This window comes from Sphingomonas sp. (assembly GCF_041661885.1).
In the GTDB taxonomy this organism is placed as follows: Bacteria; Pseudomonadota; Alphaproteobacteria; order Sphingomonadales; family Sphingomonadaceae; genus Sphingomonas.
Genome location: NZ_JBAZTL010000007.1, coordinates 224,004 through 268,486, shown reverse-complemented (window position 1 = coordinate 268,486; position 44,483 = coordinate 224,004). Strand labels below are relative to the sequence as shown.

The 44,483-nt window shown below is 60.7% G+C and carries 48 protein-coding genes and 2 tRNA genes (1 of these 50 only partly in view); 22 read left to right on the top strand and 28 right to left on the bottom strand.

Annotated features, from left to right (window positions below; genetic code table 11):
• Nucleotides 1-341 precede the first annotated feature (341 nt).
• The 21 genes from WC704_RS15015 to WC704_RS14915 form a co-directional block, all read right to left on the bottom strand.
• Nucleotides 342-1,475, bottom strand: a complete 1,134-nt coding sequence (locus WC704_RS15015) for a polysaccharide biosynthesis/export family protein (protein ID WP_372891268.1) — start codon at nucleotides 1,473-1,475, stop codon at nucleotides 342-344.
• A gap of 28 nt (nucleotides 1,476-1,503) precedes the next feature.
• Complete coding sequence (locus WC704_RS15010; protein ID WP_372891266.1) at nucleotides 1,504-2,571, bottom strand: hypothetical protein; 1,068 nt, start codon at nucleotides 2,569-2,571, stop codon at nucleotides 1,504-1,506.
• Complete coding sequence (locus tag WC704_RS15005; RefSeq protein ID WP_372891264.1) at nucleotides 2,558-3,280, bottom strand: ABC transporter ATP-binding protein; 723 nt, start codon at nucleotides 3,278-3,280, stop codon at nucleotides 2,558-2,560. The genes WC704_RS15010 and WC704_RS15005 overlap by 14 nt, the downstream gene beginning before the upstream one ends.
• Nucleotide 3,281: 1 nt before the next feature.
• On the bottom strand, nucleotides 3,282-4,460 hold the full coding sequence (locus WC704_RS15000) for a hypothetical protein (RefSeq protein ID WP_372891262.1): 1,179 nt from the start codon (nucleotides 4,458-4,460) through the stop codon (nucleotides 3,282-3,284).
• A 4-nt stretch (nucleotides 4,461-4,464) separates the two neighbouring features.
• Complete coding sequence (locus WC704_RS14995; RefSeq protein WP_372891259.1) at nucleotides 4,465-5,247, bottom strand: ABC transporter permease; 783 nt, start codon at nucleotides 5,245-5,247, stop codon at nucleotides 4,465-4,467.
• Nucleotides 5,248-5,255: 8 nt separating this feature from the next.
• On the bottom strand, nucleotides 5,256-6,389 hold the full coding sequence (locus tag WC704_RS14990; RefSeq protein ID WP_372891257.1) for a hypothetical protein: 1,134 nt from the start codon (nucleotides 6,387-6,389) through the stop codon (nucleotides 5,256-5,258).
• Between the two features lie 2 nt (nucleotides 6,390-6,391).
• Nucleotides 6,392-7,891 carry a D-glycero-beta-D-manno-heptose-7-phosphate kinase gene (rfaE1, locus tag WC704_RS14985; RefSeq protein WP_372891255.1) on the bottom strand — a complete coding sequence of 500 codons (1,500 nt, stop codon included), beginning with the start codon at nucleotides 7,889-7,891 and terminating at the stop codon, nucleotides 6,392-6,394.
• An 11-nt stretch (nucleotides 7,892-7,902) separates the two neighbouring features.
• Nucleotides 7,903-9,123, bottom strand: a complete 1,221-nt coding sequence (locus WC704_RS14980) for an AGE family epimerase/isomerase (protein WP_372891253.1) — start codon at nucleotides 9,121-9,123, stop codon at nucleotides 7,903-7,905.
• 14 nt (nucleotides 9,124-9,137) lie between these two features.
• On the bottom strand, nucleotides 9,138-10,340 hold the full coding sequence (locus WC704_RS14975; RefSeq protein WP_372891251.1) for an FkbM family methyltransferase: 1,203 nt from the start codon (nucleotides 10,338-10,340) through the stop codon (nucleotides 9,138-9,140).
• Between the two features lie 126 nt (nucleotides 10,341-10,466).
• The gene (locus WC704_RS14970) at nucleotides 10,467-11,081 is read right to left on the bottom strand and encodes a D-glycero-alpha-D-manno-heptose-1,7-bisphosphate 7-phosphatase (protein WP_372891249.1); all 615 of its coding nucleotides are present in this window, start codon (nucleotides 11,079-11,081) and stop codon (nucleotides 10,467-10,469) included.
• On the bottom strand, nucleotides 11,078-12,820 hold the full coding sequence (locus tag WC704_RS14965) for a glycosyltransferase family 9 protein (protein WP_372891247.1): 1,743 nt from the start codon (nucleotides 12,818-12,820) through the stop codon (nucleotides 11,078-11,080). The genes WC704_RS14970 and WC704_RS14965 overlap by 4 nt, the downstream gene beginning before the upstream one ends.
• Nucleotides 12,821-13,125: 305 nt before the next feature.
• Nucleotides 13,126-13,878 (bottom strand): nucleoside triphosphate pyrophosphohydrolase, encoded by a 753-nt coding sequence (mazG, locus tag WC704_RS14960; protein ID WP_372891245.1) that lies wholly within the window; start codon nucleotides 13,876-13,878, stop codon nucleotides 13,126-13,128.
• Nucleotides 13,879-13,954: 76 nt separating this feature from the next.
• Nucleotides 13,955-14,161 (bottom strand): hypothetical protein, encoded by a 207-nt coding sequence (locus WC704_RS14955; RefSeq protein ID WP_372891243.1) that lies wholly within the window; start codon nucleotides 14,159-14,161, stop codon nucleotides 13,955-13,957.
• The gene (locus tag WC704_RS14950; RefSeq protein ID WP_372891241.1) at nucleotides 14,158-14,922 is read right to left on the bottom strand and encodes an MBL fold metallo-hydrolase; all 765 of its coding nucleotides are present in this window, start codon (nucleotides 14,920-14,922) and stop codon (nucleotides 14,158-14,160) included. The genes WC704_RS14955 and WC704_RS14950 overlap by 4 nt, the downstream gene beginning before the upstream one ends.
• The gene (locus WC704_RS14945) at nucleotides 14,919-15,695 is read right to left on the bottom strand and encodes a TatD family hydrolase (protein ID WP_372891239.1); all 777 of its coding nucleotides are present in this window, start codon (nucleotides 15,693-15,695) and stop codon (nucleotides 14,919-14,921) included. The genes WC704_RS14950 and WC704_RS14945 overlap by 4 nt, the downstream gene beginning before the upstream one ends.
• On the bottom strand, nucleotides 15,695-17,233 hold the full coding sequence (gene metG / locus WC704_RS14940) for a methionine--tRNA ligase (protein ID WP_372891237.1): 1,539 nt from the start codon (nucleotides 17,231-17,233) through the stop codon (nucleotides 15,695-15,697). The genes WC704_RS14945 and metG overlap by 1 nt, the downstream gene beginning before the upstream one ends.
• A gap of 51 nt (nucleotides 17,234-17,284) precedes the next feature.
• Complete coding sequence (locus tag WC704_RS14935; protein WP_372891235.1) at nucleotides 17,285-18,262, bottom strand: AAA family ATPase; 978 nt, start codon at nucleotides 18,260-18,262, stop codon at nucleotides 17,285-17,287.
• On the bottom strand, nucleotides 18,259-18,891 hold the full coding sequence (tmk, locus tag WC704_RS14930; RefSeq protein WP_372891233.1) for a dTMP kinase: 633 nt from the start codon (nucleotides 18,889-18,891) through the stop codon (nucleotides 18,259-18,261). Before tmk ends, WC704_RS14935 begins: the two co-directional genes overlap by 4 nt.
• A gap of 4 nt (nucleotides 18,892-18,895) precedes the next feature.
• On the bottom strand, nucleotides 18,896-20,068 hold the full coding sequence (locus tag WC704_RS14925) for a D-alanyl-D-alanine carboxypeptidase family protein (RefSeq protein WP_372891231.1): 1,173 nt from the start codon (nucleotides 20,066-20,068) through the stop codon (nucleotides 18,896-18,898).
• 35 nt (nucleotides 20,069-20,103) lie between these two features.
• A complete protein-coding gene (locus tag WC704_RS14920; protein WP_372891229.1) occupies nucleotides 20,104-20,952 on the bottom strand; it encodes an SPOR domain-containing protein in 849 nt (282 codons plus the stop codon).
• Nucleotides 20,936-21,982: a lytic transglycosylase domain-containing protein gene (locus tag WC704_RS14915; protein ID WP_372891226.1), complete on the bottom strand. Its 1,047-nt coding sequence runs from the start codon at nucleotides 21,980-21,982 to the stop codon at nucleotides 20,936-20,938. The genes WC704_RS14920 and WC704_RS14915 overlap by 17 nt, the downstream gene beginning before the upstream one ends.
• 153 nt (nucleotides 21,983-22,135) lie before the next feature.
• Between WC704_RS14915 and WC704_RS14910 the strand changes: the two genes are divergently transcribed.
• The 3 genes from WC704_RS14910 (at nucleotide 22,136) to WC704_RS14900 (ending at nucleotide 23,793) form a co-directional block, all read left to right on the top strand.
• Nucleotides 22,136-22,225 (top strand) — tRNA-Ser (locus WC704_RS14910).
• A 147-nt stretch (nucleotides 22,226-22,372) separates the two neighbouring features.
• Nucleotides 22,373-23,347, top strand: a complete 975-nt coding sequence (locus WC704_RS14905) for an SPFH domain-containing protein (protein ID WP_372891224.1) — start codon at nucleotides 22,373-22,375, stop codon at nucleotides 23,345-23,347.
• Nucleotides 23,344-23,793: an NfeD family protein gene (locus tag WC704_RS14900; RefSeq protein ID WP_372891222.1), complete on the top strand. Its 450-nt coding sequence runs from the start codon at nucleotides 23,344-23,346 to the stop codon at nucleotides 23,791-23,793. The genes WC704_RS14905 and WC704_RS14900 overlap by 4 nt, the downstream gene beginning before the upstream one ends.
• A 14-nt stretch (nucleotides 23,794-23,807) precedes the next feature.
• Here WC704_RS14900 and WC704_RS14895 read toward each other — a convergent pair whose 3' ends face one another.
• The 3 genes from WC704_RS14895 to WC704_RS14885 are packed head-to-tail and all read right to left on the bottom strand — an operon-like array spanning nucleotide 23,808 to nucleotide 26,287.
• On the bottom strand, nucleotides 23,808-24,137 hold the full coding sequence (locus tag WC704_RS14895) for a hypothetical protein (RefSeq protein ID WP_372891220.1): 330 nt from the start codon (nucleotides 24,135-24,137) through the stop codon (nucleotides 23,808-23,810).
• Nucleotides 24,138-24,175: 38 nt separating this feature from the next.
• Nucleotides 24,176-24,631 carry a hypothetical protein gene (locus WC704_RS14890; RefSeq protein ID WP_372891218.1) on the bottom strand — a complete coding sequence of 152 codons (456 nt, stop codon included), beginning with the start codon at nucleotides 24,629-24,631 and terminating at the stop codon, nucleotides 24,176-24,178.
• 48 nt (nucleotides 24,632-24,679) lie between these two features.
• Nucleotides 24,680-26,287 carry a phosphoenolpyruvate carboxykinase gene (locus WC704_RS14885; RefSeq protein ID WP_372891216.1) on the bottom strand — a complete coding sequence of 536 codons (1,608 nt, stop codon included), beginning with the start codon at nucleotides 26,285-26,287 and terminating at the stop codon, nucleotides 24,680-24,682.
• Between the two features lie 180 nt (nucleotides 26,288-26,467).
• Here WC704_RS14885 and WC704_RS14880 point away from each other — a divergent pair, with 180 nt between their 5' ends.
• From WC704_RS14880 to WC704_RS14850, 7 genes are all read left to right on the top strand, one after another.
• Nucleotides 26,468-27,175, top strand: a complete 708-nt coding sequence (locus WC704_RS14880; protein ID WP_372891214.1) for a response regulator — start codon at nucleotides 26,468-26,470, stop codon at nucleotides 27,173-27,175.
• The gene (locus tag WC704_RS14875; protein ID WP_372891212.1) at nucleotides 27,144-28,748 is read left to right on the top strand and encodes a stimulus-sensing domain-containing protein; all 1,605 of its coding nucleotides are present in this window, start codon (nucleotides 27,144-27,146) and stop codon (nucleotides 28,746-28,748) included. The genes WC704_RS14880 and WC704_RS14875 overlap by 32 nt, the downstream gene beginning before the upstream one ends.
• Complete coding sequence (locus WC704_RS14870) at nucleotides 28,745-29,170, top strand: HPr kinase/phosphorylase (RefSeq protein ID WP_372891210.1); 426 nt, start codon at nucleotides 28,745-28,747, stop codon at nucleotides 29,168-29,170. The genes WC704_RS14875 and WC704_RS14870 overlap by 4 nt, the downstream gene beginning before the upstream one ends.
• On the top strand, nucleotides 29,170-30,108 hold the full coding sequence (rapZ, locus tag WC704_RS14865; RefSeq protein ID WP_372891208.1) for an RNase adapter RapZ: 939 nt from the start codon (nucleotides 29,170-29,172) through the stop codon (nucleotides 30,106-30,108). The genes WC704_RS14870 and rapZ overlap by 1 nt, the downstream gene beginning before the upstream one ends.
• A gap of 13 nt (nucleotides 30,109-30,121) precedes the next feature.
• Complete coding sequence (locus tag WC704_RS14860) at nucleotides 30,122-30,529, top strand: PTS sugar transporter subunit IIA (RefSeq protein ID WP_372891300.1); 408 nt, start codon at nucleotides 30,122-30,124, stop codon at nucleotides 30,527-30,529.
• Nucleotides 30,529-30,801: an HPr family phosphocarrier protein gene (locus WC704_RS14855; protein ID WP_372891206.1), complete on the top strand. Its 273-nt coding sequence runs from the start codon at nucleotides 30,529-30,531 to the stop codon at nucleotides 30,799-30,801. The genes WC704_RS14860 and WC704_RS14855 overlap by 1 nt, the downstream gene beginning before the upstream one ends.
• A gap of 110 nt (nucleotides 30,802-30,911) precedes the next feature.
• Complete coding sequence (locus tag WC704_RS14850; protein ID WP_372891204.1) at nucleotides 30,912-31,715, top strand: TrmH family RNA methyltransferase; 804 nt, start codon at nucleotides 30,912-30,914, stop codon at nucleotides 31,713-31,715.
• An 11-nt stretch (nucleotides 31,716-31,726) separates the two neighbouring features.
• Here the strand turns inward: WC704_RS14850 and WC704_RS14845 are convergent.
• Nucleotides 31,727-31,803 (bottom strand) — tRNA-Arg (locus WC704_RS14845).
• 374 nt (nucleotides 31,804-32,177) lie between these two features.
• On the opposite strand from WC704_RS14845, the gene WC704_RS14840 reads away from it, so the two are divergent.
• The 3 genes from WC704_RS14840 to WC704_RS14830 all read left to right on the top strand — a co-directional run bounded on the left by WC704_RS14840 (nucleotide 32,178) and on the right by WC704_RS14830 (nucleotide 35,636).
• Nucleotides 32,178-33,542: an AAA family ATPase gene (locus WC704_RS14840; protein ID WP_372891202.1), complete on the top strand. Its 1,365-nt coding sequence runs from the start codon at nucleotides 32,178-32,180 to the stop codon at nucleotides 33,540-33,542.
• A 1,702-nt stretch (nucleotides 33,543-35,244) separates the two neighbouring features.
• On the top strand, nucleotides 35,245-35,499 hold the full coding sequence (locus WC704_RS14835; protein ID WP_372891200.1) for a hypothetical protein: 255 nt from the start codon (nucleotides 35,245-35,247) through the stop codon (nucleotides 35,497-35,499).
• A 2-nt stretch (nucleotides 35,500-35,501) separates the two neighbouring features.
• Complete coding sequence (locus WC704_RS14830) at nucleotides 35,502-35,636, top strand: hypothetical protein (RefSeq protein ID WP_372891198.1); 135 nt, start codon at nucleotides 35,502-35,504, stop codon at nucleotides 35,634-35,636.
• On the opposite strand, the gene WC704_RS14825 is transcribed toward WC704_RS14830, so the two are convergent.
• From WC704_RS14825 to WC704_RS14815, 3 genes are all read right to left on the bottom strand, one after another.
• Nucleotides 35,633-36,439: a DNA adenine methylase gene (locus WC704_RS14825; RefSeq protein ID WP_372891196.1), complete on the bottom strand. Its 807-nt coding sequence runs from the start codon at nucleotides 36,437-36,439 to the stop codon at nucleotides 35,633-35,635. The genes WC704_RS14830 and WC704_RS14825 overlap by 4 nt on opposite strands.
• Before the next feature lie 148 nt (nucleotides 36,440-36,587).
• Entirely contained in the window at nucleotides 36,588-37,613 is a 1,026-nt protein-coding gene (locus WC704_RS14820) for a phage portal protein (RefSeq protein WP_372891194.1), read from the bottom strand.
• Nucleotides 37,610-39,397 (bottom strand): terminase large subunit domain-containing protein, encoded by a 1,788-nt coding sequence (locus tag WC704_RS14815; RefSeq protein WP_372891298.1) that lies wholly within the window; start codon nucleotides 39,395-39,397, stop codon nucleotides 37,610-37,612. Before WC704_RS14815 ends, WC704_RS14820 begins: the two co-directional genes overlap by 4 nt.
• A gap of 209 nt (nucleotides 39,398-39,606) precedes the next feature.
• Between WC704_RS14815 and WC704_RS14810 the strand changes: the two genes are divergently transcribed.
• The 9 genes from WC704_RS14810 to WC704_RS14770 all read left to right on the top strand — a co-directional run.
• Nucleotides 39,607-40,434: a GPO family capsid scaffolding protein gene (locus WC704_RS14810; RefSeq protein WP_372891192.1), complete on the top strand. Its 828-nt coding sequence runs from the start codon at nucleotides 39,607-39,609 to the stop codon at nucleotides 40,432-40,434.
• 46 nt (nucleotides 40,435-40,480) lie between these two features.
• Entirely contained in the window at nucleotides 40,481-41,533 is a 1,053-nt protein-coding gene (locus WC704_RS14805; protein WP_372891190.1) for a phage major capsid protein, P2 family, read from the top strand.
• A 55-nt stretch (nucleotides 41,534-41,588) separates the two neighbouring features.
• Nucleotides 41,589-42,356 (top strand): phage terminase small subunit, encoded by a 768-nt coding sequence (gpM, locus tag WC704_RS14800; RefSeq protein ID WP_372891188.1) that lies wholly within the window; start codon nucleotides 41,589-41,591, stop codon nucleotides 42,354-42,356.
• 111 nt (nucleotides 42,357-42,467) lie between these two features.
• Nucleotides 42,468-42,692 (top strand): hypothetical protein, encoded by a 225-nt coding sequence (locus WC704_RS14795; RefSeq protein ID WP_372891186.1) that lies wholly within the window; start codon nucleotides 42,468-42,470, stop codon nucleotides 42,690-42,692.
• A complete protein-coding gene (locus WC704_RS14790) occupies nucleotides 42,689-43,171 on the top strand; it encodes a head completion/stabilization protein (protein ID WP_372891184.1) in 483 nt (160 codons plus the stop codon). The genes WC704_RS14795 and WC704_RS14790 overlap by 4 nt, the downstream gene beginning before the upstream one ends.
• Nucleotides 43,171-43,398 (top strand): tail protein X, encoded by a 228-nt coding sequence (locus WC704_RS14785; RefSeq protein WP_372891182.1) that lies wholly within the window; start codon nucleotides 43,171-43,173, stop codon nucleotides 43,396-43,398. Before WC704_RS14790 ends, WC704_RS14785 begins: the two co-directional genes overlap by 1 nt.
• A gap of 2 nt (nucleotides 43,399-43,400) precedes the next feature.
• On the top strand, nucleotides 43,401-43,766 hold the full coding sequence (locus tag WC704_RS14780; RefSeq protein ID WP_372891180.1) for a hypothetical protein: 366 nt from the start codon (nucleotides 43,401-43,403) through the stop codon (nucleotides 43,764-43,766).
• Complete coding sequence (locus tag WC704_RS14775; RefSeq protein WP_372891178.1) at nucleotides 43,763-44,263, top strand: glycoside hydrolase family protein; 501 nt, start codon at nucleotides 43,763-43,765, stop codon at nucleotides 44,261-44,263. The genes WC704_RS14780 and WC704_RS14775 overlap by 4 nt, the downstream gene beginning before the upstream one ends.
• On the top strand, nucleotides 44,260-44,483 hold the 5' end (the start) of the coding sequence (locus WC704_RS14770) for a hypothetical protein (protein ID WP_372891176.1). 301 nt of this gene lie beyond the right edge of the window; the window shows 224 of its 525 coding nt (coding positions 1-224); its start codon is at nucleotides 44,260-44,262; its stop codon lies off the right edge, out of view. The genes WC704_RS14775 and WC704_RS14770 overlap by 4 nt, the downstream gene beginning before the upstream one ends.

Genomic DNA, 44,483 nt, shown 5'->3' with positions numbered 1-44,483 from the left:
ATGCGCCGAAAGCCGCTTGAGATGCTCTGATAAGCCGAACAATCCTGCCTGACGCATCGCTGCCTCCTGTCAGGCCAAATGAATCAAATCAGACCGGAAATGTCGAGGGGTTGTTGGAGGTGCCCAGGTGCCCAGCTGGATGAAAGACGGCGGGGCACGTCATCCCCGATAACGCCGGTCATCCACCCTCGCGATCCCATGCGACAAGGGAAAGTACGGCTTGATTCGGCGCATCTGCGGCTCGCTCAGCAATCACGGTTCCGACATCGGCAGCGACTCATCAACCCCGCCAGCGAATCAACATGCTAACCCTCACGCAAGTAATTTAATGGGTCTTGCACCTAATTAACCGCGCTCTTTACCAAAAAGAACGGGGTGAAAATCTGCGCTATCGTTTGTAGAAGCCTGATCGGCTCATTGGCTCGCGCTCCAGCTATATAAATTACATCTTTGTTCTCAAGGATAAATTTCTGCGCAAGAAAATAACTTCTCGGTTTCAACATGTTGATGTGATAAACCGTGGGCCGATCTTTACCATCTGGCGTCTTTTCATAGCGGAAAACGAAGACTGCAGCGGGATCGGCGAGATTGTCGTTAGGACCACCCGCCAGCGCCAGTGCCTCAATCATTGAAACGTGGCGGGTGGGGAGGTCGTAGCGGTTGATTCGGTTCGCGGTGCCCATCACCGAATAGCTGCGGGGACGACGTAGTACTTCTACCCGGTCTCCAGGTTCCATTTCCATACCACCGCCATTGGAATAATCGAGCCCTTCCAGCGGCGCTTCCGAAACCTGCCCCTGGCGAACAATGCGAACCACCAGATCAGACATACCGGACCCGCGATAACCGCCGGCTAGCGTTATGACATCCAGTAGTTTCTCATGGGCAGGGCTTAGACGGAACCGCCCGGGACTCGTAACTTCGCCACCAACGATCACCGCGCTGCCATTAGCGGATTCCTGTCTTACAATTACTTGCGAATGTTCCGATTGCCCTGCCATACGTTGCTCGATTTCGTGCTCCACGTCGCGGGGACGTTTTCCGGCGACGGAGATCACCCCCACATAGGGCAGACGAATAGTCCCCTCGCTAGTTACTTCAAGTGGACCGATCTGCTGGTTTTTTGCAGCCGGTTCGAAGTTACTGTCATTGCTGCCTATGGAACCGGCAGAAAAGATGCGCACGCCGATCTCATACAAGGAGACGTTGAGCACATCTCCCGGAGAAATGGCGTTAACATCGACCATATTGTGCGTGGGCAGCGCCTGTAGGGTGGGCGGGTCAGGCGTGGCGGGTACTGCATCGATGCGATCAACTTCTACCAATGTGAAGGCACCATTGGTTGCGTCCTTGACTATCGCATGGCCCTGCGGGCCTGTTTTGGGCAAGGTCGCACATCCTCCCAGCGGGACCAATGCCAGCGACGCCAGCATATAGCATTTGCGAGAATGCAGGTTCGTATTGGTAGGGCGCATTTTTATCGATATCCTTGGGGTAACGCGACTAGTTATTGCGCTTTAGCCATATTCCGATCGGCTTGAAGAGCCCTCCGATGGAGCCTTCAACCAGAATAGCCCTATTCTCAACCGGCAGCCGGGATTCTTCGATTTCGAATTCACAATCGAATCCGAATTTTCCAGCGCTTTCCACCAGTGTACGACCAGAGACAAGTATCTTACTGCCATTCAGGACATCGAATTCCATCAAATTACCGGCGGGATGCTCGTCCACCTCAAATTGATAGCGTGCGTGCCAGTGGCCGGGCGGCAAATGGAGAAACGGGCCGAAAGTCAGCATTCGACTCGGGCCAGTCAGCGGGATGGCGTCGGTTGAGGGGAAGGTGGGGTCTCCGGGTTCCAAAATACAATCCGCAGGCCAAAATACCTTGTCGATCGCCCCGGAATGATAAGAAATCCCCAGCTTTTCGAAAAGCGTCTGGGGTGCGGTGGGGAGGGGCTCCGCCGCAACAGGCGCTGAATGAGCGTATTGAACCAAGGCGTGGATTGCAGCTTCCACTGTCGACCAAGCGGCGTAGTCGGACAGCATTTCCTCCCTGGTCGCCTCCCATGCTGAAGGTTGAAGCCCAAGCCAGTCAGCAACTTCGTCTATCCACTCAGCGAGATTTTTCGCCTTGTCCAGCGCAATCGAGCGTACATGTTCCAAGCGCAAAAGCGGCTCCAGGCAAGAAAACGACTGGGAGACGAAGCGCGCCGCCTGTAACGCGTCTAAATCACGCGCAACCATGCAGAATTGGGCAGTTTCCGCAAAGTTGCCAGTAATCACTATAATGGGGGCCTGTGTTGCCAACAGCGCCTTTCGGGCTTGGCCATCGGGCGTGTCGAAGAAGGGTACAGTTAGTTCGTTAGAGGTTGCTTCGGTCAGCCTTTGACAGTCTTCTTCAGTATTGAAGGGAATAACCTTGACTCGATCACGCGTGCGCCGGAGTATTTCCGTGACGCAATGAATGGTGAAAATACTTTCCGGGGAAGGCAGGCCGCCGATTGCCAGGGGAATGGCGTCAGCCTGCCCAGCGATGACGTTTATTCCGCCGGAAAATTCAAAGTGTTGCATATATACTGATCGCCAAGTCAAGTTCATCGAACACTTGGCCATGTCCACGTTTTAGTACCAAGGCTGAACTGCAATATTCACGGATAATACCCATATCGTGGCTGACCAGGATCATTGCGGCGTCTTTACGATCCACAAATAATGCCTCATGACATTTGCGATGGAAGCGTTGATCGCCGACGGATATTACTTCGTCAATCAAATAACAGTCGAAATCAATGGCGAGCGTCAAGGCGAAAGCCAATCTGGCGCGCATTCCTGATGAATATAGTCGTACAGGGAGTAGCAAATTGGACCCTAGTTCAGCGAAATCGTCGACTCGCTCGATCGTCTCGCGGATTGGTCTATTGTAGAGACGGGCGATGAAGCGGATATTGTCAAGACCGGTCATCGCTACTTCGAAGCCGCCACCGAAAGCCAGCGGCCAGGACATCGACATGCCACGCCGGATCGTACCCCGGTTGGGCCGTTCGACACCTCCAACGATCTTGACCAGGGTCGACTTGCCCGCACCATTTCGACCAAGCACCGCCATTTTCTCACCCGGACCGATGGTAAAGCTAACGTTACTCAGGACGTGCTTGGGCCCAGTTGGGGTATCATAGGTCTTGAAAAGACCATCCGCGACGATCACCCGTTTTGGTTGCTGGGCGGACAGCCTAGACGGCAGGAACCGAGTCAATGGTTGCGAAGTGAGCGGGAGGGTCATTTCATTCATCGTCGAATACCAACTCGGCCAGCGACAAGATGATCCACAACAGGCAACTTGAAACCAGCACGGTCAACAGAAAGTTGAGCCAGCGGCGGGGATAGCGAGCCTCGTCGGGGAGGTTAGGCCGTGCGATTTCCTCGAGGTAAAGTTGTTGACGACTGGCGCTGTCTCGGGCGCTAGCGAGTTGGAAGCTAGCCGCCGTCAGCTGTTTTTCCGCTATTTCTCGGCGCGCAACAAGCGCTTCGTAGGCACGCAACCGATCTGCCAGCGAGCCCTGACCGCCCGCAGTGGCTCCAATCTGGCGATAGAGCTGATTTTTTAAAGCACTTCGGCGAGTCTCCAATTGCCCGATCAACGGACTCCGCGGCGCCGAGCGGCGCGTCTGACTCAATTGCACCTCTACCTGCGCGAGTTCAGCCGCCGTTCCGGACTGGAGTTTAATCGAAGCCCCGGCATCCAGTTGAGGCTCGATGATATGGTTGCGGTTACGCACCTCGTTCATCTGGGCAAGCACACCCCCAACTTCGGACGACGCATGGGCCACATCGCGCTCGGCCCCGCCGACGATATTCGCGTGCGCTCGCTGGTTTAGTCGGTTGACCATGCCTTCTGAGGCATCGAGCAGGCGTTGGGCAATTTCCCGCGCATCAGCGGGCGCGAAGGATTGCACCCGGATATGGATAATGTCGGTGGCGCGGTCGAATTCGGAATCCACATATGCTTGGAAATGCCGGTAAAAATCTTCACGGCTACGGCCGGCTAACAAAGAGGGAAAAGCGGCGATCGGGTCTAGATTACGGTGGGCGAAGGTGCGCGTTACCAGCCCATCGCGATTGATTTTGTCCAGTATATCGCGGGATTTCAGATAGGCAACAACGGCTTCACTGTCGTCCGATGTACCGACGCTGCCTCCCTGGCCGAGGCTGACGATGCTCAGCCGGTCATGTGGAGTTTCGCTGGAGCGGACGACGAAAACGACCTCCGAGGCATAGCGTGGGGTCGCAACGACGAAATTATAAAGGATCGAAGCCACGACCGGGGTAACAAAGACCAGCCCGACAAGCCAACGCCGCAGGCGTTGCAAGGGCGTGCTGATCTTGTCGACAGAGACATCCGACGATGGGCGCTTGTTATCGTCGAGCCGGACCAAGGCGTATGAGGAAGGGAGCTTGGCCATCAAGCTATTCCATTTCGATATGCTTTTGGGCCTTTTGGACAAGGACCCAGCCAAGCGCATTGAGCGCGATACCCCACAGCAAGATTTGCCAAGGATTCCAGAAAGTGGGAATAGCCTGGCCAAACATCCCGGCGCGATACATCTCGCATGCCTGAACTAGCGGTGAAATTTGCACGACTTGTCGGGCCGCGGGGGGCAGCCAATAGACCATGTAGAACACACCGGTCAGCGGCAAGATCAAATACATTACCGGTTGTACGAAGCGCTCAAGCGTCACTGACAGATGCGTCATACCGGTGATAATCAAGGCCACGCCGAAGGTAAGGAAGCACATCAACGTCCAAGCCCCGAGCAGCACCAGATAGTCACTCACCGGCGCAACAAGGCCCAACAACGCCAACGGGATATATGCCGCGAAGAAAGCCATTAGTGTTCCGACCGATTCCAAAAGGCCGCGGGCGACCAAAATGTCGATTGGCTTGACCACGCGATGAAACAGAAGACCTGAAGCTTGGCGAAAACTGTTGGTCAGGCGCGATGTCATGTGACGCCATAAGGTTAGGAAGGTGTAGCCCGTCAACACTAATGGGACCACGCGAACCCCGTGATTGCGTTCACCATAAATCAGCGACCATGAGGCAACTACCCCAAGCGTCAACACCAGAGGCTCCAGTACCTGCCACAGAAAACCGACGTTACTATGCCCGAACCGGGCCATCAGTTCGCGGATGAACAGGGCGTTGATAACCCGTCCCTTAAGCGTAATGCTGTTAAAATAGCTGCGCATGATCTGCCTCAGTCAAGGTTGAGGTGTTCGCGGCTGCCGGACGCCAGCAGGTACAGCATCAGAAAGGACCAGCAGCTCAGGAGGGCTACGGTCAGGAAATAGCGCAATCGCTGCGGCTCGAGTGCTTCGTCGGGCAGATTTGGGCGAACGACGGTCCCGATATAGATTTGTTGTCGGATCGCTTCCTGTCGGGCGGTTTCCATCTGGGCTTGGGTGGTCTCATAGACCTTTCCGGCCAATTCCTGCTTGACCTTCAACTCCTCGAAATTACCGAGTTTTTCGGACAGACCGTCTCTTCCACCGGTAAGTTTTCCCTGTTGTTCGCCGATCTCGCTTTCCAGCGCGACGATCCGGTCCCGCACGGTGGGAATCGACGGGTTGTTGGGAGCCTTGGCCAGCATCGTCTGGAGATTGACCCGCAGCATCGCCAGTTTCTGATCCAGGATCGTGCCACGGTCGACCGCAGCCCCGGCGCTTTTTACCGGATCAACATTTTCCGAGGTGTTGCGGTAACGAGTAAGCGCGAGCGTGGCGTCGGTAAGCCCGGCCTCTGCTTGGCCGAGGGCTTTCTGGGCCTGGTCGAGTGTATCGCGCCGGGCGCGGATGTTGAGAATGTTGATCTGCTCTTCGCTCAGTGCAACCAAGGCATCCATGATCGCCTTTGCGTCCACCGCGCGATAGGCGCTGACCTTCACCGTGGTGATGCCGGTTTCATCGTCCTTCTCCACCGTCAGCTGTCGCTTGAAATAGCGGTAGAACCCCTCGTCAGTGTCGCGGCCCCAAGGTTGGTAGCGGGTTAGCGGATCGGCCTCGGCACGAGCATATACGGCGCGCAGGTTTACCTTGCGCATCACAGCCTTCATCGCGTCGCGGGAATAGAGATATTCTTGAATCGCATAAGCATCGTCATTGGCGCGAGCGATGCCAAAATCGCGCAAATAGGCGGATATTCCTTCAGAGGCAGGCTTGTTAACGCTGCGTACGAGAAAGCGGCTTTCGGAAACGTAGCGATCGGAGACGATCAGCCCGTAATACACCGCCGCCGCCGAGGTAGGCAGTACGAACGTGCTTAAAAAAAGCACCCAGCCGTAATGGCGCATCAGATAGCTGCGCCATCGCTTCCATCCTTGTGGCCTAGTCATCACTACACGTCCACGCGGACGGGGTTTTCCGTTCCTTGGCGAATCCGCGTGATCGCCGCCGTGGTGGACAGGCCGGGCAAAAGATCTATCAAATGCACCCTGCCACCATGTGCCTTTACCACATCGGCACCGATGACTTGATCCTCGCGATAATCCGCCCCCTTGATGAGTTCGGTTGGCAACAGCAACTCGATGAGCGAAAGCGGGGTGTCGGTGTCGAACATCACCACCAGATCGACGACATCCATTGCAGACAGTACGGTCGCGCGCGATGCCTCGTTCTGGACAGGTCGTGCCGGCCCCTTGAGCCGGGAAACCGATGCGTCGCTGTTAAGCCCAACTACCAGACGGTCGCAGCAGGCCCGGGCTTGGCGGAGGGTATGGATATGCCCGGCATGGACAATATCGAAGCAACCGTTGGTAAAGCCCACGCGCAGGCCCTCACGCTTCCACGCACGGACTACCGTGAAAGCTTCCTCTGGTGTGCAGACCGCGCCAAAAATCGACGGCTGCGCGTCGCCCGCGGTATCATCTAGTTCCGCCACGGCATGGGCGAGTTCGGTGCTGGAAAGTACTGCTGTACCCAGCTTACGGACTACCGCGCCCGCGCCAGCATTGGCGATCAATGCAGCGTCTGCCATTTCGAGTCCGCTTGCGACTCCGGCGCAGAAGATCGCCAGCGCCGTATCCCCAGCGCCTGAGACATCATAAACCTCGGTTGCGGTCGCGTGGAGGTGGGCCACGTCGTGGCCGGGGCGGAACAGGGCCATTCCCTCTTCCGAAAGGGTCAACAATATCGCGGCGCCCGTCACTTCCATCGCAAGCGCGGCGGCTACCTCGCTACTAGCGAGATCATCACAGAGCAAGCCGCTAAAGGCCGCGAGTTCGCTACGGTTCGGTTTGATAACCGTAGCTCCCGCATAAGCGGAGAAATCACGTCGCTTGGGGTCCACGATCACGGGCTTACCCAATTCGCGGCTCCGGGAGATGACATGGCGCAGTATGCGATCCGTAAGCATCCCCTTGCCATAGTCTGAAAGTGCCACCACGTCGTAATAGTCGATGACGCGGTCAAAATGGGCGACGATTTGATCCTCGATCGCTTCTGGCAGCGGGGTGGAGTTTTCCTCGTCGCATCGCAGCAATTGCTGACTGCCGCTGATGAAGCGCGTTTTGAGTGTGGTTGGGCGATAGGGGCATTCCACCAAGAACGCGGGATCGCCGCCCTTTCCGACCATCAGCTCAGAACACAGGCGCCCGGCTTCGTCGGCACCGATTGCGGCGATCAGCCCAGCATGGCCTCCAAGCGAAACGATATTCGCGAGAACATTGCCGGCACCTCCCAGCATCTTCTCCTCTCGCATAATGTGGAGCACTGGGACCGGAGCCTCGGGGGAAATGCGCGAGACCGAGCCATAGCGGAAGCGATCGAGCATAAGATCGCCAACGACGAGAATATGAGCATTCTCGAACAAAGCGTGTGCGAATGGGGCAGGGGACACGATAGCTCCGCTTACCAAGGGGTGCCGCTGAACGGGCGGTGACCAGCCGCATAGCGCAGCACTTCAGAAAAACCGAACATAATGTGATACATGCTTGATGCGGGAACATGATCGCATTTGGGATTTAGCGAGGGGGCTTCAAGATAATCAATCCATAACCCTACCGGTAACACGGTAGCGGGGCCGCTCGGTCGCGGTGTGAGGAAGTGATCGAAAATTCGCGCCAAATTCGCCGTCAATGCTGCGTCATCGAAACCTGGACCTTCACCCAGCCGCTCACGCATGACGACCTGGGCCTTCAAATATTCGGTATTGGGCCAGATCCGAAGATCGGGTGCCAGCACTTTGCCTGAAGGGTCCACGGCATCCCGGATCAGTCCGGTCGCGGGATCGTGCCCGTGCGTTTGCGCGAAGGCGAACAGGCGGTCGGCGATAGCGAATGCCTCGGGTTCCTCGGCGAGTTCGCCATAGCGGCACAGCAGCCAAACCCATTCGTAATGATGCCCCGGTTCTATCCGAATCGAGCCAGAACGACGATCAGGCTGCCATTCGGCATCGAAGAATTCCGACAGCGTGCCGGTGGTGGCATCAAAGAGACTGCTCCTCGCTAGGTCGAACAGTTCGTCGGCCAGCATCCGGGCTTTCCGGCTACCGGTGAAGGCCGCAAGGAAGATAGCCGCCTCGAACAAATGCATGTGCGGGTTTTGCTGATGCGGTCCAACATCCCCCTCACGCGCAAGAAAACCGCGCCCGGACGGGGAGCGCATCGTGTTGGAGAGCTGCGCAATCGAGGCTTCGGCTATCTCCACGGCCTGCGTGTCGCCGGACAGCTGGTACCACCAGGCAAAGGCAAACAGGCCGAACGCAATGTCGTAAAGATCGGCGGTTGCATCGAGCATCGTACCAGACGTCGCCAGCCGCGACGCGAACTGGCGGTCGTCGCGCAGGCAATGGTTTTTGAGGAACGCCGTACCGTGGCTTGCCGCCTCATGCGCACCGGGCGCTCCCCCGATGGCGGCATGGGCAAAGACATAGGTCTGTCGTCCGGTAACCCGGATCCGCTTAAAGCCGGGATCGAGCGGCGCCCCCCTCCAGTCGAAACGTTCGACATAGCCACCGTGGCGATGGTCGCACGCGGCTTCGACCAGAGCGGAAATGGTGGTATTTATCCATCCTCGCGTTTTTATAACTGCATCGTTTAGGAGCACGTCCGAAGCAATTGCCTGCTGCATGGAAGTTTGACCAATCACAGATCGCGAATTTCGATCCGGTTTAGACGAACGGCGGAGCTAGGGGAGCCACTCCGAAGTACAATTTCGAAGAAGCGAGCGTCTTCCATCAACGGTACGTGCAGGGTCTTCTGGTTCTCCTTCAAGACAGCGGAGGAAACTTCGAAACCAAATTCGCGGGTGAATGCTATCCGAACCTCGCCTTTGATATCGCCGACAAATTCCACTTCATATGCGCCTGCCGGAAGGAACCAATAGGGACCGTGGCTGATCACCTCACCCGGTGCCGCGCTCAACCAACCATCGTTATCCGCTTTGGTTAGGATATTGAACGACGGTTTTTCGAGCAGCCAGACCGAGGTGTCGGGCTTAACACGCGCCGCCACAATGTAGGAATCGCCTCCTGAATTGAGATCGTCACGCGTTACGTCTTCTAAATGACCGTTGTAACCAATGCGCCAGAACTGCAAGCCATAACTCTCGAGGATGCTAAGTACATCGTCGCTGTTTCCATGTCCTGCGAGAAGCGACGGAAAGAATTCAAGTACAAGCTTTATATCGGGGGAGCGAGAAATTACATCGCGCATTCCACGCAGGGTTGCTGCTTCATTACCCTCGACATCAAGTTTTGCGCATTCGACGACGATATCCCCCGGTAGGACGCTATCGATAGAAACCAACGGAACGTCTATAAGTTGGTTGTCCGAACCTTCCTCCGTCCCCTTGGCCAACGAGCCGCCGCCGATGCCGGTGTATGAGAAGCCAAATTTGGCCACCCCCGCACGATCCGAGACCGCTTTATTGACGACGGTGGTACGCTGCTGAATACCATTAACATAGGTGCTCTTACGGATAAAATCGATAAGAAATGGATTGGCTTCAAACGAGTAAACATGACCATTGGGACCAATTTGGCTACCCGCGAGCATGGTATAGAATCCAAAATTGGTACCGATATCTAAAAATACAGAATTTGGCTTAAAAAAGCGCTGCAATACCTTCATTACTGACGGTTCAATCCATCCGTCTGTAATAATGTTCATTCCTGAACCCGTATCTCGTCCATCTATAAATATACGCTGACCATTGCGCAACGATGTAATCATAAGATGATTGCCAAGGTTAATGGTATTTTGATTGCTCATCTCGTTTATATGACGCGTAAGAAGCAGGAGCGTCGATTGAATTTGTTCGATCTTAGAGTTAATGGAATCGGACACTATCAATCTCCGTTATAAGTTGTAGAAATTATTAAAGATAGCAATAAAATATATATATCATCAATTAATTTATTTTAAATAATAATTATCGTAAATATAGTTCACTTGAACTAAGTCGACCTGTTGTTATCCCAAGTCTCGCAGATATAGGTTTCCTAGTGAATCTGCGAAACTTAATCGAGGCAAATTCATATCCTCGCGAACGTTGACCCACGCCGCTACCTCGGCGCGCTCCGGCACACCGTGGCCGGTCAAGACATGCGTCACATGTGCAACGCCAGCCCGCGCTCCCGCCATCACATCAGCGAGCGTATCGCCGACCATCGTCGAGTCCGCCAGTCGCAATCCCAGATCGTGCGCAGCAGCCAGCAGCATTCCGGGCTCGGGCTTGCGCCACGGGTGTACCGGATGGAAGGGGCAAACGTAGGTAGCGTCCACCAGCCCTGGGCCGAGTGCCGCGAGCACTGCCGCTTCAACCGCCCGATAGCGCTCCGGCGATACAAAGCCCCGCGCTACGCCGGATTGGTTGGTGACTATGATCACGGCATAACCAGCCGAGCGGAACGCGGCTATTGTTTCCCTGGCGCCGGTGAGAAGCGAAACCCTGGCGGGATCGTCAAGATACGGCACATTGTCGATCACGGTGCCGTCGCGGTCGAGGAACAGAGCCGGCCGCCCGGTGAGATCAACGTGACCATGCCGGGTCACCCAGCCGCGTTCAGGCAAGTCCGTCGTGTTCACGCTTCAAGCATTTCGGTGAGAGCGGACAGCACCGCGTCGGTGCTGATCGCGGCCACGCAAGGGCTAACAGAGCGCAAGCCCGATACGGCGCAGGCCTTGTCCTCGTTGCGCCAGCACGGCACGCAGGCGAAACTGTCCTTCCGGTAGAGCGTCTTGACCCGGCGATGATGCCGCGTCAGTGTATGGGCATCGGTTGGTCCGAACAGCGCGACCACCGGCACATCAAAAGCGGCGGCAGCGTGGAGAAAGGCGCTGTCCACACTTACCATCGCCTCGATCCGCGAAACCAGCGCCAGCGACCGCCCCAGCGGCAAGCCAGCGGTGGTGGTGATGCCGTCCCCCTCAGGCAGGCCATTGGCGACATGGTGGAACACGAGCACATCATGGTCCTGCGCGATTGCCCGAATCATGTCGGTGATCGCAGGATGATCCTTGTAGCTGTCGCGAGAATAAGGCTGGACGCCCACCAAGGGGCGCTTCCCGCCACCGGCCTTGCCGATGCGGTTGCGCTTGAGGAAATCGTCGCAAAAGGCTTCTTCGTCGCCGGACAAAAAGTGATTGATCTTCCAGCCCTGCTTAAGGAGCCGCTTGCGACCGACCCGCATTCCCAGCGCGAATGTTTCTACCCGGCCTTTCTTGATTTCCGGAACTCTCCTGCTTTCATAGCGGCTTGCCGGACATTGGCTGAGGTTGAAAAACAGGCGATAGGAGGAAATGTCAATCGGCGGACCATCGATGTCAATCAGATTGACATTGGGGTGGTGCTCAAAGATCGGAAAGAACTTTCGAGGAATGGCAAAATCCACCGGGAGGCCATAACGGATAGCGTTGGCTTCCAGTCCTGGTGCCATCATCAGCAGATCACCGATACCACCCATCCCGCGCGCAACCAGTACCCGCCCATCCCGGTTGCGCGTCAGCGAGAACGGATCACCGGTTTTGCCGCCGGTCATTAGTGAACGGTAGCACAGACCCAGTATCAGTCGACAAATGACGATGCGAATCATCATCAGCGCAAAGCTGACCGGTCGCCGACGACCGCGCAGGCAGTCAAGATAAGCTTGCGAGGCCCAACGAATCATCGCCGACCGCAGCGGTATCTCCGGTTCCTTGCGTCCAAACACGACGAAAGGGGCCATTTTGGTACCGGCCTGGACCGGGGATAGTTTGCGGACGTTAGCGGCGAGCCAGCGCCCCACAGCGATGAAGGACATATTCGTGTCCCCCAGGGTGCCTTGCAACAAATGGGCTTGCGCGAACAACTCGATAAGCTGGAGGAATTGTCCGGAATTGTCTTCCAGCGCGTAGGGTCGTTGCGCGTGGAACGAAACCAACCCCAGCACGCCCTTGGCGTCCCCCACAAACAGGCGGACCCGGGCGCGTAGCAGCCGGGCACCCATCGCTTCGCCGGGATAAATTCGCTGGCAGAAATCATGAAAGTCGCCGACCAACTCCTCGAACCGATGAGTTAGCTTCTTGTCGCGCGTGCGAAAATAGGATCGACTGGCTTCGAATACGCCGGAAAGGATGAGTACGATTTTTCCGCAATCGGCTGGGCGGATAATGGGGTAGCCCGCGACGGTTAACCCCTGGCTTTTCAGCGAGGCGACTAGGCGTTCGGCTTGCCGGAAATCCGCAAAGGATGCCTCGTCCAGAAATTCCGAGAAAAACTCACTTAAAAGGCTGCTATCTGATGAGACTGGTTTAAAATCGGTGGCTTGGGGAGCTAGCTGATCCATGTGTATTTGATACCGATAATAAACCACTGGGATAAGTCGAATTCCATTGGCAGTAGTTTTAGCCAGACGCAAGCTCGCCCGCGCCAATCGCGGTGTATTTTTATATTTTTATTTAGGAAGCGAAGAAAAATTAATGAATTGTCTATAATTTATTAGACAAAAGTACATAACCCTTGCCCCAGCAACGATTATTTACGACTCTATGCAAGGGGGCGTTAATATGAACTAACCATCCGATCAAGCGGAGAAGGGAGCTTTCCACCGATTATTGCGGACCAACCGGCATTTTTTGGCCACAGTTATTCCTAGCGCGTTGGCTTGATCGCTTGCCACAAGGCTTCCTTGTCGGAGAGCGATAGGCCGGGGAAATCGCTCCCTGCTATGGCTTCCATCGCCTTGAAACGGCGTTCGAACTTGGCATTGGCGCCACGCAGCGCCGTCTCGGGGTCGACGCCCAGCTTGCGCGCCCAATTGACGACGGAGAAGAGCAGGTCGCCGACCTCGTCCTCGGTTTCGGCAGGCGTGCGGGCGGCCTCGATTTCGGCGATTTCCTCGTCGATCTTGGCACGCGGCCCTGTGGCGTCGGGCCAGTCGAACCCCACGCGCGCCGCGCGGTTTTGCAACTTCTCGGCGCGAAGCAGGGCAGGTAGCCCCAATGCAACTCCGTCGAGCGCGCCAGCTTGCGTATCCGCATTACCCTTGGCGGCGCGCTCTTCGGCCTTGATCTGTTCCCACAGATGATGGCCACCGTCCGTGACATCGCCAAAGATATGCGGATGGCGACGCTCCATCTTGTCGCTGATTGCCGCCACCACATCGGGCAGTGCGAAGTGACCGGCTTCCTCGGCCATGCGCGCGTGAAACACGACCTGCAGCAGGAGATCGCCGAGTTCGTCCTTGAGCTCGACCATGTCACCGCGCGTGATCGCGTCGGCGACTTCATAGGCTTCCTCGATCGTATAGGGCGCGATGCTGGCGAAATCCTGCGCGACATCCCATTCGCAGCCGGTGTGCGGGTCGCGGAGCCGCGCCATGATCGAAACGAGCCGCTCGATCATGAAAAGGGCCCGTCCAGCGCACACGCACAAGTATCGGAGAATCCGATAATATACATTATGTTAAATTTAAGCCAGTTCACCCGAACAATCCCCCCAGCGCCGAACCAGTCCCGAAAGCGCCCTGCCACAGCACAACCAACACGAACAGGATGCCGAAAATCGCCACCCAGGCGAGCGCCATCTTGATCGTCTCGCCCAGCGGCAACCGGCGTGCGGCCAACGCGCTGACCGGCAGGATCAGCATCAGCGCATAATAGATCACGTCCATGCTGTTGTCGGTCATACGTGCAACTCCAGCCCGTCATATCCCGGCTCGACACCCGGCGGCAGCTCGCTCAGCAAAGTGGCATAGTCCATCGACTGATCCATGTGCGCCAGCACGGCATGACGCGGTCGCAGCATGTCGATCCAGCCAAGCGCGGTCTTCAGATCGGGGTGTGACGGATGTGGCTTGCGGCGCAGCGCATCGACGATCCACAGGTCGAGCCCCTCATATAATTTCGCCATATCGGGCGTCATCGCGCTGAGATCGGTCGCATATCCGATCGACCCGGCAATGTTCTCAAAGCGCAATCCGGCCGATTGGAATGGCCCATGCGGCTGATCGACCACGCCGACCGTGATATCGCCGACAACGATGCTGTCGGGCAGTTCCTCGATCGCAACCGTCGGTGGATAATCGTCCCAACCGTGGAAGACGTAGCTGAAGCGCCGTTTCAACGTCGCCATCAAATCGGGCCGCGCCAGCCCGCGCACCGGCCGCCCCATTGCGTGAAACACCTGGCGTAAATCGTCGATGCCGTGCGTGTGGTCGGCATGGTCGTGCGTCCAGATCACCGCATCGAGCGTCGATACATCCGCCGCCAGCAACTGTTCGCGCATGTCGGGGCCAGTATCGACCAGAATGCGCGTCGTCTGCGTCTCGACCAGGATCGATGCGCGCATCCGGCGATTACGCGGGTTGGTCGGGTCGCACGCGCCCCAGTCATTGCCGATCCGCGGCACGCCGGTCGATGTGCCCGATCCCAGGATCCGCACCTTCATGCGCGGGTCTTGGTAAACAGTGCGTGAAAGTTCTCCGCCGTCGCCGCCGCCAGCGTTTCCAGCGGCTCGCCGCGCAGCTTCGCCAGGAACGCGGCGGTATCGGCAACGAAGGCCGGTTCGCCCGTCTTCCCGCGATGCGGCACCGGTGCCAGGAACGGCGCATCGGTTTCGATCAGCAGGCGATCGAGCGGCAGCCGCGCGGCGGTTTCCTGCAGATCCCTGGCGTTCTTGAAGGTCACGATGCCCGAGATCGAAATGTAGAAGCCAAGCTCCAGCGCGATATCGGCAAACGCCCCGCTCGCGGTGAAACAGTGGATGACGCCGGGATAGGCCCCCTCCTCCATTTCCTCGCGCAGGATCGCGGCGGTATCGTCCTCGGCGTCGCGCGTGTGCACCACGATCGGCAAGTGCGCTTCGCGCGCAGCCGCAATGTGCGCGCGAAAGCTCGCGCGCTGGCGCTCACGGTCGCTATGTTCGTAGAAATAATCGAGCCCGCTTTCGCCAATGCCAACCACGCGTGGGTGCTGCGCGCGTTCGACCAGGCGGGCGGTGCCGATATCGGGATGCTGGTCGGCTTCGTTGGGATGGATGCCGACGGTGGCCCAGACATCGGGCTCGCGCTCGGCGGTGGCGAGCACTGCGTCCCATTCGCTCTCGCGCGTCGCGATGTTGAGCATGGCGTGGACGCCGCGCGCGCGCGCGCGGGCGAGGATCACATCCTGCTGCTCGCCCAGCCCCTTATAATTGAGGTGGCAATGGCTGTCGGCGAACATCAGGCTTCGACCGGCGCTTCGAGCCGTGGGAACACCCCGACCGGTGCTGGCAGCGTCAGGCCGGGCGCGAGCGGGTGGCCCAGCGCTTCAAAACGGCGTGCATCGCCCTGCTGCCCCAGCAGATCGAGCAGTTTGTCCGCCCCATTGGGAATCGCCCAGCGCGCCAGAATCGCGATGCGCCGCACCGCATCGGCGGCATGATACAGGATCGTGTCGGCGCGCGCCGGATCGGTCTTGCGCACGCTCCACGGTGCCTGATCGGCGAAATATTGGTTGGCATCGCGCGCTGCCGACCAGATCGCGTCGAGGGCAGTGTGCAAGGCCAGATCGCCCATCGCATCATGCATCCCCGCCTCGGCGGCAGCGACGCTGGCGAGCAGCGCATCCTCGGCCTCGGTGCGCTCGCCCGCCGGGGGCACCACGCCCCCGCACGCCTTGGCGATGATCGACAGGCAGCGTTGCGCGAGATTGCCAAGATTGTTGGCAAGGTCGGCATTACAACGGGTTACGATTGCTTCTTCCGAATAACTCCCATCCTGCCCGAAGCTGACTTCGCGCAGCAGGAAATAGCGTAGCGCATCGACGCCAAAGCGATCGGCCAATTCCATCGGGTCGGTGACGTTGCCGACCGACTTGGACATCTTCTCGCCCCGATTGAGCAAAAAGCCGTGACCGAACACCGCGCGTGGCAGCGAAATGTTCGCACTCATCAGGAAGGCTGGCCAATAAACCGCATGAAAACGCACGATATCCTTGCCGATCACATGCAGATGCGCGGGCCAGAAGGTTTCGCACAGTTCGACATCGTCGGGATAGCCGACGCCGGTCAGATAATTGGTCAGCGCATCGACCCACACATACATCACATGGCCGGGGCTGCCCGGCACCGGAACGCCCCAGTCGAAACTGGTGCGCGATACCGAGAGGTCAGACAGGCCACCCTCGACGAAGCGCAAAATCTCATTGCGGCGCGCCTCGGGCAGGATGAAATCGGGCTGTGCGGCGTACAGGTCGAGCAAGGGCTGCTGATATTTGGAGAGCCGGAAGAACCACGTCTCCTCCGCCGTCCATTCGACCGGCGTGCCCTGTGGCGACAGCTTTGCACCGCCCTCGCCTTCGACCAGCTCCTTTTCGTCGTAAAAGGCTTCGTCGCGAACCGAATACCAGCCTTCATAACGATCGAGATACAGGTCGCCCGCCGCTTCCATCGCTTGCCAGATCGCCTGGCTGGCGCGGTAATGGTCGGCGTCGCTGGTGCGAATGAAGCGATCGCACGAAATCTCCAGTTTCCCGGCCATTTCCTTGAAATAGCCGCTCATTTCATCGGCCAGCGCGCGTGGGGTCAGGTCCCGCTTGCGCGCTTCCTGGACCATTTTCAGGCCATGTTCGTCGGTCCCCGTCTGGAAGCGGACTTCGCGGCCCAATTGGCGCTGATAACGCGCGATCGCATCGGTCGCGATCGCTTCATAGGCATGTCCAATATGCGGGCGTCCATTGGGGTAGCTGATTGCGGTGGTGATATAATAAGGGTCGGCCATGTCGGCCTCCTAGAGCATCGCCCGCCGCAATTGAAGCCTTGCCACAGGTTTTCAGCGCGCCAGCCGCGCGATGATCCCCGCCATTTCATACACCGTCGCCTGCGCATCGAGCGTCAGCGCGCGCGCAGTCGCGGCAAGCGTGCGCGCGGCGTCATAGCCGTCGAGCGCGATGCGCAGCCGTTCGCCGTGCCGTTCCGGGGCCACGCCCGCGATGAAGGCGGGTGCGCGGTCGAGGAACGCCTCATAGCGCGCCTGCGCGGCCTTCAGTGCCAGCGACTTGGCGAGGCGGACGCGGCGACCGTTGCTCGGGTCGCCATCGCGCGCGATCGCCGCCAGCGCTTGATCGATTGCCGCCAGGTCCAGCCCGGCGAAACCGAGCGCCCGACCGGGCGATCCGTGCGCAACGCGGATCAATGCCGCCACTTCCGCCGGGTCCGCCGAGGGAAGCTGTTCGTGCAGTACGGACGTCATGGTGGCATCGTCGAGCGGATCGAAGCGCAATTGGCGACAACGCGAGCGGATCGTCGGCAGCAAACGCCCCGGCGCGTGGCTAATCAGCAGGAAGATCGTGCCTTCCGGCGGTTCTTCCAGATTTTTGAGCAAGGCGTTGGAGGCCCCCGGCCGCTCCAGATCGTCGACCGCGTCGATGATGACGACCCGCCTGCTCGACATCGACGGGCGCGTCGCGAACATCGGCCCTAGCGCGCGGACCTGCGCAATCGGGATACTGCGCGCGAGATCAAGCCCGGTCTTGTCGCCCTCTTTGGGCTGGCGCGCCAGTACGCGGTAATCAGGGTGCGATCCGGCCGCGATCAGTTTGCGCTGCGCGTTGCTCTCGGGCACGTCGAAGCCCGGCGGCAATTCCGCCCCGGCGCCTTCGGCCAGCATCCGCAGCGCGGCGGCACGCGCGAAGGTCGCCTTGCCAATCCCTTCTGGCCCCGCGAACAACCACGCATGGTGCAGCGCCCCGCTCGCCATTGCGGCGGCAAAGGCCTGATGCGCGGCATCATTGCCGAGCGGGAGCGTCATGGCAGCAAATCGGAAACGGCGGCAAAGACCGCGTCTGCGACATCGTCTATCCCTGCCGTTGCTCCGACTAAACGGAAGCGCTGCGGTTCCTGCTTGGCAAACCGGCGAAAGGCGGCGGCGACATCGGCGTGAAACGTATCGCCCCGCGCTGCGAACCGATCCGCTGCCGCGCCATCGCGAACCGCCGCGCGTCTCCGCCCTTGCTCGGGCGACAGCTCCAGGACCAGTGTCCGATCGGGCAGCAACCCACGCGAACCGAAGGCGTGGAGCGCCAACACCGCGGCATCGTCGATCCCGCCAGCCACGCCTTGATAGGCGCGGCTGCTGTCGAGGAAACGGTCGCAAATCACCCAGCGTCCAGCCTCCAGCGCCGGACGGATTGTTTTTTCGACATGGTCGGCACGCGCTGCGGCGAACAGTAACGCCTCGCTATGCGCGCTCCACCGCGCCACCTCGCCCTGCATCAGCAAAGCGCGGATCGCCTCGGCCCCTTCGCTGCCGCCGGGTTCACGTGTCACCAGCGTTTCGATCCCACGCATCGCCAGCGCATCGGCGAGCAAGCGCGCCTGAGTCGATTTCCCCGCCCCCTCGCCACCTTCCAGCGAGATGAAGCGCCCGATGCCCGTCATCGGCTCAAGCGCCGAACAGGCTCATCAACCCGGCCCAGGCACGCCCGAAAAAGCCCGCCTCGGCCACGTCATTGGCGGCGACCAACGGCAGGCGCTCGGCTGGCATCCCCGGCGTTACCACCACCAGATCGGCGATATGCTGCCCGGCCTTGATCGGGGCCTTGATCGGGCCGTCATAGCTGACCGTAAGGCGCATTTCGCCCGCCGTGCCCGCAGGCACCGTCGCGGAAAGATCGCTCGGCGCGACCAGCCCGACCTTGTTGGAGGTGCCGAGCTGGACCTCGGCGGTCTCGATTTGCTTGCCCTTGGCGAGGATCGGCTTGGCCTGCCATGCGCGGAAGCCCCATTCCATGAACTTGACCGATTCCTCGGCGCGCTGACCCGACGTGCCAAGGCCCGCCAGCACCATCACCAGACGACGGCCATTTTGCTGTGCCGACCCGGTAAAGCCGTAGCCGGCCTCATCGGTATGCCCGGTTTTGAGCCCGTCCGCACCGCTGACGCGACCGAGCAACGGATCGCGATTGGCCTGGTCGATCGGCTTCTCGCCACCCAGCGTTTTGCCCCAGGTGAAGCTGCGCAGCGAATAGAAGCGCTTGTAGAGATCGGGATAATCCTGGATCGTCGCGCTCGCCAGCTTGGCGAGATCGCGCGCGGTCACATAGGTGACGCCATTGTCGGGCCAGCCATTGGCGGTGCCGAAATGGCTGTTGCTGAGGCCGAGCTTGGCCGCCGCGCGATTCATCCGCTCGGTAAAGGCCGATTCGGTGCCCGAAATCCCTTCCGCCAGCACGACGCAGGCATCATTGCCCGATAGCGTAACGATGCCCTTTAGCAGATCCTCGACGCTGACATTCTCGCCCGCAGACAGGAACATGGTCGAACCTTGCGAATGCCACGCGCGCCACGTTTCGGGCCGAACCGGGAATTTGGTATCGAGTTTCAACTCGCCCGACTTGACCATCTGAAACGCGACATAGACCGTCATCATTTTGGCCATCGATGCCGGTGGCATCCGCCGATCGGCGTCCTTCGAATACAGGATCGCGCCCGATGACAGGTCCTGCAGATACGCAACCGGGGCTGGCGTCTGGAACTCGGGCGCGGCGATGGCCGGGCAGGTCACGGCGACGGCGATGATGGCGGCGGCAGCGAACAGTTTTGGGCGGGAAAGCATGGGGTCCGGTCTCGTTCTTTTCATGCGATGGGGAATTAGTTGGTCTGGAAGATTTGCGCATCGTGATAGCCGCGCCTGGCGGCACCGTCACGCGCGCGCTGCGCACTGGCTTTGTCGGCAAACGGGCCCAATTGCACGCGGAAAAGCCGCCCAAGCGGAACAACACGCCCGCCCAGTTCCTTCGCCAGCTCTGCGGCACGATCCGCGGAGGACAAGGCCGCCACTTGCACGAGGAAACCGCCCGTTCGGGTTGCCACACGCGGCGGCGGCGCTGCGAGGCGTGGCTTGATAGGCGTCGTCGCCTTCGGAGGCTTCACCACGGGTGCCACAGAAACCGTTGGTCGCGCCGGCAATTTCCGGCGCAGTGCGACCAGCAGCGCTGGCGGCGCATCCAGCCGCGCCGATGCGACCCGCCCAGAGCGCAACGCCACCTGATCCTGCGGGCTCGCCACCACCGCACGCACCCGCACCGGCGCGCGATCACCAATGCCCAAAGCCTGCGCAACGCCTGGCGCCACCGACACCACGCCCCCTTCGGTGTCACGCGCAATCACCAGCGCGACGACGATCCGCCCGGTATCGAGCGCGGTGATTTCCACCGGCGTGCCCGGCGGGACGCTGGGGTGCGCCACCGCCATCGTCACCGCGCTCCAGCGCGGTTCGGGGGCGATTGTCAGAAACCCGGCATAGCCGACCGAATCGTCCTGCACTTCCCCCGACGTTCCGCGCGGCCCGTCGCCCGCCGGCAAATCACTGGCGGAGGCGATCGCGGGGGGCGACGACACTTCGTGGATTTTGGGCGCACCGCGGTGCTGCGCCAAGGCTGGTGCCGACGCTCCCAGCGCCAGCGCGACCGCAAGCCGCGTCCTATTGCGCGATGGCATCGGCGAGCAGTCCAACCGAAAGGGCATAGAAATTCGAGCAATTATAATCGAGGATCACACGGTAATTGCTGGTCAGCAGATACGCGGTGCGTCCGGGGCCATCGGGTTCGAGCAAGGTTGCCAGTACCGTGTCGCCTGGCCAGGCGCGAGTCTGCGGGGTCACGCCGAGCGCGCGCCACTCCGCCATCGTCTTCCACCCGCTATGGCGCGCAAACACCTTGAGACAGCGCGGCGAGAGCAAGCGGTTGGTAATCTGGCTGCGGTCGAAGGTGGACGGAACTGAAACCGCCATCCCCCACGGTTGCCCCGCCCGCCACCCGGCATTGGCGAAATAATTGCCGATCGACGCCAGCGTGTCGGCGCGGCTCGACCAGATATCCACGCGCCCGTCGCCATCACCATCGCGCGCAAGGCGCAAATAGACCGAAGGCAGGAATTGCGGTCCCCCCGTCGCCCCCGCCCAACTGCCGATCAATTGCGCACGCGACACGCCCCGATCCATCATTTGCAGCGCGGCGATGAATTCATCGGCAAACAAATCACGCCGCCGCCCTTCATAAGCGAGCGTGGCCAGCGCGCGTGGCAGATCGAACCCGCCCATCACCCGGCCATAGCTCGTTTCATGCCCCCAAATTGCGACCATGATCGATTCGGGCACGCCGATTTGTTGCTCGATCCGTTGCAGGCGCGGACGCTCGGCCTGATAGGCAATGCGCCCATTGTCGATCAGCGCAGACGTCAAATGCTGAGCGTAATAGGGCGCAAAATTGGGTATCGACGCATTCGGATTCGCCCCCGGCTGGGCGCGGTCGAGATCAATCACCCGCTGGTTGAGCGTCAACGTCGGAAAAACCGCGTCGAGCGTCGCCCGGCTGACCCCCTTTGCCGCCGCCTGCCCCCGCAACGACTGCAGATAGGTTTGAAACCCCGCTTCGTCCTGCGCGACCGCAACGCCGCCCGCGCCTACGCACATCGCGAGCGCGGCCAATACGGTGCCGATCCGGCACCAAAAAAATCTCCATCCCTGCATCGTGCAATCTTGGCACAGCGCCCAGCCGACATGAACCCCCAAAGGCCCGGCATCGACCAGAAACCTTGCACATTTCGTCCGGTCGCCGCTAAGCGGGGCGAACGCCTGCTGCGGTTACGGCGGGAATCGGTCGCAGCGCGGCCCAGTGAACGTGGAAGAGTGTCCGAGTGGTTTAAGGAACCGGTCTTGAAAACCGGCGAGGGTGCAAGCTCTCCGTGGGTTCGAATCCCACCTCTTCCGCCATTTTCTGGAATGTCGACAGTCGGGCAAGGATGCGACGTCAAGTCTTCGCCACTGTCATATTCCCCTACCCCACCGCAACCAATCTGCTAGAACATCGCCATGTCGCGCCCGCGTCCATGCGGCCGCTGGTTCGGGGATAATCGTCATATGGCACTCATCATCGCAGGGCTGCTCGTGGTCGTGGTGCTGCTCTACCTCATGCTCGGCATGAAGGTGGTGCGACAGGGCTATCAATATACGATCGAGCGCTTCGGCAAATTTATCGCGGTGGCGCAGCCCGGCCTCACCTTCATCGTGCCGCTGTTCGACCAAATTGGTCGCAAAGTGAATATGATGGAGCAGGTACTTGATATTCCAGGTCAGGAAATCATCACCAAGGACAATGCGATGGTCGCGGTCGACGGTGTCGTGTTTTTCCAGGTGCTCGATGCGGCCAAGGCGGCCTATGAGGTGAGCGACCTGTATCTCGCGATCATGCAGCTCGCGACGACCAATTTGCGCACCGTGATGGGCTCGATGGATCTCGACGAGACGCTGTCGAAGCGCGACGAGATCAACACGCGGCTGCTGATGGTGGTCGATCATGCGACCGAGAGCTGGGGCGTGAAGATCACGCGTGTCGAGTTGAAGGATATTCGTCCGCCCGCCGACATCGTCAACGCGATGACGCGCCAGATGAAGGCCGAACGCGAAAAGCGCGCGACGATCCTCGAATCCGAAGCCGCGCGGCAGAACGCGATCAACCGCGCCGAGGGTGCGAAACAGTCACAAATCCTCGAGGCCGAGGGGCGCCGCGAATCCGCCTTCCGCGACGCCGAAGCGCGCGAACGCGCCGCACAAGCCGAAGCAAGCGCGACCAAGGCGGTGTCCGACGCGATCGAAAGCGGCAGCGTTCAGGCGATCAACTATTTCATCGCGCAAAAATATGTCGAAGCGATCGGCAAATTCGCCACCTCGCCCAATGCGAAGACGATCCTGTTCCCTGTCGAAGCGACTCAGTTGATGGGGACGCTGGGCGGGATTGGCGAGCTGGCGCGCGAGGCGATTTCGGGGAGTCCGGCTACACCGCCCACCCCCGCTACGCCGCGTCCACGCGGACCGTTTGAGGACAAGCCACAATGATGCTGTTCGGCGTGGAATGGAGCGACGGCGCGCTGTGGTTTGCCGCGGCGTTGGCATTGGTCATTGCCGAGATGCTGGCGCCGGGCTTTTTCCTGATTTTTCTGGGTGCCGGTGCCGCCCTTGTCGGCGTGGTCGCGCTGATCGTGCCGGGCTTGCCGGTTATCGTGCAGGCGCTGGTGTTTGCGGCGGTGACCGGGGCGCTGGTGACGATCGGATGGCGTTGGTATCGCCGGTCGGACCGACCCTCGACCGATCCGCTCCTCAATGATCGCGCAGCGCGGCTGATCGGCAAGCGCGTGCCGGTGTGCGAGGCGATCGTCGATGGCGAAGGGCGCGTTACGGTTGGCGACGGTGCGTGGAGCGCAACCGGGCCGGATGCTGCGGTCGGCACGACGGTGCGGATCGTGGGTGCCGATGGCAGCGTCCTGCGAGTCGAGCCCGCCTGACGCTGCCCTTGGCTTTACTTTTTGCCGAAGAAGTTGGCGGCGAGCCCTTCGAGTTCGCCAAGCACACCCTTGCCAGCGGTGCCCAAGGGCCCATCCAAAAGCGTGGCGAATTGCGCAAGCGCGCCTTCACCGCCAATGTGTCCGACAATCTGTTGCAGGATGTCGGTGGGAAGGCCGGTGGTCTCCGCCGCCGTGGCAACGGTGTCGGTCGGTGCGGCATGAGCCTGGCCCAGCGCGGTGATCGCCGATTCGACCTGTTCCGGCGTCAGCCCGACCTTGGCCGCAAGGTTCTTTACATCGACATTTTCAGTGACTTGAGCGAGCAGTCCGTCGAGCAATCCCATGAGCGCATCCTTCCCAGGCTGTTCCGAGTGCGGCGAAGTTAGCATGGGCCCGGCAGCGAGGCGAGATCGGGCGGGACGAAACCGCGCCGCGCGGCCACCGAAAACAATCGATCGCGCGAATAAAAGCGTAGCGGCCAATCGCGCCGTCCCGCGGGCGATCCGAGCAGGGCGTTGACACACGCGACCAGCGGCTCGTCCGAAGGTCGCGCCGCCAGATGCGCCCGCACGCCGCTCAGATAGGCGCGGGTAATCGTTTCGTGATATCCTTGCGTGTCATCATTCACCCCGCCGACCGCGACGTTGTAGCTGCGGATGATAGCGGCAATCTCCAAATCGATCGCAATGTCGGGCCGATCGCGCACCAACCATGTGGTTGCGGCGAGATGCGCCTCATGCGTCCACTCGGCGCGCGGCAGGCTGTGGTCGAGCAGCCCCTGCCCCACACGGCGAATGGCGTCATCGTCGGGGAATGGGCGAAAGGGTAGTTCGGTCATCGGATCGGGCTTTCCGTTTGGGGGCGCCCGATCCGAAAGACCGGGCAATCAGGCTGGAGCGTGAATCTTGGGGGCCGATTGTCGGACCCCCTCATCGACATGATCGGCGAATTGCGCGAAGTTTTCCACGAACAGATCGACCAATTTTGCCGCCGTGGCGTCATAGGCGGTCTTATCGGCCCAGGTTGCGCGCGGATCGAGGATCGCACTGTCGACACCCGGCACCGCAACCGGCACCTTGAAGCCGAAATTCGGGTCGGTGCGGAACTCCACGCCGTTCAGGCTGCCATCGAGCGCCGCGTTGAGCAGGGCGCGCGTCGCCTTGATCGGCATACGGTTGCCAACACCGTATTTTCCGCCGGTCCAGCCGGTGTTGACCAGCCAGCAATCGACCCCGCCCCTGGCGATCCGTTCCTTCAGCAAATTGCCGTAGACCGAGGGATGCCGCGCCATGAACGGCGCGCCAAAGCAGGTCGAGAAGGTCGCATCGGGTTCGGTCACGCCAATTTCTGTCCCCGCCACGCGCGCGGTGTAGCCCGACAGGAAGTGATACATCGCCTGCTCGGGCGTCAGCTTGGCAATCGGCGGCAGGATGCCATAGGCGTCCGCCGTCAGCATCACGACATTGCGCGGCACCGGCCCCATATTGTGTTCCGACGCGTTGGGGATGAAATCGATCGGATAGGCGCCGCGGCTGTTTTCGGCCAGGCTGGCATCGTCGAGATCGAGCACGCGCGTCACCGGGTCCATCACCACGTTTTCGAGGATGGTGCCGAACCGCTTGGTGGTGGCGAAAATTTCGGGCTCGGCGTCGGCCGAGAGGCGAATCATCTTGGCGTAGCAGCCACCCTCAAAATTGAAGACGGCGGTGTCGGACCAGCCATGCTCGTCATCGCCGATCAGCGTGCGGCTGGCATCGGCGCTGAGCGTGGTCTTGCCGGTGCCGGACAGGCCGAAGAACACGGCAGTGTCGCCATCCTTGCCGATATTGGCCGAGCAATGCATCGGCATCACGCCCGTCGGCGGCAGCAAGTAGTTGAGCAGGCTGAACACCGATTTCTTCATCTCGCCGGCATATTTGGTGCCGCCGATCAGGATCAATTTGTCGGTGAAATTGACCGCGATGATCGTTTCGCTGCGGCAGCCGTGGCGTGCGGGATCGGCACGGAAGCTCGGCAAATCGATGATCGTGTAATCGGGCACGAAACCGCGCAGTTCCGACTCTTCGGGGCGCACCAGCATCGTCCGGATGAAGCTGTTATGCCACGCCAGTTCGTTAATCACGCGCACATTGACGCGGTGCTCGGGCTGCGAACCACCGAACAGGTCCTGGACGAACAAATCTTCCTTGTCCCGCAGGGCGGACAGAAAATCGGCCTTCAGGACAGCGAAATGCTCGGGCGACATCGCCTTGTTGCTTTTTCCCCACCATACGGTGCTCTCGGTCTCGGCATCACGGACGATGAACTTATCCTGCGCCGAGCGCCCGGTATGCGCGCCCGTTTCCACCACCAACGGCCCGTCCGCCGACAATTTCCCTTCGCCGCGCGCGATCGCGGACTGGATCAGGCGGGCGGTAACAAGGTTCCAGTGCAGATTGGCGCGGGTCTCGATGCCCTGGGCCTCAAGCCCTGCGGTCGGGGTACGGTCGCTCATTGTGTGGGGTCTCCTCATTGTCCCATGCGGGCCAATTGACCTCGCATCTTTATTATGTGCCGTATCGTGGCGCATATCGGGCCGCCATCGCGCGGTCAAACCTCTCGCGTTCAGCTTGCATTGAGGCCGGGCGTATAATCGATTAGGCATCATGCCAAAGGACAAGGACATCCCCCGCCGATGACGGCAACGATCGCGCTGGTTGATGACGACCGCAACATCCTCACCTCGGTTTCCATCGCTCTGCAGGCAGAGGGTTTCGTGACGCGCGTCTATTCGGATGGCGAGACGGCGCTGAAGGCGCTGATCGACAATCCCCCCGACATCGCGATCCTCGACATCAAGATGCCGCGGATGGACGGGCTCGAGCTGCTTCGCCGATTGCGCGAAAAAAGCACGCTGCCGGTGATCTTCCTCACCTCAAAGGATGACGAACTCGACGAGGCGTTGGGCCTGGCGATGGGGGCGGACGATTATATCGCAAAGCCCTTTTCGCAGCGGCTGCTGATTGCCCGGATTCGCGCAATTTTGCGGCGTGCGGAGGTGACGCAGGGCAACGGGGGCGATGGCGAAGCGACGCCCGAAACCTCGCTGGTGCGGGGTCGGTTGGCGATGGATACGGCGCGGCACCGCGTCACCTGGAATGGCGACACCGTCACGCTGACGGTCACGGAATTCCTGATCCTCGAAACGCTGGCGCAACGCCCCGGCATCGTCAAAACGCGCAATCAGTTAATGGATGCCGCCTATCATGACGACATTTACGTCGATGATCGCACCATCGACAGCCACATCAAACGCGTCCGCCGCAAGTTCCGGCAAGTCGATTCCGAATTCGACGCAATAGAGACGCTCTATGGAGCCGGCTATCGATTCTCTGAGGAATAAGGCCGCTTTCATTGGCCCGGCGAGCGAGGAGGAGGACGCCCGCGCGCTGTCGCTGCGCTGGTCGGCGCGCGTTTCCCTCACGCCGCGTATCCTGTTCGTCAACGTGTTCGCATTGGCGATGCTCGCGGGTGGATTTTTCTACCTCGATTCGTATCGCAGCCGCATCGTCGATGGGCGCGTCACGCAATCGATCCGCGAGGCGCGCCTGATCGCCGAAGCGGCTGTCGCCGTGCCGCCCGGCCAACGCGCCGATCTCGCGTTCAAACTGGCGCAGGACATGGGCGCGCGCGTGCGCATTTACGACAAGGATGCGAAGCTCGTCATCGATACGCGCGCGCTGGGGTTGCGCAATTTCGTGCTGCAGGACCCCGACAAGCAGGACTGGCAGCAAGCCGCCGCGCGGTTCCTTGACGCCATGATCGACACCGTGGTCGGAACCCCGCGCGCGCCCTTGTATCGTGAGCGCAGCAACGGGCTCGCCTGGCCCGATGTCCGCGCGGCGCGTGCCGAGCCTGCCGTCGCCGCGACGGTGTGGCGCGCGCCCGATCGCACCCCGGTGATTACCGCAGCTTCGGCTTTTCCGGGCGGAAATGTGGTGATGACCACGATCAACGCGCGCGACATTACCCAGACCGTCCGGGTTGAACGCTTTCGGCTCGGCGTGGTCTTGCTGATCGTGGCGATCGTGTCGGTGCTGCTGTCTTTGTTCCTCGCGCGCACCATCGTGCGACCGCTGCGACGGCTGGCCCGTGCCGCGGTCCGCGTGCGGCTTGGGCGTGCGCGCGAAGTGGTGGTGCCGCGCCTGCCGGAGCGGCGCGACGAAATCGGTATGCTGGCCCGGGCCTTGTCCGACATGAGCCTTGCACTGCGTGCGCGCATCGACGCGATCGAGGCTTTCGCCGCCGATGTAACGCATGAGATGAAGAACCCGCTCGCCTCATTGCGCTCGGCGGTCGAGGGTATGGCACTGGTCAAGGACCCCGAGCTTCAGGCACGATTGCTCGCGATCGTGCGCGATGATGTGCAGCGCCTCGATCGCTTGATTACCGACATTGCCGAGGCATCGCGTCTCGATGCGCAATTGAGCCGCGCCAAGTTCGAGCCCATCGATCTGGGCGCGATGATTTCGGCGCTCATCACCAGCCGCGAAGCGCGTGGGATCGAACGGGGTATTCGCCTGCGGTTCGATAACCAGGCATCCGAACCGCTGACCCTTCTTGGCGAGGGCGGGCGGTTGGAGCGCGTGCTGGAAAATCTGTTTGAAAACGCGGTGTCCTTTTCGCCCGAAGGCGGGGTCATCACCGTCACTGCGCAGCGTGAACATGATTTTTTGACGGTGGCGGTGGAGGATCAGGGGCCGGGCGTCCCGGAGAGCGCGCGCGAGCAGGTGTTCCGCCGATTCCAGTCGCTACGCCCGGCGGGGGAGGCATTTGGCAAGCATTCGGGGCTGGGCCTTGCGATCGCCCGCACGATCGTCGAGGCGCACCAAGGCACGATCGTCGTGGAAGGGCGCGCCGACGGCGCCGAGGGCGCGCGCCTGGTCGTGCGCCTGCCCGCGCGGAATATCACATGAAGCAATCGCGTCTTTATGCGACCTCGGTCGCGATCGGCGGGCGGGCGGTGTTGCTGATGGGGCCATCGGGATCGGGAAAATCCGATCTTGCCTTACGGCTGATCGATCGCGGAGCCGATCTGGTCAGCGACGATTACACCGTGCTGGAGGCGCGCGATGGAACGCTGTTCGCCACCGCGCCGGATACCATCGCCGGCAAGATCGAGGTGCGCGGGATCGGCATCATCGAGATGCCCAGGGTTCACGACATCGCAGTGGCGCTGGTTGTATGCCTTGATGGCGTGGTGGAACGTATGCCACTGCGCCCGAAGGCAATAACCGTTGCCGGGGTGGATTTGCCGGAAATCACGCTCAACGCTTTTGAGGAATCCGCCGCGATCAAGGTGGAATTGGCGCTTCATCGCGCTACAAAGGGATTATAATGCGCGATCCGAAGGACATCTTGCTCGTCACCGGCATGTCGGGCGCCGGGAAGTCGACCGTTTTGCGGACGCTTGAGGACCTCGGCTGGGAAGTCGTCGACAATTTACCGCTGCTGTTGCTCGACCGACTGCTTGGCGCGCCGCTGCCGGAGGGGGCAGAGCAATCGACGCAACCGCTCGCGCTTGGCATCGGCGCACGAACCCGCGATTTTGATCCGCAGCGCATCGTGCAACGCATCAAGCAACTGCGCGAGGTACATGGTCACGATATCGGCACGCTTTTCCTCGATTGCGCGGGCGGCGAACTCGAGCGGCGCTATTCGGAAACGCGGCGGCGGCACCCACTGGCGCTCGATCGCCCGGCGGCGGACGGTATCGCCCGCGAGCGTGAGTTGCTGGCGCCGATCCGGCGATGGGCCAATCGGCTGATCGACACCACCACCTTGTCCGCCAATGAGTTGGCGCAGCAGGTGCGCGCGACCTTTTCCGGCGAGGGACTGGGCGAGCCAACGCTTTCGGTGACATCGTTCGGTTTCGCCCGCGGTTTGCCGCGTAACGCCGATCTCGTGTTCGACATGCGGTTCCTGCGCAATCCGCATTGGGTCCCGCACCTGCGACCGGGCACCGGGCTGGACCCCGAAGTTGCCGCCTATGTTGCCGATGATCCAGCCTATGCCGCCGCGGTTGGGCAAATCGAGTCGCTGCTGCTGCTGTTGCTTCCGCGCTACAGGGCCGAAGGAAAATCCTATGTTACGATCGCATTTGGCTGCACCGGAGGGCGGCATCGCTCGGTGCATGTGACAGAGCGGGTAGCGGCCCGGTTGCGTGCGGAGGGATTTTCGCCCACGGTCGCCCATCGAGATCTTGACGCTGCGCCCCAGGACTCGCTCGAAGGCGCACCGGACGAGACGCAAAATAATGGGGCGCGTGTTGCATGAGCTGGGCGGAGCGATGATCGGGCTGGTTCTCGTGACTCATGGCCGATTGGCCGAGGAATTTGTAACCGCGATGGAGCATGTCGTGGGCAAGCAGGAGCGTGTCGCGACGGTCGCGATCGGTCCTGATGACGACATGGAGGCGCGGCGTAATGATATCGCTGCGGCTATCGCGCGCGTCGATGCGGGGCGCGGCGTGATTTTGCTGACCGATCTGTTCGGCGGCACGCCCTCCAACCTCGCAATTTCGCTGCTCGAACGCGGAAGGATCGAAGTGATCGCGGGTATCAATCTGCCGATGCTGATCCGGCTTGAGTCGGCGCGCAAGTCGATGAAGGTCGTTGATGCGGTTGCGGCAGCGCGCGAGGCCGGTCGCAAATATATTTCGGTTGCGTCCGAAGTTCTTGGCGAGGCAGCGGCCTGATGGCCGTCAGCCGCAGCGTCCTCATCACCAACAAGCGCGGGCTGCACGCGCGCGCAAGTGCGAAATTCGTAACGCTGGCGGCGGCGCAAGCGTGTGAATTGCAGGTCGAAAAGGATGGGGCCGGGTCGGTCACCGGCACCTCGATCATGGGCCTGATGATGCTTGGCGCGGCGATGGGCGACACGATCGTGATTTCGGCCGATGGCGACGATGCCGAGGCGGCGGTTAGCGCGCTGTGCGATCTGGTGGAAGCCAAGTTCGGCGAGGATTGACCGCCCCGGCGCAGCGCCTGCTTGCGGGCGGCGCTGGCGGAGGGCATGTGGCGGGACATGGACGTCGATACCCCCTGCTTTGATCCCTTCCGCGCGCCGGGGGGACTGTAATGCCGCGCGAAATCACCGCTTATTCCAACCCGCTCATCAAGCGCGTGCGGCTGCTGCGCGAGAAGCGACATCGCCGTGAGGAGGGGCTGTTCCTGGCGGAGGGCCTGCGCATCCTGACCGAGGCGCGCGAAGCCGGACGCATTCCCCAATATCTGTTCTTCGCCCGCGACAGCGCGGCGCATCCGCTGGTGCAGGCGCTGGTCGCCGATGTCGAGGCGGCGGGCGGCGAAGCGATCGAGACGGTGCCCGATATCCTCTCCAAACTGTCGGGCAAGGACAATCCGCAGGCAGTGGTCGGCGTCTTTCCGGAATTTGCGCGCGATCTGGCGAGCCTGGATCGCTCAAGCGCGCCGATTTGGCTGGTGGCCGAGCGACTGCGCGACCCCGGCAACCTTGGGACGATCCTGCGCACGGGCGACGCGGTTGGCGCGGGCGGCTTGATCCTGATCGGGGAGTGCGTCGATCCCTTCTCGGTCGAAGCGGTGCGGGCGAGCATGGGCGCGCTGTTCACCGTACCGGTCGTGCAATGCGAATGGGCGGAGTTCACGCAGTGGCTGCGCAGTGGACCGGGGCAATTGGTGGGACTGAGCCTCGACACCAACAGCGACTATCGCGCGGCCAGCTATACCGCCCCGACCTTCCTGCTGACCGGCAATGAGGCGCAAGGAATGCCCGACACTTATGCGGCGCAGTGCGATCTGTTGGTGAAGATCCCCATGCTGGGAAAGGCCGACAGCTTGAATGCGGCAGTCGCCACCGCAGTGATGGCCTATGAGGTGCTGGCGCAAAGCCGGGCTACGTGACCGATTTAGGCTGGTGCCCCCGAGTGGATTCGAACCACCGGCCTGCGGTTTAGGAAACCGTCGCTCTATCCGACTGAGCTACGGGGGCAACGGCGAAAACCCTAGGTTTCTGCGGCACTCCGGTCAATCCAGAACACGCGAAACACGCGGGGAGCAACGGTTTATGTCGGCACAACGGGGGGCACAGTCTGTTCCCGCTCCGTACGCGAAGCACTCTCATAGCGACCCGGTTTTACGTCGTGCACAGCGCCGTCGCGCATCCTCGGGCAGCCAAGCTCGGCGCACAAAAAGTGGCACAGCGATCTTGTACCCAGGCGGAAGGGTGTTGCCAAAAAAGTTAGTGACCTTTCGTCGACATAGCGCCAACGTACCTCATTCCATTTTTGGCCGGCGCTATTTCCGTTTGACCGTCGTTGAGATAGAGCGACGACATGATCTCGAGACAGAGACAGGAGTTTTTTGATGCCCGTGGCCGAACGCGCCAGCCATCTTCGCCGTAAGTCGGAGCCGGCGGTAAAAACTGCTTCGTCCAAATTAATTACACTTAATATCGAAGATTTTTCGTGCATCCGAGCAGCGAAATTCGAACTCGCTCCTGTAACGGTTCTTATTGGACCCCAAGGCAGCGGAAAGAGTCTCACGATAAAGCTTTTCTATTTTTTCATTGATATATTCAGTCGACAGATCGTCTCTAGCGAGAGAGACTTGGATATCGATGAATTTAAAAGAGAAACCGTCCGCTTATTCAAGACATGGTTTCCGCCCGGAGCGTGGGGGAAGCGCCGCTTCAACATCACTTTCGCGGCTGGCCCTTACCAGTTTCGCATTCTCCGTCGCATGAGCAAAGGGAATGTCGCCGATGACGTTACGGTCACGTTCTCTGATCGTTTCAAGTCCCAATACGACAGTCTTTTAGAAAGCTACAGAAAAAATCGCGATCAAATAACGGATAGATCTGAACTTCTCCATCGATCGACCGAAGCATCTTGGCACATAAGAGGAAGGTTCCATGCGGCCTTGACTTCCGAATTGGGTCCACTGTTTATCGAGTCTCAAACATTTGTGCCTGCCGGCAGGGCCTTTTTCACCAGCATTGGCCGATTGGTGGCTGCTATTGAACAGGGTAGCAGCCTTGACCCGGTCACGATCAGATTTGCCAAATTATTTGCAAACTTGCGCGACTTTGCGTCGAAGGGAGCTTTATTTGGACGAAGCAGCTCTCAGGATAACGCACAGCGTCGAAAGATGATGATCGACCTCTTTGGCGGTGAGATCAAATTCGAGCGTGATCTGGAATTTGTTGAGACGCAAGATGGGCGAAGGGTACCTTTTACTGCACTGTCCAGCGGCCAGCAGGAATTACTGCCTATGTGGCTATTGATTGATTTCTATGCCGGTCGACAACCTGAGCGAGATAGAAGCAGCGACCTTTTCTATATCGAAGAGCCTGAGGCTCATTTGTTTCCCGAAGCCCAGAGTCTTTTAGTAGACTTCTTAATTGGTCATCTTGTTTCAAAGCGAGCTCGCCGAAACTTGATCATTACCACTCACAGTCCATACATTCTCGCTAAGTTGAATAACTTTCTAAAAGCAGGAAGCTTAGGCAGAACTAGGCGTAATGCGGAGGCGGTAGACGAGATAGTTTCCCGTGAGTACTGGCTTACCCCAAAAAGACTAAAGGCATACTCTATCCATGATGGTTTGATGAATGATCTTATGGATGAAGAAGGTCTAATTGACGCTCGATACATAGACGAAGTTTCAAACTCCGTTGGCGAGACTTTTTCTAAATTACTAGACATCGAATTTCCGGAGGTCGGATCGTGAGGCGCGCGGTCACCGCGTGCGTAACCGATAATAGCGATAGCAACATTACTTTAAAGGAGAATGGTCGCCGACTTAACATAATAAATGAAGGCAATATTTCGTACTTGGTTGTGAAGGTTGATGGCTGCTTAATCACCGATGGCATACGAGCGGATTGGATTATCACCAAGATTGGAACAGGGAGCATCATACTTGAACTAAAGGGTAGAAATATCGACCAGGCGTTAAAGCAGCTTTTTGCGACGTTGGCCCACGACAACTGCCGCGATTGGATCGAATCAAAGCGATCTCTAATTATAGTTTGTAGTCGTGTCCCCTCGTTTGACACCACCATAGCTAAGGCGCAGGTCGTGGCACGTCGGGCTGGAGTGAAGCTTAAAGCGATCTGTGTGAGCGCGAGCCTCACTTTCGACGAACTAGTAAGTTGATGTCGTCGGTTGGTTTATCAGGGGATTGGCAATCGTTGCCCTAGACCAGCGTGACACGACAGGACGTGGCTAAGCCCCCCATTATGACGCCTCTGGGTCGGCATCAAAATCGTCATGTTCGGTCGGTGTAGGGGCCCGGCCGCAGTAGCGTGCGCGCCCCGCCCCGCCCCGCCGAACCTGAGCCTGATGATCGCAGTATGCGAAGTCGCGGCCTGGAAGACTGCAACATAAGACTCGTCGGCGCCGATCCTACAGCCGATCCATGGGGCCCTCTCTCCATCAGGTAACCGAGCTGGATTCTGCGATGCTGAGCACCGCGGCGACATTAGGATCTGCGAGATGGCGGGGTTCAGGGACGAGATCGACCTGTTCTACGAGCGCGCACAACGCCATCTCAAACCTGCGATTGCTCTTCGATCTGTCCGTGTTCGCGAAGTCGAGACCAACGACCGAGAGGCTCATTCGTGCTGTAGCATTCCCGTATGTAAGTGCAGCGGCCAGAGGAAATAGTAGCTCGCGGGAAAACCCCAATCTCCCCAACATGCCAGCTTTTCCGCCATTTTTGCGCCAACATTTACCCCAATATTTCTATAACCTGATTATAGCTCTTAGACCCAACATGATCAGATGAAAAAACAGTGATATTTCAATGGGATTGGTTCATTCCCTTGGAAATGTTGCTGAAAGTTGGCGTTGAACGACAATCGAAAATAGACGCGCTTTCAAAACGTTATATTCGATTTCGGATAGAGATTAGCGAGATTAGGGTTTTCCCGCATGGCGGACCCCCTCCCTAGGAGGCGCGTTGGTATTTTCGCGAAGTCTGGGCGTTCTCGGCAGCCAGCGTCCGTATAAGGCCAAAAAGGCCTCCCAGCTGCATCGATCTGCAACACCGATCGAGGTGCGAAATGGCGACTTTCCGCAGGCGTGGCTCCCCCTCGGGGGAAAACCGATTTCGACTGCAACAAAAGGCATCCGAAAAGTGGGCGGGCGAGGTGGGGGGAAAAGCGCTCGTTTCGGGGCGGCAGCGCCGCCCGGTCGACGTGTCCTCCTCGTGTCGCCGCAGGGTCGGAGGTCGGGCGCTGAAGGCACAGGAGGGGAGCGACGCGCCTGCAGCAAGCCGGTTCATATCCCGCGAGGCTACACGCTGTACGGGGCTCCTAGCGCCTCGTTGATGAGGGGTGTTCGTCTGGAGCGCTGGTCGGGGGAGAAATGATCTTGCGCGAGAGGAAATGTTCCTCTTATGTTCATGCCTCTAACGAGGAGCGAGTAGCATGCGCCAGGTTGACCGAGACGAACTGATCCACCTGCTGTTCGATGGCATGCGCACATGGACGCCGACGCTGCGGAAGATGTTCGTGTCATCGATCGAGGCCGAGCGATCGAAGGGCCGGTACATCGCAGCAGGGCTGCTCGCCGACCGGTTGAAGGACCTGGACATCTTGTCGCAGGCCCCACCCCCTCCCCCTTTTCGGTTTGCCAATTTCGAGGGCGGCTCGGGTGTTCCGATGGTCGAAGCGGAAGACTAGCCATGCAGCGCCGAGGATCGATTCGCGCGATTGCCCGTCTGCTTGAGCAGATCCTGGTCGGCGCGCTCCTTTGCGCGGCGATGGTGATGACGGTCGCGACATTGGTCACGACCGTCATCGGTTGGTTTCGGGCCTAGCCGATTCGATAATTTGAGATCAGCAGCTCTGCCGCCTTGGTCGAAGCGCCCGATCCAACTGTATAGGTCGTGTCGAACTCGCGCATGGCGAACGCCCCGAACACCGTCCGCACCCCCGGCGTGTCGTTGATCGACAGCAGGAAGCGCCCCTTTATCGTCGCCAACTGCGCCGCCAGGCGCTCGAAATCCGCGCGGCCAAAGACGTCCTGGCCATAGTCCATCTCACACCCCCAATAAGGCGGATCGAGATAGAAGAGCGTGCCGGCGGTGTCATATCGCCGGATGAATTCGGCATAGCCCAGCTGCTCGATCACGACACCGGCAAGCCGATCGTGGATCTCGGCGAGCAGCGGCTCCAGCTTGTGAACGTTGAAGCGAGCGCCCTGTGTTGCATCCACGCCGAAATGGCGGCCATTCACCTTCCCCCCGAACGCCAGGCGCTGGAGATAAAGGAACCGCACCGCGCGCTGCAGATCGGTCAACCGCTCGCCCGGCATCGCCTTCAGCCGATCGAACTCGGCCCGGCTGGTGACGCGGAACCGCAGCATGTCGAGCAGATACGGATAATGCTCCTGCAGCACGCGGAAGAAGGTCGCGATGTCCCCCGACACGTCGTTGATATATTCGGCGCGTGGCCGACGCCTGCGCCGCAGGAAGATCCCGCCCATGCCGACGAACGGCTCGGCATAGGCATCATGGTCGGTCCCGTCGATCAGCGGCACCAGGCGGCGCGCGAGGTTGCGCTTGCCCCCGATATAGCCGCTGGCCGGGGACACGGGTTGGACGTCGATCATGGTGTACATGTTGGATTTCTCGCTCTCTTAGGATCCCGCCCGGCGCGCCGGGTGCGGGACGGCCGATGGCCGATCAGTCGTGGCGAGATGGATCCTCGTCGGTTGGCCGGATGGCAGTCCGGTCTCCCCCGCCCGGCCTTTGCGACCGGGCGGAATTCTATGCAGCGGCCGCGCGCACGCGCGGCTTGAAGCGAATCGCCTCCACGCCCAGGTCGTCGTTCACCGCCAGCCATGCCTCCTGCAGCGGCGCGATCTCCAGCTCGAAGAACATGTCGACCGCCTCGCTGATCTTGCCGAGCTGCGATCCTTGCGCCGGCACGATGCCGAGCACCGAGGGCGGCGTCCGGTGCGCTGCCAACACGTCGTCGCGCGTCGCGTTCTTGATGCCAAGGAACTCGTCCTTCGCGCCTACCTCGGCGATCGGCAGGATCTTGAGGCTGCCTTCCTTGCCGCCGGGCGCGTGGACGAACAGGTTCTTGAAATTGCCCGGCCCCTTCGACTTCTTGAGCGCGTCGCGCAACGCCTCGGTGTCGTTCTCGTCAATATCGCCGGTCGCGTAGAGGATATAGCCGGCATGGCTGCCGTTGAGGTAATAGCGACGCCGGAAGAGCGTCGCTGCCTCGTTGAGCAACGCCGACTGCAGCGCACTGAGATATTCGGGCACGCCGTAAATCTCCTGGTTGATGTCGGCCTGCATCACCTGCACCACGCTGCCCGGCCGGAACTCGGTCTCTTGCCGAAAGCCGGGCACGTAGAAAAACTGACCGTCCTCCAAGCCCCGGCGCGTATATTTCGCCAGCGCATGGTCGAGCCGGATCGTCCCGCCCAGCACATTCTTGCGCGCTTCGAGATAGGCATTGCCGAACACCAAATGATCCTGCGCGGCCGCGCTGAACGCCTTGCGGCTTAACAGCGGCGTCGGGTCGAACGACGCCGCCAGCAAATTGCGCTTGAGGATGATCGCCGAGCTGTGGTGCGGCGAGACGCGAAAGGCGCGCGCCAGGCCGTCGAGCGAGATGGGCGGCTCATACCAGCGCCCGTTATGCACGCACTCGATCAGATCCATAATCTCGCGGCGGTTGAGCACCGGCTCGGGATCGCCAAAACTGAAGGCCAGGGTCTGGTCGCCGCGCGGGTGATCGGCAGCGCGCCCGGCAGCGCCGAACTGGGGCAGCTCGTTCATTCGAAGATCTCCATGCGCGTCTTCGGCCGCGCTCTGCCGTCTAGGGGTTCGTTGATGAAAATGTGCATCGCCGCCCAGGCGAGATCGGCATGGCCGACATCCTCGGTACGGCTCGCCTTGAAGGTGATCGCGCGGCCGCTGCCGGTGAGCGTTTTCTTGATCGACAGGAACGACGATTGCAGGTCGATCCACCCCGCATCCCATTCGACGCGCTGGCGCGAAATCGTGTGCTGCGCCTTCATCACCATGGTGACCTTGGCCTCGACCGAATATTCGATCTTCACCACGCCGCGCATCTTGTCGCGCAGCAGCTGATAGACCGCCGCGCCGACGCCATTGGCGTCGATGCCGAGATAGGTGCAATTGTAACGGCTAAGGATCGCGACGATCATGTTCGCCTGCGCCTCGAAATCGAGCCCGCGGAACTGGTGCCGCTCCAGCAAGCGGAACTTGCCGCTTGGGCCCCCTGGCGGCAGCGCGATCACCAGCGCGGCATTGTCGCCGTCCTCGCTTTCCTGCGGATCATAGCCCGCCCACACTTCGCGCTGGCCGACCGGTCGCTTGGCGATCGGGTTGAAATCCTCCCATTCGATCATCGTGTCGACCGAACAGCGCTGCAGCTCGTTGAACTTGAACGCCGACAGGCTGTCATCGACGAACTGGCACATGAGCAAATTGGCGAATTCGTCGGGCGCATATTCGATGCGCAGCTCATCCACGTCGAACAGGTCGCAACCGCGTTCCGCCGCATCCTCGATCGTGACGATTTGCCGCCAGACATTGTCTTCGCACCGTCGCCCGCACTTGAGCGCGGCATGAGAGACATCGATCTCGATCCGGTCGGCTTTCTTGACGCGCCGATTGCGCCGCTCGCCCGTCCAATAGGGATGCGCCTGATGCGCCACGCTCGACGGCGTCGAGAAATAGGTGCGGCGCCAGCGCTTGTGCATCGCCATCGCGCTGGCGACCTTGTTCAATTCCTCGAACCCATAGGTCCAGAAGAATTCGTCAAAGTAGAAATTGCCGTGATAGCCCTGCGCCGTGCGCGCATTGGTGCCGAGGAAGATCAGCTCGGCCGCAGGCTCGCCCTCGGGAATCGTATCGGCGGTGAGAACGATCGGGTCGCCCTGCAGCTTGACCCCGACGCGCGCCGCAAACTGGATGATGTAGCCGCGAAAAATGTGCGCCTGCGCCTTGGAGGCCGACAGGAAAATCTGATTGCCGCCCCCGCGCAACGCGTCGAGCAGCGCCTCACGCGCGAAATACCAGGTCGCGCCGATCTGGCGCGACTTCAGGATCATGCGGGTGCGTTCGTCCTTCGCCCCCCACCAATCCTCCTGATAGCCGAACAGCTCGTCGCGGAAGATTTCCTCGAGCTGCTCGACCTGCTCGATCGTGAAGTGGTTCTTGACCGGCTTTTTCCGGTCACCGCTGTTGCGATTGGCGACCTTGTCGTTCAGATCGCCCTCGTGTCCGCCCGGCGCTTCGAAACGCCGGATCCGCGCGCCCGCCACCACCTGGCGCATCAACAGGTCGATTTCCTTGAAATCGCCCCCGGTCTTGTTGTCCTTGGCGATCAGCGTATTGAGGCGGCATTCCAGCGCATCCTCGATCTTGGACAGCGAAGGGGCCTCGTCCCACTTCTCGCGGTCCTTCCACGCCTGGATGGTGTTCCGGTTGAGCCCCAGCTCCCCGGCGATCTGCGTCACGCCCCAACCGCGCCAATACAGGCTGCGCGCCTGCCGACGCGCATCGACCGCGATCGGCATCGTTGATGCAGGCAGTGGCATACCGGTATCGGGCGGAAGCGTGTTCATGCTGCGCGAACCTAGCCACGCACCCCGCCCCCTTCGCAGGCCCGGCTTTTGTAGAAACCCAATCTACAAAAGCCCTTGCTTGAGAACTTGGCGCGCTTCGGTGCCTTTTGCGGGCTCTAGCCGCCACCCCGAACAGGATTGGGCGGCACCGTCACTGATCCGAGGGACCGACCGCTATGGGCACCAAAAGCAAGTTCTTCCGCGCTTTCGTTGCGGGCAACACGATCAGCGACGGGCGCGTGATCACCGACGAGATGATCGACCAGGTCGTGTCGACCTTCAACATCGACACCTATTCGCCGCGCATCAATATCGAACATCTGTCGGGTTTCAGCCCCGAACCGCCCTTCAACGGCTATGGCGACGTCGTCGCTGTCAAGGCGCAGGTCGATGACTTCACGATCGACGGCAAGGTCGAAAAGCGCAAGGCCCTTTATTGCCAGGTCGATGCCAACGACCAGTTGGTCACCTTGGTCAGCAAGGATCAGAAGCCCTTCCCCTCGGTCGAGCTGACCCCCAGCTACGCCGGGACCGACAAAATCGGGCTGATCGGGCTCGCCTTCACCGACACGCCCGCGTCGATCGGCACCCAGCGCCTGCAATTCTCGCGCACCGCGCCCGGCACGGTGTTCGCGGCATCGCCCGACCCGGTTGCTCTCGAATTCGAGGATGCCCCCGCCTCCGATCCCACCAAGGTCGAGAGCGCGATCGCAGGCTTCTTCTCCGCGCTGACCGCACGGTTCAAACCTGCCGATCCCGAAAAGCCCAAGGAAGAACCCAAGCCAAAGCCAGCGAACGATAATGACTTCGCGGCCTTCGCGTCTGCCCTGCAGACCACCATGTCGCAGTCGCTCGCCGCCGCGCTCAAGCCGGTCACCGATGCGCAGGCCAAATCGGACGCGGCCTTCGCCGCGCTGAAGGACCAGCTCGAAAAGACCGAACACCCCGGCTTCCATCGCAAGCCAGCCTCGGGCGGCGCGGGCACGGCCGTCACCGACTGCTGATCCCGCTCACCCCTTCCCCCCGACCGATCTCGCCCAGGAGCCCCCGATGCGCAACGAAACCCGCCTTTTGTACAACGCCTATGTCAGCCAGATCGCGCTGCTGAGCGGCATTCCCGACGCCACCACCCAGTTCAGTGTCGCCCCGGTGGTCGAACAGAAGCTGATCGAACGTATCATGGCGTCGAGCGATTTCCTGTCCAAGATCGGCAACGTCACCGTCACCCAGCAGGAAGGCGACAAGGTCGGCATCGGCGTCACGCGCCCGATCGCCAGCCGCACCAACACCGCAGGCGGAAACCGTCGCACCCCGACCGACCCGACCGACACGTCGGACCTTGGCCGCTATCGCTGCGAACAGACCAACAGCGACACCGCGATCAAATATGCCAAGCTCGACGCCTGGGCGCACCGCCCCGAATTCCAGACGCTCATTCGCGACGCGATCCTGAAGCAAAAGGGGCGCGACCGCATCATGATCGGCTTCAACGGCACCTCGGTCGCCGCACAGACCGATCGCGTCGCCAACCCGCTGTTGCAGGACGTCAACAAGGGCTGGCTGTACAAGATCCGCACCTTCGCAGCCGAGCGCGTGCTGAGTGACGGTGCCCTGACTACGGACGCCACCAAGGCAATCTATGTCGACGACACTGGCACCGTCGGCACCACGGTCGATTACGTCAATCTCGATGCGCTCGCCTTCGACGCGGTCGAGATGATCGACGAATGGCACCGCGACGATACCGACCTGGTCGTCATCGTCGGTCGCGATCTGCTGCACGACAAGTATTTCTCGATCGTCAATGCCGCTGGCGACAAGGCGACCGAGATGCTCGCGCGCGACGTCATCCTGTCGACCAAGCAGGTTGGCGGAATGCCCGCCGTGCGCGTGCCGTTCTTCCCGGCCAACGCCATGCTCATCACCACGCTCGCCAATCTCGCCATCTATACGCAGGCGGGCACTACGCGCCGCCAGCTGCGCGACGAACCCGCGCTCGATCAGATCGAGAATTATGAGAGCGTGAACGAGGCCTATGTGGTCGAGGATTACGGCCAGGTCGCGTTCGTCGAGAACATCGTCATGGGCAAGAAGCCGGCCTGATCGGCCCCGCCTCCACGCCCCTCCCCCTGTTCGCCCTCCATAAACGAGTACCGCAATGAGCCTCGCCAGACAGCACCGGGATCGAACCCTGGCCGCAAAATCGGCGGTTCACTCTGCTATGGAGGGCGGGCTTGCCGGTCCCGTCGCCGATCTCGCGCCGACGGCTGCCGACACCGCCCACGCGCAGATCAGTATGCGCCTCACGCACGATCTGCGCCGCCTGAAGGAAATCCAGTCGATCGAGCGTAAGATCGAGGCGAAGCGCGAGATGCTGCCGCACTATCGCCCATGGATCGAAGGCCTGCTCGCCGCATCCGAAGCAACCGGCGAAGGCGTGCAGGATGAAGTGCTGCCGACGATCATGATCTGGTTGATCGATGTTGGCGATTTCGAAGCGGCGCTCCTGCTCGCCGACTATGTACTGCGCCATAACGTCGCGCTGCCAGCGCGCTATGCGCGCTCGGCCCCGGCGCTGATCGCGGAGGACATCGCAGCCGCGGCCCTGAAAGCGCAGATGGCAAACGAATCGTTCGACGTGGAGATCCTCTACCGGGTCGAGGAACTGACCGCCGACCACGACATGCACGACGAAATTCGCGCGAAGCTGCAGAAGGCGATCGGCTTCGAGCTGGCCGATCACGCCGAAGCCTTTGCGGAAAACGGCCCCGACCGGTCGAAGATGGTGGATTTGGCCGAGCAGGCGCTCGTCCACCTTCGCCGCGCACAGCAGCTCCACGATCGCGCCGGCGCGAAGGACAAGATCAAGCGGCTCGAAAAGCTGCTTGTACCGCCCAAGACCGAAACCGCCGGAACGACCGGCTGATCAGCTCGCCCCCGGCGCTCGGGGGCGGATCATGCGCGACGGGAGGGCCTTCGGGCCGAGGGCCGTCAGCGACTCGATCCTCACCCCCGTAGGCCCGTTGGCCAAGGATCGATGACGATGTTCGAAAGCCTGGCGACATTCCTGTTTGCGCTCCTGGTCATCTGCGCGATCGGCCTCGGCGCGCTGCTGTCCCTTACCGGGGCGGTGATGCTGGCCTTCCTGCCGGTCGATCACAGCGCCGCCCTGGTCGCGCTGCGCCAGGCACTGGCGATCCTCGCCTTCGGCGTTGCTGGCTTTGGCTGGGGTGCCGCCACGCTTCCGGGACTGCTGCTATGAGCGGCTTCGTCTGCACCCCGTCGGTCATCCCCGCGCTCGACACCACGCCCGAGCCCGTCATCACCAATGACGGCTGGTTTCCCGACGTCGACCCGGTGCTGTTTCGCAAGCAAATGCGCCTCCGTGATAGCGTCACGCCCGAGCGCCTGCGCGAGGCGATCCTCGGCGCGATGATCGAGATCGGCAATGGCCTCGAAAGCTGGCGCGCGCCGCTCGAATTGGCCGGGGCGACGACCCTCGACGCGGTGCCCGCACCACAGATCGGCGGGGAGAGCCGCCTGGTCGTGCTCTATCGCCGCGCGATCGGCGCGCAGGCCAAGGCCGATCTGGTCGAGCGCTACCGCGATACCGATCTCACCGGCGCTGGCCAGCGCCAGGTGAGCGACCTCGATCAATCGGTCGATGAACTGCGCCGCGACGCAATCCATGCCGTGCGCGACATGCGCGGCAAGACCCGCACCTTTGTCGAGCTGATCTGATGGCCAACACCAGGTCAGACACGCTCTACGCGCAACAGGGCGACACGCTCGATGCGCTGGTCTGGCGCGAACGTGGCTTCGGCGGGGAGGATCTCGCCGGCCTGCTGGCAACGAACCCCGGCCTTGCCGAACTCGGCGCGATCCTGCCGCTCGGCACAGCCATCACCATACCGGAAAGCACCGCGCCAGCGCCGCGCACCCTGCCCCTTATCCAGCTGTGGGATTGACGATGGACAAATATCTGCACGGCTTGCTCGAAAACGCCATCGCCCTGCTGGCGGGGCTCACCCCGGCCGCGCTCGGCGCGGCGGTCAGCCTGTCCTATGAAAAGGGCCTGAGCTGGCGCGAACGCTTCACCCAGCTCGCGGTCGGCACGGTGGTCTCCTATTTCGCTGGCGGCTTCGTGTCCGCTGTGTGGCCGTGGGGAACCATCAACCCGTTCGTGTTGCAGGCGATCACCTTCACCACCGGCATGATCGCCTTCAAGGCCACCCCCAAATTCATCGCCAGCTGCAGCGATGCGCTCGCCGCCCTCCCGGCGAATGCGGTCGATCGCGTCCTCTCCTGGCTCCCGCGCCGAAAGGATGATGCATGACCTATGGCTTTGCAGATCTCTGCCGCGAGATCGCGCGCGACGAAGGCGATCGGCTCCGCGTCTACCGCTGCACCGAGGGTAAGCTTTCGGTCGGCAAAGGACGCAATCTCGACGATGTCGGCATTTCGCAAGAAGAGACCCGCGCATTGGGGATCACCGTCGCCAGCATCATCAAAAATGGCATTACCCAGGCACAGTCCGATGCGCTGTTCGCCAACGATATTGCCCGCAGCGAAGCGGATCTTGATCGCCGCTTGCCTTGGTGGCGGACGCTCGATCCGGTGCGCCAGCGCGTGTTGCTGAACATGTGCTTCAACATGGGGATCGGCGACGGCGTGAGCGGCCTGACCGGCTTCCGCAATACGCTCGAGCTGGTGCGTACTGGTCGATACGAAGCTGCAGCCGCGGCGATGGCACAGTCCAAATGGCACCGTCAGGTCGGTGCGCGGGCGCTTCGCCTCGAGGCGATGATGAAGACCGGGAGGGTAGCCAAATGAACATCGTCAAATCCGCTGCCGCTGGCCTGTGGCGGCTGGTCGCACCCAATACCGAATGGCTGGTGCTGCTCGCCGTCGCATCCCTTGGTGCCTGGCTCTACGCCCAGCTCGGCCAGATCCACGCAGATCGTGATCGGTTGGCACATTTCGCCGAGGTGACGTGCGCGGCATCGGGAACCCCCTTCCCCGCCAGCACGGTCGAGGCGAAGGACAAGAAAGG

What these genes read in the sequence shown, in the direction of transcription:
- WC704_RS14890 (WP_372891218.1), bottom strand. Translation starts at nt 24,631, where the DNA reads ATGACCGAACTACCCTTTCGCCCATTCCCCGACGATGACGCCATTCGC.
- WC704_RS14995 (WP_372891259.1), bottom strand. Translation starts at nt 5,247, where the DNA reads ATGCGCAGCTATTTTAACAGCATTACGCTTAAGGGACGGGTTATCAAC.
- WC704_RS14825 (WP_372891196.1), bottom strand. Translation starts at nt 36,439, where the DNA reads ATGTACACCATGATCGACGTCCAACCCGTGTCCCCGGCCAGCGGCTAT.
- tmk (WP_372891233.1), bottom strand. Translation starts at nt 18,891, where the DNA reads ATGACGGGCATCGGGCGCTTCATCTCGCTGGAAGGTGGCGAGGGGGCG.
- mazG (WP_372891245.1), bottom strand. Translation starts at nt 13,878, where the DNA reads ATGATCGAGCGGCTCGTTTCGATCATGGCGCGGCTCCGCGACCCGCAC.
- WC704_RS14805 (WP_372891190.1), top strand. Translation starts at nt 40,481, where the DNA reads ATGCGCAACGAAACCCGCCTTTTGTACAACGCCTATGTCAGCCAGATC.
- WC704_RS14990 (WP_372891257.1), bottom strand. Translation starts at nt 6,389, where the DNA reads ATGACTAGGCCACAAGGATGGAAGCGATGGCGCAGCTATCTGATGCGC.
- WC704_RS14795 (WP_372891186.1), top strand. Translation starts at nt 42,468, where the DNA reads ATGACGATGTTCGAAAGCCTGGCGACATTCCTGTTTGCGCTCCTGGTC.
- WC704_RS14840 (WP_372891202.1), top strand. Translation starts at nt 32,178, where the DNA reads ATGCCCGTGGCCGAACGCGCCAGCCATCTTCGCCGTAAGTCGGAGCCG.
- WC704_RS14780 (WP_372891180.1), top strand. Translation starts at nt 43,401, where the DNA reads ATGGACAAATATCTGCACGGCTTGCTCGAAAACGCCATCGCCCTGCTG.
- WC704_RS14880 (WP_372891214.1), top strand. Translation starts at nt 26,468, where the DNA reads ATGACGGCAACGATCGCGCTGGTTGATGACGACCGCAACATCCTCACC.
- WC704_RS14925 (WP_372891231.1), bottom strand. Translation starts at nt 20,068, where the DNA reads ATGCTTTCCCGCCCAAAACTGTTCGCTGCCGCCGCCATCATCGCCGTC.
- WC704_RS14875 (WP_372891212.1), top strand. Translation starts at nt 27,144, where the DNA reads ATGGAGCCGGCTATCGATTCTCTGAGGAATAAGGCCGCTTTCATTGGC.
- WC704_RS14905 (WP_372891224.1), top strand. Translation starts at nt 22,373, where the DNA reads ATGGCACTCATCATCGCAGGGCTGCTCGTGGTCGTGGTGCTGCTCTAC.
- WC704_RS14945 (WP_372891239.1), bottom strand. Translation starts at nt 15,695, where the DNA reads ATGTTCGCCGACAGCCATTGCCACCTCAATTATAAGGGGCTGGGCGAG.
- WC704_RS15005 (WP_372891264.1), bottom strand. Translation starts at nt 3,280, where the DNA reads ATGACCCTCCCGCTCACTTCGCAACCATTGACTCGGTTCCTGCCGTCT.
- WC704_RS14790 (WP_372891184.1), top strand. Translation starts at nt 42,689, where the DNA reads ATGAGCGGCTTCGTCTGCACCCCGTCGGTCATCCCCGCGCTCGACACC.
- WC704_RS14965 (WP_372891247.1), bottom strand. Translation starts at nt 12,820, where the DNA reads ATGGATCAGCTAGCTCCCCAAGCCACCGATTTTAAACCAGTCTCATCA.
- WC704_RS14810 (WP_372891192.1), top strand. Translation starts at nt 39,607, where the DNA reads ATGGGCACCAAAAGCAAGTTCTTCCGCGCTTTCGTTGCGGGCAACACG.
- WC704_RS15000 (WP_372891262.1), bottom strand. Translation starts at nt 4,460, where the DNA reads ATGGCCAAGCTCCCTTCCTCATACGCCTTGGTCCGGCTCGACGATAAC.
- WC704_RS14950 (WP_372891241.1), bottom strand. Translation starts at nt 14,922, where the DNA reads ATGAAGGTGCGGATCCTGGGATCGGGCACATCGACCGGCGTGCCGCGG.
- WC704_RS14785 (WP_372891182.1), top strand. Translation starts at nt 43,171, where the DNA reads ATGGCCAACACCAGGTCAGACACGCTCTACGCGCAACAGGGCGACACG.
- WC704_RS14860 (WP_372891300.1), top strand. Translation starts at nt 30,122, where the DNA reads ATGATCGGGCTGGTTCTCGTGACTCATGGCCGATTGGCCGAGGAATTT.
- WC704_RS14775 (WP_372891178.1), top strand. Translation starts at nt 43,763, where the DNA reads ATGACCTATGGCTTTGCAGATCTCTGCCGCGAGATCGCGCGCGACGAA.
- WC704_RS14885 (WP_372891216.1), bottom strand. Translation starts at nt 26,287, where the DNA reads ATGAGCGACCGTACCCCGACCGCAGGGCTTGAGGCCCAGGGCATCGAG.
- WC704_RS14980 (WP_372891253.1), bottom strand. Translation starts at nt 9,123, where the DNA reads ATGCAGCAGGCAATTGCTTCGGACGTGCTCCTAAACGATGCAGTTATA.
- WC704_RS15010 (WP_372891266.1), bottom strand. Translation starts at nt 2,571, where the DNA reads ATGCAACACTTTGAATTTTCCGGCGGAATAAACGTCATCGCTGGGCAG.
- WC704_RS15015 (WP_372891268.1), bottom strand. Translation starts at nt 1,475, where the DNA reads ATGCGCCCTACCAATACGAACCTGCATTCTCGCAAATGCTATATGCTG.
- metG (WP_372891237.1), bottom strand. Translation starts at nt 17,233, where the DNA reads ATGGCCGACCCTTATTATATCACCACCGCAATCAGCTACCCCAATGGA.
- WC704_RS14935 (WP_372891235.1), bottom strand. Translation starts at nt 18,262, where the DNA reads ATGACGCTCCCGCTCGGCAATGATGCCGCGCATCAGGCCTTTGCCGCC.
- WC704_RS14830 (WP_372891198.1), top strand. Translation starts at nt 35,502, where the DNA reads ATGCAGCGCCGAGGATCGATTCGCGCGATTGCCCGTCTGCTTGAGCAG.
- WC704_RS14955 (WP_372891243.1), bottom strand. Translation starts at nt 14,161, where the DNA reads ATGACCGACAACAGCATGGACGTGATCTATTATGCGCTGATGCTGATC.
- WC704_RS14915 (WP_372891226.1), bottom strand. Translation starts at nt 21,982, where the DNA reads ATGCAGGGATGGAGATTTTTTTGGTGCCGGATCGGCACCGTATTGGCC.
- WC704_RS14820 (WP_372891194.1), bottom strand. Translation starts at nt 37,613, where the DNA reads ATGAACGAGCTGCCCCAGTTCGGCGCTGCCGGGCGCGCTGCCGATCAC.
- WC704_RS14895 (WP_372891220.1), bottom strand. Translation starts at nt 24,137, where the DNA reads ATGGGATTGCTCGACGGACTGCTCGCTCAAGTCACTGAAAATGTCGAT.
- WC704_RS14850 (WP_372891204.1), top strand. Translation starts at nt 30,912, where the DNA reads ATGCCGCGCGAAATCACCGCTTATTCCAACCCGCTCATCAAGCGCGTG.
- WC704_RS14900 (WP_372891222.1), top strand. Translation starts at nt 23,344, where the DNA reads ATGATGCTGTTCGGCGTGGAATGGAGCGACGGCGCGCTGTGGTTTGCC.
- WC704_RS14835 (WP_372891200.1), top strand. Translation starts at nt 35,245, where the DNA reads ATGCGCCAGGTTGACCGAGACGAACTGATCCACCTGCTGTTCGATGGC.
- gpM (WP_372891188.1), top strand. Translation starts at nt 41,589, where the DNA reads ATGAGCCTCGCCAGACAGCACCGGGATCGAACCCTGGCCGCAAAATCG.
- WC704_RS14870 (WP_372891210.1), top strand. Translation starts at nt 28,745, where the DNA reads ATGAAGCAATCGCGTCTTTATGCGACCTCGGTCGCGATCGGCGGGCGG.
- rapZ (WP_372891208.1), top strand. Translation starts at nt 29,170, where the DNA reads ATGCGCGATCCGAAGGACATCTTGCTCGTCACCGGCATGTCGGGCGCC.
- WC704_RS14920 (WP_372891229.1), bottom strand. Translation starts at nt 20,952, where the DNA reads ATGCCATCGCGCAATAGGACGCGGCTTGCGGTCGCGCTGGCGCTGGGA.
- WC704_RS14855 (WP_372891206.1), top strand. Translation starts at nt 30,529, where the DNA reads ATGGCCGTCAGCCGCAGCGTCCTCATCACCAACAAGCGCGGGCTGCAC.